We start from the raw sequence: 53300 nt of genomic DNA, 5'->3' as shown, positions 1-53300 counted from the left end.
GCCACGGCAGCACCGCCACCATGTCGAAGCGCACCGACAGTTTTCCATAGTCAGGCTGCCGCGACAGCCAGAGATCGGCGGCCCTTTCGATGCGGCGCTCCGATTCGTAGGCAAGTGCCTCCATCGCTTCCATCAGCGTGCGGCGCGCCTTGACCTCGACGAACAGCACCAGGTCGCCGCGCCGCGCGATCAGGTCGATCTCGCCGAACCGCGTGCGGTGGCGGCGGGCCAGGATCCGGTAGCCTTTCAGCATCAGCGCCGCTGACGCCAGCCATTCGCCGCGATGGCCGCGCCTGTAGGCCTGCCGGCGGTGAAGGGCCTGACGCTTAGTCGCCACCCTCGCCTCCACCGACATCCCTGAGTTCGAGCAGCCGCCGGTACAGCGCCTGCTTCTGGCCGCCGGTCATCTTTGCCGCTTCCGCCGCCGCCTTGGAGGCCGGCATCTCGGCCGCAAGCGACATAAGCAGTCGGTCGATGTCTTCAGGCTCGTCTGCCTTGGTTTCGGCGGGGCCGACACAGATGACGATTTCGCCCTTCGGCGTGTCGGCCGCCGCATAGTGGTCGGCGAGCGACTGCAAGGTACCGGTCCGCATTTCCTCGAAGGTCTTGGTCAGCTCGCGGCCGATCGCCGCCTTGCGGGCGCCGCCCAGCACCTCGACCATGGCCAGAAGCGTCTCGGCCAGCCGGCGTGGTGATTCGAAGAAGATCAGCGTCGCCGGCACGCTTTTCAGCGCTTCCAGCCGGGTCAGCCGCTGCCCCGATTTCACCGGCAAAAACCCGGCGAACAGGAAGGCGTCGGAAGGCAGGCCGGAAGCCGTCAGCGCGGCAAGCGGCGCCGACGGGCCGGGGATCGGCACCACGCGGATGCCGCGGTCCAGCGCCTCGCCGACCAGCCGGTAGCCGGGATCGGAAATCAGCGGCGTGCCGGCATCCGAAATCAGCGCCACGCTCTGCCCGGCCTCGAGTGCCGCGATCAGCTTCGGCCCGGCCTCGCCGGCATTGTGCTCATGATAGGCCGTGGTGCGGCGGCGGATGCCGTAGCGGTCGAGCAGCACGCGGCTGACCCGCGTGTCCTCGCAGGCGACGATGTCGGCGGCGGCCAGCGTCTCCAGCGCCCGCAGCGTGATGTCGGCGAGATTGCCGATCGGCGTCGCCACCAGATAGAGCGCCGGCCCGAGCGGCCGGGCCGCCAGCTCGGTTTGCCCGATCACATAGCTGCGTTTCGCCAATTCGCCGGTCACCGGTGCCCTCTAGCCGCTTGCATGCATTTGGACCTGTTTGGCACGGCTGACGGCAGGTTGCAAAAGCCACGCAGATGTCAAGGGGGCGCCATGCCTTCGCCACAGTAGGGAACGAAACCGGTGCCTGCGGATTTTATCTTGATCTCTTGGGAGGAGCAGGATGGACAGTCTGAAGCTACAGGACGTTTTCGAACCCTATTATGCCGGCCGCAAGCGCTTTGCCGCGCTGAAGGACAAGAACCTGCCTGCCGAAGTCGCCAACGCCGCCGACAGCAGGGAAGCCGGCAAACGGCTTTTGCGTCGCCTGCTGGCTGACGCCAGGACCGAAACCGACAGCACGACGGAGCACTGACCGGACGATGCCCAATCGCTTCGATATCTTCATCACCCGTCTCGAAACGAAAAGCGCCCGCGAGGGCGTGCCGCTACCCCCGATAGGCGACCAGCACCGCACCCGCCGCGATAAGGGCGACGCCAAGCCAGTTCACGCCGGACAGTCGCTCGCCGAGAAAGACCGCGCCAAACACCGCCACAAGCACGACGCTTAGCTTGTCGATCGGCGCCACCTGCGCCGCATTGCCGATTTTCAGGGCGCGGAAGTAGCAGAGCCAGGAAGCGCCGGTCGCCAGGCCGGACAGTCCAAGGAAAAGCCAGGTTTTTCCCGAGATGGATCCCGGCGATTGGAACTGGCCGCTGGCGGCAAGGATCGCGCCGAGCACGACGAGGATGATGATCGTGCGGATAAAGGTGGCGAAATCGGAATTGATGTTTTCTATGCCGACCTTGGCGAAGATCGCCGTCAGCGCGGCGAAGGCCGCCGACAACAGCGCCCATAACTGCCAGGAGGAAACGGTCAGGTTCATTGGCATGCCTCGCAAGTGGCCTCTCAACCGAGATACCGTGAAACCCGTGTCTCCAGAAGCCGAATTAGAACCGGGTCCATGAATTCATAGTCATCCGGAATATCGAGGCAGATCACCCGCGCCTTCTTCAGGCTGGCCTTGAATTTCTTCTGCAGCTTGGCGCGATGGGCCTTCTCCATCACGAAGATGATATCGGCCCAGGCGACGAGTTCATGCGTCAGCGGCGTATCGGCATCGTGGTTGGTTCCCGCCGAGGCGACCTCGATATCCCGGCGCTTGGAAAACACCTGCTCGGCGGTCGGGCTGCGCAAGCGGTTCTGGCTGCATACGAAGAGGACGTTCTTCAAGACCTGCCAGCACCTATTCGACTAAGGCAATTACTCATCCCAAATCTCACGTATTGTCTTGGTCAGCGGTATGTACTGATCGAGGGTAAGTCCGTTGAGGTCGAACTCCACCAAATCGTTTTTTGCCAGCGCTCTAAGGTTTGTCCCAACATACGTCATAAAATTACGAACTACGTCGAACTCACTCAGGCCTGACGTTTTGTGTCTTTTCGATTTTTGGTTTCTGCTGAACACAATCTCCGCTTCGTAGAGGTCGTCGTACTCTCGGGATTTCGAAATCTCGGTCACGCCAAACTCGAAAACATCATCCGTGTTCAAAGTTCGCAGTGTCTCATGGATCAGAAACTTCATGGCAGGCCCATGTTGGATGCGACTGCTTCATTTGACTGAGCCGAGTGTCTAACATTCTTGTGCGAGACGATAAATTGTCCGCGATGGATCGGCTGGCTTGCGGTTGAGCTCAACGCGCAAGGTCCGCCACCACTGCATCGAGCACGATCATGCCGGCCGGCGTGGCGCGCAGGCGGGTGTTGCCGATCGGCGCCACCAGCCCCTCGCCCTGCAGCACAGACAGCCGCGCGCTCGACAGGCCGCGTCCGGAAAACGCCTCGTAGCGGGTGAGATCGATGCCTTCGGCCAGCCGCAGCCCCATCAGCAGGAACTCGTCGGCTTCTTCCGAACGCTTCAAGGTTTCGCCGCCGGTGATGCCATGGCCCTTGGCCTCGACCAGATTGGCCCAGGTCTCCGGCATTCTCTCCGCGATCGTGACGATGCGGCGGCCATTCTCGACGAAGCGGCCATGCGCGCCGGGACCGACGCCGACATATTCGCCATAGCGCCAATAGGTCAGATTGTGCCGGCTTTCGGCGCCCGGCCTGGCGTGGTTGGAAATCTCGTAGGCCGGCAGGCCGTGCGCCGCCGTGATCTCCTGCGTCAGCGCATAGAGGTCGGCGGCGTGGTCATTGTCGGGAATGGTGAATTTCTTCGCCGCATGCAGCGCGTGGAACGGCGTGCCTTCCTCGATGGTCAACTGGTAGAGCGACAGATGGTCGGCGGCATGGCCGATCGCCTGTTCGAGTTCGGTCTGCCAGGCTTCAGGTGTCTGGCCGGGCCGTGCATAGATCAGGTCGAAGGAGAGGCGCGGGAAAATCTCGCGCGCCAGCCCGATCGCATGCAGCGCTTCCTCGACATTGTGCAACCGGCCCAGGAAGCGCAAATCCTTGTCGTTCAGCGCCTGCACGCCGAGCGACACCCGGTTGACGCCCGCCGCCCGATAGCCGCGAAAGCGCTCGGCCTCGACGGATGAAGGGTTGGCCTCCAGCGTCACCTCGATGCCATCGGGCACCGTCCAGTTCTTTGCCACGGCGTCCAGCACCGCCGCCACGGTCTGCGGCTGCATCAGCGACGGCGTGCCGCCGCCGAGAAAGATGCTGGTCACCTCGCGCGGCCCGGTGCGGGCGCGCATTGTCGCCAGCTCCGTCTCGAAGACACGCGCGAAACGCTCCTGGTCGACCGGCTGGTGGCGGACATGGCTGTTGAAATCGCAATAGGGGCACTTGGCCGCGCAGAATGGCCAGTGGATGTAGACGCCGAAGCCGGGGCTGCGGTCGAGCAGCATGGTCATTTCGAACCCGATCGGGCCAAATCCAATCGCGCCAAATCCAATCGGGCTTGGGCGAATTTCTGGAAGGCGCGGGCGCGATGCGACAGCGCCTCCGGCTGGCCGGGCTTCCAGCCATGCTTTTCCGCAGCACTCATCTCGCCGAAGGTCTTTTCGAAACCGTCCGGCAAGAATACCGGATCATAGCCGAAGCCGAGCTCACCACGCGGCGGCCACACCAGCGTGCCCTCGACCTCGCCGCGGAAATATTCGGCGGCGCCATCGGGAAAGGCGAGGCAGATGACGGCGACGAAACGGCCTTTGCGCTGGGCTGGATCGACCGCGCCGACGTCCTGCAGCGCCACCTCGGTGCGCTGCATGGCCATGCCGAAGTCGCGCGAACCATCCGGGGTTTCGGCCCAGTTGGCGGTGTAGACGCCGGGCGCGCCGTCAAGCGCTTCCACGCACAGGCCGGAATCGTCCGACAGAGCCGGCAAGCCGGTCGCCCGGGCGGCGGCAAAAGCCTTGATATAGGCGTTCTCCTCGAAGGTGGTGCCGGTCTCGTCCGGTTCCGGCAGGCCATATTCCTTTGCCGACTTCGCTTCGAAGCCGAAGGGCGCCATCAGATCGGCGAATTCGCGCAGCTTGCCTTCATTGTGGCTGGCGACGACGATCCTGTTGCCGTCAAGCGAATGGGCAGTCGGCGAGTGTGCAGTTGGCGAATGCATCAGATGCCCCAGATCCTTGGTTCGGCGAATTCGATCGAATTGCCGGAGGGGTCGCGAATATAGATCGAGCGGCCGCCTTGCGGCCATTCGAACTCGCTTTCGATGGCGATTTTCTTCGCTTCCAGATGGGCCTTCCAGCGCGCGATTTCGTCCGCGCTTGCGGCAAAGCAGAGGTGGCCTTCGCCGACCGTACCATGCGGCGGCACTTTCAGCCTGGCGTCGCGCGCCGGCGGCACTTTCGTTGCCTCGGCATTGAAGATGAGCAGCACGCCGTCACCGCAGCGGAAGAAGAGATGGCGGCCGTCGACCTTGCCGAGGAGATCGAGGCCGAGGACGTCACGGTAGAAGGATTCGGCGTCGGCGAGGTCCGTGACGTAGAGAGCAGATTCCAGAATGGCAGAGGGCGTCACGAGGCGCCCCCCTCTGGCCTGCCGGCCATCTCCCCCTCAAGGGGGGAGATTGGCAGCTTCAGTGCCCCCGCACATTCTGCGCCGCCGACAGTTGGCGAAAGCCGATTGGATATCCGATCTCCCCCCTTGAGGGGGAGATGGCCGGCAGGCCAGAGGGGGGTGGACAAGCTCGGCATTCGAGAAATTACACCACGGCCATCTGCTGCAGGCTGACCAGGCGCTGGATGCCTTTCTTGGCCAGGCCCATCAGCGCCGCGAACTGCTCTTCCGAAAAGGGCTCGCCCTCGGCGGTGCCCTGGATCTCGACGATACCGCCCTTGCCGGTCATGACAAAATTGGCGTCGGTACCGGCCGAGGAATCCTCGAGATAGTCGAGGTCGATGACCGGCTGGCCGTCATGGATGCCGCAGGAGATTGCCGCGACATGGTCCTTCAGCACCTTGGCGACGCTGGCCATCTGCCTTGCCTCCATCCAGCGCAGGCAGTCATGAAGCGCCACCCAGCCGCCGGTGATCGAGGCGGTGCGCGTGCCGCCATCGGCCTGGATCACGTCGCAGTCGACGGTGATCTGCTGCTCGCCCAGCGCCTGCAGGTCGACCACGGCGCGCAGCGAACGGCCGATCAGCCGCTGGATTTCCAGCGTGCGCCCGCCCTGCTTGCCGGCGGAGGCCTCGCGGCGCATGCGCTCGCCGGTCGAACGCGGCAGCATGCCGTACTCCGCCGTCACCCAGCCCTTGCCGGAATTGCGCATCCAGCCCGGCACCTTCTCCTCCAGGCTCGCCGTGCATAAAACATGCGTGTCGCCGAATTTCACCAGGCATGAGCCTTCCGCGTGCTTGGAGACGCCGCGCTCGAAGGAGATGGCGCGCATTTCGTCGGGTTGGCGTTTGGAAGGGCGCATTCAGGCTTCTTTCTTGTTATTCTCGGAATCGTGGCCGGCTTGTAACCGCATGGGGCGCATGGCGCAAAGGAAAATGGACTGGGGCTCGCTGGCGCAACCGGGTTGCGCTGATACCGCCGAACTCTATATCCTTGATATCGGAGGTTTTTGGCCCGAATGACCAAGGCAGTCGATCCCGCGTCGCAGTCACCAGCGCTCCAATCGCTCGACATGCGCTCGCGCGACATCTTTCGGCGCATTGTCGATTCCTATCTCAGGGATGGCGAGCCGGTCGGCTCGCGCAGCCTGTCGCGCATCCTGCCGTCGTCGCTGTCGCCGGCCACCATCCGCAACGTGATGAGCGATCTCGAGCATCTCGGCCTGATCTATGCGCCGCACATCTCGGCCGGCCGGCTGCCGACGCAGGCGGGCCTGCGTTTCTTCGTCGATGCCTTCATGGAGCTTGGCGACCTCTCCGACGAGGAGCGCCGCGTCATCGAGGCGCAGGTGCGGGCTTCCGGCTCGGGCGCGACGCTGGAGCACATGCTGACCGAAGCCAGCCAGATGCTGTCCGGCATGTCGCGCGGCGCCGGCCTCGTGCTTGCCGCCAAGAACGAAGTGGCGCTGAAGCACATCGAATTCATCCAGCTCGAGCCGACCAAGGCGCTGGCCGTGCTCGTCTCGCAGAATGGCGACGTCGAAAACCGTGTCGTCGACCTGCCCGCCGGCATCACCGTGTCGCAATTGCATGAGGCCTCGAACTTCCTCAACGCCCATATCCGCGGCCGCACGCTGGCCGAGGCCCGCATCGAGATCGCCCGCATCAAGGAAGAGACGAGAGCTGCCCTCGACACGCTGTCGCAGGATCTGGTCGAGAAGGGCCTGGCGGTTTGGGCGGGCGCCGACAGCGGCCTGCCGGCGCGCCTCATCGTGCGCGGCCGCGCCAATCTCCTGGAAAACGTCACCGCCCAGGCCGACATCGAGCTGCTCAGGCACCTGTTCGAGGATCTGGAGACGCAGGACGGACTGATCCAGCTGCTCGACCTCGCCGAGGATGGGCCGGGCGTTCGCATCTTCATCGGCTCGGAAAACAAGCTGTTTTCGCTGTCGGGCTCGTCGCTGGTCGTCGCGCCCTATCGCGACAAGGACGCCCGCGTCGTCGGTGCGCTTGGGGTGATCGGCCCGACCCGGCTGAACTATGCGCGCATAGTGCCGATGGTGGACTATACGGCGCAGCTTATTTCCCGGATGCTGAGGTAAGGAGAAAAAGAATGGCGCTGGAATCATTCAAGGCCCAGATCAGCATGCTGCTGGAAGAAATGGTCAATCAGCCCGAGGACCAGCATGAGATCCAGGAGCAGTTGCGCGAAAAGCTGCGGGAAATGCGCGCCATGGGCCTGCCATTGCCGGACGACCTCGTCACGCTGGAAAAGCGTCTCGATGACGATTTTTACGCCGCAGGGAACTGAGCCCTCCTTCAATTCCCCGTGTGCGGAACCATCTGTCGGGAACGACCGTCGAGCCCGGCCGTTATTGCTTCGGGTAGAATCCTGGAGGGCAGAATGATCCGATTTGCCGGTCTGGCGGCCATTCCCGTAACCTTGTTTCTTGCCACAACGACTTTCGCCCAGCAGGCGGCTGAGCCGGTGCTGAAAGGCGAAGCCGCCTTCGGCGACTGGCGTGCCGACCGGCCGGGCGTGCGCCGCTTGATCAGGCCTGAGGATCTGCAGGCGCCTTATGTAACCGAATCCGTCTCGAACGGCCCCGGCGTGGTGCAACGGCCCGAGGAAGCCAAGCCGATCCTGCCGCCGGGCTTTTCGGCCGAACTCATCGCCTCCGGCATCGTCAATCCGCGCGTCGTCCGCGTGGCCCCGAACGGCGACCTGTTCGTTGCCAACAGCAAAGACAGCCAGATACGCCTCTATCGTCTCGCCGAGGGCAGCGCGAAATCCGACAAGACGTCTATCTTCGCCAGCAGCCTCAGGCGGCCTTACGGCATTGCCTTTTACCCGCCTGGCGACGATCCGCAGTGGGTCTATGTCGCCAACAGCGATAGCATCGTGCGTTTTGCCTATCGCAACGGCGACCTGAAAGCCCAGGGCAAGCCGGAGACCATCGTCGACAAGATTCCCAGGAAGAGCCACTGGACCCGCGACATCGCCTTCTCGCCAGACGGCAAGACACTCTATTTGTCGGTCGGTTCCAACTCGAATGTGGGCGAGGAAGGCATGGCGAAGGAACCGGAGGGCGGCCTCGACGCCTGGGTGAAATCGAAGCCGCTGGGCGCGGCCTGGGGCATGGAGGATGGCCGCGCCGATGTGCTGGCCTTCGATCCGGACGGCAAGAACAGGAGGGTCGTGGCCACCGGCCTGCGTAATTGTTCGGGCATGACCATCCAGCCGACCACCGGTGCGCTCTGGTGCGTCGTCAACGAGCGCGACTCGCTTGGCGACAATGTGCCGTTCGACTATGCAACGACGGTCAAGGACGGCGCCTTCTACGGCTGGCCCTGGTACTATATCGGCAACAACGACGATCCGCGCCGCAAGGGCGAGCGACCCGACCTTGCCGGCAAGGCGACCGTTCCCGACGTGCTGATGCAGGCGCATTCGGCGCCGCTCAACATCGTCTTTTATGACGGCAAAAGCTTTCCACCCGACTATCCGGGGGATGCTTTCGTTGCCCTGCACGGTTCGTGGAACCGCGGCGTCAGGACCGGCTACAAGGTCGTGCGGCTGAAGTTCAGGGATGGCAAGCCGACCGGCGAATATGAGGATTTCATGACCGGCTTCGTCGTCTCGGACGAAGCGGTCTGGGGCCGCCCGGTCGGCGTGGCGGTGGCCAAAGACGGCGCGCTGATCGTCACCGAGGACGGCAACGGCACCATCTGGCGCGTGACCTATAGCGCCGGCCGGTCCTGACCGCGGCCTTGCGCGCCGCTGGCGCAATCGATTCGACCTTCAGGGAATTCACGCCAGTCCGCATTTTGTGCGACAAGGCTGACCATGACCCTTGCCGGATTCCTCGCCTACAGTGCTGCCCTCGGCATCGCCGCCGCCATTCCCGGTCCGGGCGTCACCGCGCTTGTGGCGCGGGCGCTCGGCTCCGGCTTCCGCTCGTCGCTGGCGATGTCGTTCGGGCTGATGCTCGGTGATCTGACCTACCTCACCGCCGTAGTGCTCGGCCTCGCTTTCGTCGCGCAGACCTTCGGCATGGTGTTCCTGGCGATCAAATGGGCCGGCGTAGCCTATCTTGCCTTCCTCGGCTGGCGTTTCTGGACAAGCGGCATCACGCCCGAAACGGTCGAAGTCAAAAAGGGCAAAAGCGGGCTGGCGTCGAGCTTCATCGCCGGCCTGGCAGTCACCCTCGGCAATCCGAAGACGATGATCTTCTACCTCGCCATCACCCCGACCATCGTCGATCTGAAGACCATCACGCTGGCCGACTACGGCATCCTCGTCGCGCTCACCGTGGTCGTGCTCCTGGTGGTGCTGGTGCCCTATCTGGCGCTGGCGGCCAAGGCGCGCTGGTTCCTGAAGTCGCCGCGCGCGCTTAAAGTCCTGAACCGCACCGCCGCCAGCTTCATGGTCGGCGCCGCCGCAGCGATTGCCGCCCGCCAGTAGGCTTCTTTCGGCCAAACGATTCCGGAAACAGGCCCTTCTCGGAAATCCTTCCGGAGCACGAGCGTTTTTCAGCATGTGCCCCACTCGGATATTTTTTATCGGCAGCTTATCTTGCGCGGCTGAAGGCCTTATCCTGCCTGTTCAAATTCTATTGCCTGACTCCTGGGAGCGAAACCAATGAACAAGCCCGTCACCCCCGCCCGCGTGCCCGGCCGCGGCCGCGTCTTCAATTCGATCACCGAGACGATCGGCGACACGCCGCTGGTGCGGCTCGACAAATTCGCCAGGGAAAAGGGCGTCGTCGCCAATTTGCTCGCCAAGTTGGAATTCTTCAACCCGATCGGTTCGGTCAAGGATCGCATCGGCGTCGCCATGATCGAGGCGTTGGAGGCTTCGGGCAGGATTGCGCCCGGCCGCACCACGCTGATCGAGCCGACCTCTGGCAACACCGGCATCGCGCTCGCCTTCGCCGCCGCCGCCAAGGGCTACAAGCTGATCCTGACCATGCCGGAGACGATGTCGGTCGAACGCCGCAAGATGCTGGCGCTGCTCGGCGCCGAGCTGGTGCTGACCGAAGGGCCGAAGGGTATGAAGGGCGCCATCGCCAAGGCCGACGAACTGGCAGCGACCTTGCCCGACGCCGTCATTCCGCAACAGTTCGAAAATCCGGCCAATCCGGAAATCCATCGCACGACGACGGCCGAGGAGATCTGGAACGACACCCATGGCGAGGTCGACATCTTCGTTGCCGGCATCGGCACCGGCGGCACCATCACCGGCGTCGGCCAGGTGCTGAAGAAGCGCAAGCCCTCGGTGCATGTCGTCGCCGTCGAGCCGGAAGCCTCGCCGGTGCTGTCGGGCGGCCAGCCCGGCCCGCACAAGATCCAGGGCATCGGCGCCGGTTTTGCGCCAAAGATCCTCGACACCACGATCTATGACGAGATCGTCAAGGTCTCGAACGAGGATTCGGTCGCCAATGCCCGCCTCGTCGCCCGCCTCGAAGGCGTGCCGGTCGGCATCTCCTCGGGCGCGGCCCTGCAGGCGGCGATCGTCGTCGGCTCGCGGCCGGAGAACAAGGGCAAGAACCTGGTGGTCGTCATCCCGTCCTTCGCCGAACGCTATCTGTCGACCATCCTGTTCGAAGGGCTGGGGGCTTAGGTCCGCGCCATCCAGGGATTCGTAGCGATCCTTCACGCCCCCCTCTGCCCTGCCGGGCATCTCCCCCACGAGGGGGGAGATTGGCAGCTTGAGCGCTTCGCTCATTCCTGCAACGTTGGCGATTGGCGAAGGCCAGGATGACGGCCGATCTCCCCCCATGTGGGGGAGATGTCCGGCAGGACAGAGGGGGGCGCTGTCCCGCCGCCGTTTCGCAAGGTTCTGCCTCGACGCTCGGCATGAACTTGGCTTCAACTCTCGTCGAGGTCTTTCCGTTTCCCCTGCAGGAACCGCCGCACGGCCGGGTCGCGCTCCAGGCCGATCGCCCGGTCATAGGCCTCGGCGGCTTGCGTGGTCGTGCCCAGCCTGGCCAGCAGGCCGGCGCGTGCGGCCCAATAAGGTTGGTAGTTATCCAGCCGCTTGTCGTCACCCAGCACGTAAAGGGCCGCCAATCCCGCCGCCGCACCGTCAGCCTCGGCAATCGCCACCGCGCGGTTGATCGCCACCACCGGCGAGCCCGCGATCGAAAGCAATGCGTCGTAGAGTTCGCGGATCGCCGGCCAGTCGGTGCGGCCGGTCAGCCGTCGTGCCGCATGGGCGGACTGCACTGCTGCTTCGAGCTGGTAGCGGCCGATCACCGCCTTGGTGGCGGCACAGGAAAGCAGTGCTTCCGCCTCATCGATGAGGGCGCGGTCCCACAGCCGGCAATCCTGCTCTTTAAGCGGCACGAAGTCACCTTCGGCGCTGCGCCTGGCCGCCCGCCGCGCTTCGGCAAACAGCATAAGCGCCAGCAGGCCGAGCGCTTCCGGCTCGTGCGGCATCAGCGAGGCCATCAGCCGGCCGAGCCAGATGCCTTCGGTGGCGAGGTTGCGCCGCCGGGTCTCGGTGCCGGCGGGGTCGGACCAGCCTTCGGCAAAGGTCGCGTAGATCGCCTCCAGCACCGCGTCCAGCCGCTCGCCGAGCTCGGTCCGCTCGGGCACACGGAAGGGAATGCCGGTGTCGCGGATACGGGCCTTGGCGCGCACCAGGCGCTGGCCCATCGTCGCCGGCGACACCAGGAAGGCCGAGGCGATTGTCGCCGCGTCGAAACCCAGAATTGTCTGCAGGATCAGCGGCGCGCGCACGCTCGCCTCGATCGCCGGGTGGGCGCAGGCAAACATCAGCCTGAGCCGCTCGTCGGGCAGGTCGTCGTCGGTCATGCGTGCCTCCATCTCCTCGGCGATCAGCCTGAGATGGTCGCGGCTGGCCTCGCCCGTCAGCCGCCGCCTGACCGCGTCGACCCGACGTCGGCGCGCCACCGCCAGCAGCCAGGCTTCCGGCTTCTCGGGCACGCCGGTCTGCGGCCAGCGTTCCAATGCCGCCGCGAAGGCGTCGGCCAGCGCGTCCTCGGCGCCGGCGACGTCGCGCGTGCGGGCGGCGAGCCAGGCGACCAGCTTGCCGTAGCTTTGCCGGGCGGCCGCCTCGGCCGCCGCCCGCGCGATCTCCAGGCCATTCTCCATCACATGGTCTGTTCCCAGATCGGCCGCAGCTCGACCGTGCCGGCGCTGGCGGCGGGGCAGCGCGCCGCCCAGGCGATCGCGGCATCGGCGTCCTCGGCCTCGATCATGTAGAAACCGGCGAGCTGCTCCTTGGTGTCGGCATAGGGACCGTCGAGCACGTTGGTCTTGCCGTTGGCCATGCGCACCGAAGTGGCGGCCTGGGTCGGCTTCAGCCGGTCGCCGGCGAGCCAGGCGCCGGACGTCTTCAACGCCTCGGTATAGGCGCCATAGGCGGCGCTGATCTCGTAGGTCTTGTCGGTCGGCGCTGCCGCCATCGCGGCTTCGTTGACGTAGATCAAAAGCATGTATCGCATGGGTCTTCTCCCGTTTTCTCGAAGGCCGCTCAGTTGCTGGCCGAACCTATGTCGCCTGGCCTCGTCCGATTTCGACAGGCGACAGCGAAAATCCTTCGGCTTCGTCGCGGCGTTTCGGTCATTTCTCAGACAGGTATTCGGCCATTTCCCAGATCGGGCGCACCTCGACCGTGCCGGTACTGGCTGCCGGACAGCGCCCAGCCCATTCCTTGGCCGTGTCGATGTCGGTCGCCTCGATCATGTAGAAGCCGGCAAGTTGCTCCTTGGTGTCGGCATAGGGGCCGTCGAGCACGTTGGTCTTGCCGTTAGCCATCCGCACCGAGGCGGCCGCCTGGGTCGGGCGCAGCCGGTCGCCGGCCAGCCATGCGCCGGATGTCTTCAACGCTTCGGTATAGGCGCCATAGGCCGCGAGGATCTGCTCGATCCTCTCGCGCGGCGCATTCGCCGTAGCGGCTTCGTCATTGTAGATCAAAAGCATGTATCGCATGGTCTTCTCCCGTTTTTCGAAAGGCCGCTCCGTGCGGGCCGACCCTATGTCGTGCGGTCTCGGCCGATTTCGACAGCCGCTGCTAAAATCTTTCGGCTTCTGGCGCGCCGGATAGGCGCAGGCGAACATCAGCCTGAGCCGCTCGTCCGGCATTGGACATGCGGTCAGCCGGCGCCGCACCGCATCGATGCGACTCCACCAGCTTGCCGCGGCTTTGCCGGGCGGCGGTCTCGGCCGCCGCCCTTGCGGTGTCGAGCAGTTCGGCCATCACGGACTGGGCTGCTGTTCCCAGATTGGCCGCACCTCGATCGCGCCGGTGCTGGCGCCCGGACAGCGCGCCGCCCAGGCGATCGCGGCGTCGGCGTCCTTGGCCTCGATCATGTAGAAACCGGCCAGCTGCTCCTTGGTGTCGGCATAGGGACCGTCGAGCACATTGGTCTTGCCGTCGACGATGCGCACCGAGGTGGTCGCCTGGGTCGGCTGCAGCTGGTCGCCGCCGATCCAGGCGCTGCCCTTCTTCAAGGCTTCGTTATAGGCGAAGTAGGCGCTCTTCATCTCAGTCAGCGCCTGTGCCGGCGCCGCCATCATGGCGGCTTCGTTTCCGTAGATCAAAAGCATGTATCGCATGGTCTTCTCCCGTTTTTCGAAGGCCGCGTCATTGCCGGCCGAACGTATGTCGCGCGGCTTCGCGCGATTTCGACAGGCACCGCAAAAATCTTTCGGCCCCCAAGCCATCTTGCGCAAGCCGGCTCGTGCCTCAACCGTTCGTCTACTGCATCGGCCCGAAAATCGAATCGATTTTCGGAAAGCACGATGCATGGAGTCAAAGTGTTAGAGCGTACTTTGTGCGTCCAAGTGGACGCACGTCGCTCTAATCACTGCAATTGCGGGTTGGCATTTCCCGGTCACTGTCTAAACTCGCCTCGGCTCGCGCTGGGAGGCGGTGCGGCGACCACCATTTCAGGGAGGATATGATGCTCAATTTCAGAACGAAACTTGTTGCTGCCGGCGCGGTGGCGCTGTCGCTTGGCCTGGGCGCGCTGCCGGCCAAGGCGCAGGAATTCATCAATGTGCTGACCGGCGGCACCTCCGGTGTCTATTATCCGCTCGGCGTCGCGCTGTCGGAAATCTACGGCAAGGGCATCGAAGGCGCCCGCACCCAGGTGCAGGCGACGAAGGCCTCGGTCGAGAACCTCAATCTGCTGCAGCAGGGCAAGGGCGAGATCGCCTTTGCGCTGGGCGATTCCGTCAAGCTGGCGGCCCAAGGCAACACCGAGGCCGGTTTCCCCGGCAAGCTCGACAAATTGCGCGGCATTGCCGCCATCTATCCCAACTACATCCAGATCGTCGCCAGCCGGGACTCGGGCATCAAGACGCTCGCCGATCTTAAGGGCAAGAGCCTGTCGGTCGGCGCGCCGGCCTCCGGCACCGAGCTCAACGCCCGCGCCATATTCGCCGCCGCCGGGCTGAAATACGAGGATCTCGGCCGGGTCGAATATCTGCCCTTCGCCGAATCGGTCGAGTTGATCAAGAATCGCCAGCTCGACGCCACGCTGCAATCGGCCGGCCTCGGCGTCGCCTCGATCCGCGACCTTGCCACCTCCGTGCCGATCAGCGTCGTTGCCGTGTCGGCCGAGGATGTCGCCAAGATCGGCTCGCCCTATCTTTCGGTGGTCATCCCCAAGGGCACCTATGAAGGCCAGGACGAGGATGTGGCGACCGCCGCCGTCGGCAATTTCCTCATCACCCGCTCAGATGTCTCCGACGAGACCGCCTATCAGATGACCAAGCTTCTGTTCGAGCATCTCGACCAGCTCACTGCTGCCCACGCCGCCGCCAAGGCGATCGACCCGGCCAAGGCGCTCGACGGCATGCCGGTGCCACTGCATCCCGGCGCCGAGCGCTACTACAAGGAGAATGGGTTGGTGAAGTAGGGAGGGGGCTCGGCAATCTGACATGCCTTCGCCAAGCACCCCCCTCTACCCTGCCGGGCATCTCCCCCTCAAGGGGGGAGATTGGCCGTCGCCACGCCCTTCGCTAATCGCCGACGCTGCGGGACGAGCGCCGACAGTGACGCTGCCGATCTCCCCCCTTGAGGGGGAGATGCCCGGCAGGGCAGAGGGGGGCGCCTCGCACTACAATTCGCTCGCTTTGGAGTGCGTCGGATGAGGGAAGCAACGTCCGGAACAATAACCGACGGCAAATCAGCCGCGTTCCATCCCACCGCCGCCGAAGAGCCCATGGAAGGTCTGCCGCCGGGCTTCGGCGAAGGCATCGCCGGCAAGGCGGCCTTCCTCATTGCCATCGCCTTTTCCGTCTTCCAGATCTACATCGCCGCCTATGGCAGCATTCCGAGCCAGGTGGTGCGCGCCATGCATGTCGGCTTCCTGCTGCTGCTCGGCTTTGCCCTGATCGCCAATCTGCGCGCCAAAAGCCTGCCGGCCAAGGCGGTGTTCTGGGGGCTTGGCGTGCTCGGCTTCGGCACCGGTCTCTACAATTGGGTGTTTTACACCGACCTCATCCGCCGCTCCGGCTTCCTCACCACACCCGACCTGATCGTCGGCACGGTGCTGGTGGTGCTGGTCTTCGAGGCGGCGCGGCGGCTGATGGGGCTGCCGCTGGCGGTCATCGCCTTCATCTTCCTCGCCTATTGCTTCGTCGGCAATCATTTGCCGGCGCCCTTCATCCATCGCGGCTATGATTTCGCCCAGCTCGTCGACACCTTCGCCTTCGGCACCGAAGGCATCTACGGCACACCGATCTATGTCTCGGCCGCCTATATCTTTATCTTCGTCGTCTTCGCCGCCTTTCTCGAACGCGCCGGCATGATCGCGCTGTTCAACGACTTCGCCCTGGGTCTTGTCGGTTCGTGGCGCGGCGGCCCGGCGCAGGTCTGCGTACTCTCTTCGGCGCTGATGGGCACCATTTCCGGGTCCGGCGTCGCCAATGTGGTGGCCAGCGGCCAGTTCACCATCCCGCTGATGAAGCGCTTCGGCTTCCGCTCGGCCTTCGCCGGCGCCGTCGAGGCGACCTCCTCGATGGGCGGCCAGATCATGCCGCCGGTGATGGGTGCCGTCGCCTTCATCATGGCCGAGACGCTGAACATTCCTTATGCCGAAGTGGTCAAGGCGGCGATCATCCCGGCGCTGCTTTATTTCGGCGCCTGTTTCTGGCAGGTGCATCTGGAAGCCGGCAAGGCCGGCCTGCACGGCATGGCCAAGGCGGACCTGCCCAATCCATGGGACGCGGTGAGAAAACACTGGCCGCTGGTGCTGCCGCTGGCGGCACTGATCTACCTCCTGTTCGCCGGCTACACGCCGATCTTCGCCGGCACCATGGGCCTGGCGTTGACCATCGTGCTCATCCTCGGCACGCCGCTGGCGGCGCTGATCGGGCCGTTTGCGTTCCGTGTCGTCTTCTGGCTGGCGCTCGGGCTTGCCGCCGCTTCGTTCATGAGGTTCGGTGTCAATATCCTCGTACTGGTGATCGTTGCGCTCATTGCCGCCTGCTTCACTTTCAAGGGCGGGCGCGAGACGCTGCGGATCTGTATCGACTCGCTTGCCGAGGGCGCGAAGAACGCGCTGCCGGTCGGCATCGCCTGCGCCATCGTCGGCATCGTCATCGGCACACTGACGCTCACCGGCATTGCGTCGACCTTCATCGGCTGGATCATCTCGATCGGCGAGAACAACCTGTTCCTGTCGCTGGTGCTGACCATGCTCACCTGCCTGGTGCTCGGCATGGGCATCCCGACCATTCCCAATTATATCATCACCTCGTCGCTGGCCGGGCCGGCCCTTTTGTCGCTCGGCGTGCCGCTGGTGGTCAGCCACATGTTCGTCTTCTATTTCGGCATCATGGCCGACCTTACCCCGCCGGTGGCGCTGGCCGCCTTTGCCGCGGCACCCATGGCAAAGGAGAGCGGCCTCAAGATCGGCATCCAGGCGACCAAGCTCGCCATCGCCGGCTTCGTCGTGCCGTTCATGGCGGTCTACACCCCGGCGCTGATGCTGCAGGACGCCGGACCGATCGCCGCTCAGTTCGGCTATCCCGTCGAGGTCGCCTATATCGTCGTCAAGGCCTGCATGGGCATCGTGCTCTGGGGCGCCGCAGCTGTCGGCTTCCTCGTCGTGCGCATGGCCTTGTGGGAACGCCTCGTCGCCTTCGCCGCCGGCGTGCTGTTTGTCGCGGCACTGCCGCTCACCGACGAGGCCGGCTGGGCGCTCGCTCTCATATGGATCGGCTGGCATTATTGGCGCGCGCGGCCTGTCGCCGGTACGGCATGAGCCTGTGCATCCTGGCCGCCGGCAAGACGGTGACGCTTTCTGTCACAGCCTTCACGCTGTCCTGGACGCATTCGGTGGAAAAGACCAGCTGGCAGGAAGACTGGAAGGTGTTGCCGTCGGGCCTGCAGGTCATAGAAGCCCGCATCAAGGGTTCGGGCGCCGGCATGGAGCCGCCGGAAGGCGCGGTGCTGAAAGGCGGCTGGTGGGCCTATGTGCCCAGGGTCGGCGTCCAGCGCCGTGTTGTGCTCGCCGCCTCCGGCGCAACCGGCGGCGGTTGGATGCTGTGCACGGTTCAGGGCTGCCGCGAGCTGGGCAAGGCCGCCGGCGACACGATCGTGCTGGAGCCCTGCGCTTCAGACGATTCGAGCCAGTCTCGTTAGCGGACAATCGTCAGCCAATCAGCCGCCCTCTCAGCTCGGCCGAAGGAATCTCGCAGCTGTCCTTCCTGCCGAACAGGGCATAGCGGTTCTTTGCGATGCGATCGTAGAGCCAGTCGCGCAGCGGCCGCGGCAGGATGAGCAGCATTCTCGCCGCCCGCCACGGCCAGCCCAGTTCGGCCATGACGGCGACGAAACTCTCCAGCCGGGTGAAGGCGGCGCCACCGATAAGGACCAGATTGGTCTCGTAGCTGTCGGTCGGCAGGCCATGTTTGCGGAACAGCGCTTCGCCAAACGGCGACTGCGCCGTGGCGAAGCGGAAGCGGCTCTTGCGGTCGAGCCGGATCACCACTTGCACGAAGCCCGAGCAGAACACGCAGACGCCGTCGAAAACGATCAGCGGCGGGTTTGCCCCTGGGGATGGTGGTTGGCAAGGATGGGTCGGTTCGGGCAGGTCGGTCATGTTGGCCCCAGCTGCTAGTGTCTCACGACACTAAGCCAGCCGACGGCTGCATCAAAGTCCTGGCGTTGTCGCACGCCGTCTGTCGGCCAGCGCGGGGCGCTCGACGCGGTAGGTGGTTGCGCGATGGTTTGCGGCCGGCCTGCAGATCCGGCTGTCATGACGGCTTTCGAAGGTCATGGTCAATGCGCGCTAAATGCCGAGCGAGCTGCCGCGACGGGCGCAAGCCGGGCCTGGGCCGCGCATGTAATAGCGCTCCGGCCGGTAGGTCGGCGCGACGAATTCGCGGATGGCGGCGGCATAGCCGATAAGGTGCGTCAAGAAGTTCATTTTACCTGTCCCTGTCCCTATTTCGGATGTCCCTTCCGAATTGCGGGCATCATAGCGTCGAGGCGTGAATAGTCGGTGAACGTGATGTTAATTTTTGGTCCGAAACGCCCTGGTTCGTGGCTGGAATGCGGCTGATTCGGGGTCTTTCCATGCTGTTTGTCGACATTCCGCCCACTGTGACTTTTGCATCACATATGTTTCGTTTGGATGTCGCTCAGGCGCGGTTCTGTTTCAACTTCGGCCGGCGTCGCGAAATTTCCGTGCGCGCGGTCCAAAAGCATCCGGTCTCGCCGCGCGTGCGTCGCCGGAACCGGAATGGGCTCTGTCCGTTCTCGGTTGAACCCACATCGCTGAGGGAGTTCGTCATGGCGCCGCGCCCGGCCTGGAAAGGCTATCTGAAACTTTCACTGGTGACCTGCGCCATCGAACTGACCAATGTCGTCACCCAAGCCGAAAAGGTGTCCTTCCGCATCCTCAATCGCAAGACCGGCAATACGGTGAAACGCATCTATGTCGATGCCGAGACCGGCAAGCCGCTGGAAGAGGGCGACGAGATCAAGGGCTACGAGGTCGAGGATGGCGCGTTCGTCCATGTCGAGGAGGACGAGATCGAGGCGGTGCAGATCGAATCCTCTCATACGATGAACCTCGATGGGTTCGTCGAAAAAACCTCGATCCAGCAGATCTATCTCGACACGCCCTATTATGTGTCGCCGGCCGACAAGGTGTCGGAGGAAGCCTTCGCCGTCATCCGCGACGCCATGGTTGCCAAGAAGATGGCGGGGCTGGCCCGCATCGTGCTCTACAGCCGGGAACGGCCGGTGGTCGTCGAGCCGCTGGGCAAGGGCATGGTGCTGACCACGCTGCGCTACGACAACACGGTGCGCCAGCCGGACAGCGTCTTCGACGACATCAAGGCGACGAAGACCGACGATGAGATGATCGATCTGGCCGAGCACATCATTGACAAGAAGAAAGCCAGGTTCGACCCTTCCAAATTCGACGACAAATACGAGGATGCGCTGCTCGAACTGATCCGCGCCAAGAAGGCCGGCAAGAAGGCGCCAAAAGCCAAGGCAGCGCCGAAGCCGTCAAACGTGGTCAATCTGTTCGATGCGCTGAAGAAGAGCCTGTCGTCGGGCGAGCAGGCAAAGCCGCCGGCAAAGGCCAGATCGCAGGCGAAGCGGGCCAAGCCGAAAACCGCCGCAGCCCGGCGCAAGTCGGCGTAGGATTTCGGCATGGCCGGCCTCGAACAATATCACGCCAAGCGCGATTTCAGGAAAACGGCGGAACCGGCCGGCAAGGTCTCACGCGGCGGCAAAGGCAAGGCGGGCGGCATCTTCGTTATCCAAAAGCATGCCGCCACGAGGCTGCACTACGACCTTCGCCTCGAACATGACGGCGTGCTGTGGAGCTGGGCGGTAACGCGTGGCCCGAGCCTCGACCCACATGAGAAGCGGCTTGCCGTGCATGTCGAGGACCACCCGATCGACTATGCGCCCTTCGAGGGCACCATTCCCAAGGGCGAATATGGCGGTGGCACCGTCATCGTCTGGGACGAGGGCACCTGGACGCCGGAGAGCGACCCGGCCAAGGCGATGAAGAAAGGCCATATCAGCTTCGAACTCAAGGGCCACAAACTGCATGGCGTCTGGCATCTGGTGCGGCTGAAGCCGCGTTCCGGCGAAAAGCGCGACAACTGGCTGCTGATCAAATCCGACGATGCCGCGGCCCGCCCCGGTGAGGACATCCTTGAAGAGGCGCCGCAATCGGCGAAGTCGGGCCTGACGATCGAAGAGGTCGCGGAAGGCAAGACCGCCGACGGCAGGAAGCCGAAGGTCTGGCATTCAAACAAACCGGCGGCCGGTAAGAAGGCCAAGGCAGCGAAGCGGCTCGACTTCATCGAACCATGCCTTGCGACGCTGGAGAGGGATGCCCCTGCCGGCGAGGAATGGCTGCACGAGGTGAAGTTCGACGGCTATCGCATGCAGGCGCAGCTTGCCGGCACCGAAGTGCGGCTGCTGACCCGCACCGGTCTCGACTGGACCGGGAAATTCGGCGGCGAGATCGTCGCGGAACTCGGGCGTCTGAAATGCACCGACGCCATCATCGACGGCGAGATCGTCGTGCTCGCCGACAGCGGTGTTTCTTCCTTCGCGCTGCTGCAGGCGGATCTGTCGACGCGCCGCACCAACCGTTTTCTCTACTACGTCTTCGACCTGATGCGGCTTGACGGCGAGGACCTGCGCGCCGAGCCGCTGGTCGAGCGCAAGCAGGCCTTGCAGGAATTGCTCGGCAAGCAGCCGGACAATCCGGCGGTCCGCTTCAGCGATCATTTCGCCGAGCCCGGCAAGGTCATGTTGCAGCATGCGTGCCGCATGGGACTGGAGGGCATCGTCTCCAAGCGCGCCGACGCGCCCTATCGCAGCGGTCGTGGTCTCACCTGGGTGAAGTCGAAATGCACGTCGCGCCAGGAATTCGTCATCGGCGGCTATCTGCCGTCGGACAAGACCGGACGTGGCCTGCGCTCGCTGCTGGTCGGTTATCACGAGCGTGGCAAGCTGCACTATGCCGGCCGGGTCGGCACCGGCTTTTCGGTCAAAACCGCTGCGGATCTGAAGAAAAGGCTCGATGCGCTGAAGGCGACGGCCTCACCCTTCGCTGCCGCCGTGCCGAAGGGCAAGGGACTGGCCTGGGTGAAGCCGGAGCTGGTCGGCGAAGTGGAATTCCGCAGCTGGACCTCGGACCGTATAATACGTCATGCCTCGTTCCAGGGATTGCGCGAGGACAAGCCGGCGGAGGAAGTCGTGCAGGAAAAGCCGAAAGCATCGACAGGCAAGGCAGCGACCAAAGACAAGGCAGAGAAGGCGAAGCCCGCCGCCGCGAAATCCACGGGGGCGGTGAAAACCACAGTCAAGCTCTCCCATCCGGACAAGCTTTTGTGGCCGGAGGAAAAAATATCGAAGCAGGGTCTGCTCGATCACTACGCCCTGGTCTGGCCGCGCATGGAAAAATTCATCGTCAACCGGCCGCTCAGCCTGGTGCGGGCGCCGGACGGCATTGGCGGCCCGCGCTTCTTCCAGAAGCATGCATCGGCCGGCATGCATGACAAGATCGCCAGGATGAAGGATCCGACGGATGGCGAGGAGATATTGTTCATCGGGGATTTCGACGGCGTCGCTGCCCTGGTCCAGTATGGCGTGGTCGAGATCCACATCTGGGGCTGCACTGTCGACGAGCTGGAGAAGCCCGACCAGATCGTCTTCGACCTCGATCCGGACGAAGGCGTCGACGTCAAGGCGGTGCGCGCGGCGGCGCTCGACATTCACGGCCAGCTCGACGGGCTGTCGCTGCCGAATTTCGTCAAGACATCGGGCGGCAAGGGCTACCATGTCGTCGTGCCGCTGAAACCATCGGCGGATTGGGACGCGGTGAAGACCTTCGCCCATGATTTCGCCCGCGCGCTGGAGCAGGCGGCACCCGAGCGCTACACGGCGACGCTGTCGAAGAAGGCGCGCACGGGAAAGATCTTCGTCGACTATCTGCGCAACGGCCGCGGCTCGACAACGGTCGCGCCCTATTCGTCGCGAGCCAAGAAGGGGGCGACGGTATCGATGCCGGTGACCTGGCCGGAAATCGAGGCCGGGCTGGCGCCAAATGCTTTTCCGATCGGTGACAAGACGACGCTGAAGCGGCTAGCCGAGGCCGATCCGTGGGAAGATTTCTTCAAGATGGGCAAGGTGCTGAAGCGGGGGTGATTCACAAAGACGGAGTGAAGACCTTCGGATGCGGCGTTGGCCGAATGGCAGACGTAGCGATCCTTCCCACCCCCCTCTGGCCTGCCGACATCGCCAGATCAGCGCCCGGCAAACTACGCCAGAAACACCTTCTCGAACGCCTGCCTGCCCGCCGGCGAAAACACCACCGCGCGGCTGTCCTTCTCGCGCCTTGCCCATTTTTCGGCGAGGATCTTGTCCAGGATGGCTGCGCCCAGCGTGCCGGCCAGATGCGAGCGCCGCACGCTCCAGTCGAGGCAGGCTCGGCACACCGGCCGCCGCGGCCTGGCATCGACAGAAATGCCGATCGCGGCGAAATGTGACGCGGCCGCCGGCGCAAGCCTGATCTCCTTGTCCTCGCGCAAGAGCAGCTTTTTGTCGATGAGACGGTCCAGCATCGCCACCGCCTGTTCGCCGGCGAGGTGATCGTAGCACACCCGCGCCACGCGCATGGCCGCGTCCCGCGGTCCCGGCCGCACACGTTGCGGTCCGACGGAAGCGGCAACACCGGTGATGGCTTCGATCATGCCAGCCACCTGCGGCCCGGCGAGGCCGTAATAACGATGCCGCCCCTGGCTCGCCAGCGTCAGCAGCCCGCCCTCCATCAGTTTCGACAGATGCGAGCTTGCGGTCGGCAACGAAACGCCAGCTTCCAGCGCCAGTTCGCTCGCCGTCAGCGCCGTGCCGCCCATCAGTGCGGAGAGCATGTTTGCCCGCGCCGGATCGCCGACCAGGCTGGCGATGCGGGCTATGTCGGGTCCTTCACGCATAGTTCGTTCCTCATCGAAGCATTCTCGTCAGATAACCATTATTCTCCGGGCAGATCAAGGAGACGACGATGACCGCAACAACCGCTTCGCCCCCTGCATCCGTCAACCCTGTCGCTCGCCTGCCGTTCCCGTTCCTGCGCCGGTTGCGCTTGCGGCTCGCGGCGCGCTGGTACGATCGCCATCTGCAGCGCCTCGACCTCGCCGGGATCGACGAACACCTTCTGCGCGACCTCGGCCTGACACGAGAGGACGTGCGCCGCGAATGCGCGAAGTCCTTCTGGCAAACGTAACCGGCAAAGAGGTTGCCTAGCACAGCGACCCCCGGAACGTTTCGACCCCGATCGAACTGTCAATGCACACAACATCCACCGTCAAGGGAGACGAAAATGACCATCACATGCTTCATCCGCTACGAGATCGACCCGTTCGGCAAGGCGGCGTTCGAGGAATATGCCCGCAACTGGGGCCAGGTCATCCCGCGCTGCGGCGCCGACCTGATCGGTTATTTCGCGCCGCATGAAGGCTCGGCCACCACCGCTTATGCCGCCTACAATATCGACAGCCTCGCGGCTTACGAAGCCTATCGCGCCCGGCTGGCTGCCGATCCCGCCGGCAAGGCGAACTACGAATTCGCCCGGCGTGAGAAATTCATCCTGAAGGAGGATCGCATGTTCCTGAAGCTGGCTTCCGGGCCGCATGCGCCGAGGCATGATCCCCAGAAGTTGCAGACTTTTCAGACCGAGATCATGCCTGAAGGAAAGATCAAGCCGTGATCGCCGTCATCTTCGAGGTCGAGCCGGCGGCGGGCCGGCGGGATGCCTATCTCGGCTTCGCCGCCGAACTGCGGCCGTTGCTCGACGGCATCGACGGCTTCATCTCGATCGAGCGTTTCCAGAGCCTTGTCGACCCGGACAAGATCCTGTCGCTGTCGTTCTGGCGCGACGAGGAGGCGGTGAAAGCCGGGCGCGACACCGAGGAGCACCGGCAGGCGCAGAAGGCCGGCCGCGGCGGTATCGTTGCCGGCTACCGTTTGCGCATTGCCCATGTCCTGCGCGACTACGGCCTGACCGAGCGCGCCGAAGCGCCGGCGGATAGCCGGGCGTTGCATGGGTAGGGCTCGCTACGCATTGCCGATCAGCACTCCTGCCGCGAACACCAATGCGCCGCCCAGCACCACCTGGAAGGCGGCGCGCAGGAACGGCGTCTGCATGTAGCGGTTCTGCACGAAGGCGATGGCCCACAGTTCGAAGAACACCACCACCGCGGCGACAGCCGTCGCCGTCCAGAATTGCGGTATGAGATAGGGCAGCGCGTGGCCCAGTCCGCCCAAGGTCGTCATGATGCCGACGGTCAGCCCGCGCTTCACCGGCGAGCCGCGGCCCGACAATTTGCCGTCGTCGGAAGCGACTTCGGTGAAACCCATCGAGATGCCGGCGCCGATCGAGGCGGCAAGCCCGACCAGAAGCGTCTGCCATGTATCATGCGTGGCAAACGCGGCGGCAAAGATCGGCGCCAGCGTCGACACCGACCCGTCCATCAGCCCGGCCAGTCCCGGCTGCACATAGGTCAGGATGAACTGGCGCTGCTCGGCGCTCGCCTCCTCGTCCTTGACCTCGCCCGGCACATGTTTCTGCTCCAGCTGATGGGCCGAACTCTCATGGCCCTGTTCGGCGGCCGCCAGATCGTCGAGCAGCTTTCTGGTCGAGGCATCGCTGGTGCGTTTGGCCGCCTCGACATAGAACAGATAGGCCTGCCGCTCCATCGCCTCGGCCTGCCGGCGCACGGCTGCGATGCCGAGCGGCCTCACCAGCCAGTCGGGCTTGCGTTCGTAATAGCCCTTCACATGCTCGCGCCGGATCAAGGGGATGCGCTCGCCGAAACGCTTGCGATAGAGCTCGATCAGCGCATCGCGATGGCCGTCCTCTTCCTCCGCCATCGCCTCGAACACCTTCGCCGATTGCGGAAAGCTCTCCGCCAGCCCGTCGGCATAGGCACGGTAGATGCGACCGTCATCCTCCTCGGACGAAATGGCGAGCGCCAGGATCTCCTGTTCCGACAGCGATTCGAAGGGTCGGCGGCCAAAGCCGAAAACACGGGAAAGCATGAGAAAGTCACCCTAGTTTAGAATAATTCTAAACTAAGGTTTGGTGCGCGGTTGGTCAATCACACACTTCGCCGGAACGTTCAAAATTATTGACTCCGGGAATCCTCAACGCGCCCTTCATTATTGGCGAATGTCCGCCTATATAGCTAAACCTAAGCCAAGAGAGATCCCAAACAAAGAGAAAGGAATCCGCAGATGCCGGCAAAACAGCACCCACATGCATTCGACCCGAAACCCGTTCTCGACCTCATCGCCAGCATCGAGGCCGACCTGCAGCGGCTGAAGGGTCTGGTCGAACAGCAGGTGGAAAAATTCGACCCCGCCAATCCGCACAACAAGGCCCCCGACGGCAAGCTGACCGAGGAGGGCGCCGAATGCTGCTACCGCATGTTCGACGAAGGCAAGTCGCGCTATTCGGTCGCCCAGCAGATGAAGATTTCCTTCGCCGCCGCCACCCATCGCTTCAACACCTGGCGCAAGCTCGGTGGTAACAAGCGGCAGAAGACGTTGCTGGGGTGAGCGGCCGGCCGCAGGCCACCTTCCGAGCCCTGCGGTGGTGTAGAACCTACGAGATGCCGGCGGGACAGCGCCCCCCTCTGTCCTCCCGGACATCTCCCCCTCGAGGGGGGAGATTAGCAGCATCGCCGTCCCGCCTCGCTTTCGGCGTTGGAGATTGACGAGAGCGAAGATGACAGCCGATCTCCCCCCTTGAGGGGGAGATGCCCGGCAGGGCAGAGGGGGGCGTGACGGCCGGGGCGGTGGCGACACTTGCATCTCGTCTTTAACCGCCAAACATTGTAACCGACACATTTTTTCTGTGGTGCACTGCCTCGCTTTCCGTGCACCATGCGGCGTTCCCATTTCCGCAGGACCTCGCCATGACCACCACAGCCACCCTCCCCGGCATCGCTGACATCCGCGCCGCCGCGGCGCGCCTCTCCGGCCTGATCGTCGAAACGCCGCTGATCGAATCGCCTGACATCAACAAGCGCTTTGGCGGCCGCATCCTGTTCAAGCCGGAGACATTGCAGCGCACCGGCTCGTTCAAGTTCCGCGGCGCCTACAACAAGCTGTCCTTGCTTACGGCCGAGGAACGCAGCCGCGGAGTCGTCGCCTTCTCCTCGGGCAACCATGCGCAAGGCGTCGCCGCCTCGGCTCAGATGTTCGGCGTCAAAGCGGTGATCGCCATGCCGGCCGACGCGCCGGCGATGAAAATCGGCAATGTCCGCAAGATGGGGGCGGAGGTGGTCTCATTCGACCGTTTCCGCGAGGATCGCGCGGCCGTCGTCCGCCCTTACGTGGAAAAAGGCATGGTCCTGGTGCCGCCCTACGACGATCCGGCCATCATCGCCGGCCAGGGCACGATCGGTCTTGAGCTGATGCGCCAGGCAAAAGCGCTGGGCGTCAGCCTCGACGCGGTCGTCATCCCCTGTGGTGGCGGCGGCTTGAGCAGCGGCATTTCGATCGCCGTCAAGGATGCCTCGCCGGGCACCTCGGTCTGGGCTGTGGAACCCGAGCATTTCGACGACACCAGCCGCTCGCTGGCCAGGGGCGCCAGGGTCGCGAACGAGCCCGGCCACGCTTCGATCTGCGATGCCCTGCTCGTCGCCGAACCGGGCGCGATCACCTTCGAGATCAACCGCAGGAACCTTGCCGGCGGCATCGCCGTCTCCGACGACGCGACGCGACAGGCCATGCGCGACGCCATGGCCCATCTCAAGCTGGTGGTCGAGCCCGGCGGCTGCGTTGGCCTGGCAGCACTTGCTTCGGGCAAGATCGAGCTGACAGGCAAATGCGTCGCCGTGGTGCTGTCAGGCGGCAATGTCGATTTCGCTGCCTATGCGGAAATCATGGCTGCTGCGTAATCAATCCAGCGTCCGCCTGAACCGCACCAGCGCCACGCCGGCAAACAGCGCCACGAACACCACCAGCCAGCCGATCTCGGTGGCTACCGCCGGCAGTTCGGCGCCCTTCAGCATCACCGCCCGGATGATGCGCAGGAAATGCGTCAGCGGCAGGATCTCGCCGAACCATTGCGCCCAGCCCGGCATGCCGCGATAGGGGAACATGAAGCCGGACAGCAGGATCGACGGCAGGAAGAAGAAGAAGGTGAGCTGCAGCGCCTGCATCTGCGTGCGGGCGATCGTCGAGATCGTGTAGCCGAGCAGCACCAGCGCCAGCACGAAGATGAAGACTGCGCTCAAGAGCAGCGACATCGACCCGATGAAGGGAATGCCGAACAACAGTTTCGCCGCCGCCAGCACCACCACCACCTGGACGGCGCCGACCGCGAGGTAGGGCAGCACCTTGCCCAGCATGATTTCCAGCGGGCTGGACGGCATCGCCAACAGGTTCTCCATCGTGCCGCGCTCGGTCTCGCGGGTCAGCGCGATCGAGGTCATCATCACCATGGTCATCTGCAGGATGACGCCGAGCAGGCCTGGCACGATGTTGTATTGCGAGATGCCTTCCGGATTATAGCGCCGGTGCACCACCACTTCGAGCTGGCCCCGGGCAGTCTCGGCCGCCGCCTCCTGCATGCCGCGCGCCCGAAGCAGCGCCTGGTTGGCGACGGTGCCCAGCGTCGAGATGGCGCCGCTGGCGACGGCCGGGTCGGTGGCATCGGCCTCGATCAGGATCTGCGGACCGTCGCCGCGCTCGACGCGGCGGGCAAAATCGGCGGGAATGGTGACGACGAAGGCGACATCGCCGCGCGCCATCAGGAACTCGGCCTCCTCGGCACTTTGCGCGACATGGTCGAAGCGGTAGTAGCCGGTGGTCTGCAGCGCCGAAACCATGGCGCGCGTGTACGGGTCGCTGCTCATCGCCACCAGCGCCGCCGGCAGGCTCTTCGGATCGTTGTTGATGGCATAGCCGAACAGCACCAACTGCATCAGCGGCACGCCCAGCATCATGGCGAAGGTGATGCGGTCACGCCGCATCTGGATGAACTCCTTGATCAGCAGCGCGCTAAGCCGGGCGAAGGAGAACAGGTCATTCATCCCTTGTTGTCCTTGGCCATATTGTCCTTCGAGCCGGACATGAACTGGATGAATACATCCTCCAGGCTGGTCTCTCCTGGGCTCACCGTCACGCCCTTGTGCTCCTTCTCGACATCGGCGAGGGCTGCTTCGAGCTTCTTCCTGTCGGAGCCCACGACATGCAGCGTCGCGCCGAACGGCGCCACTTGGTCGACCCCGGGGCGGCCGCTGAGCGCGTCGGCGACCTGATCGAGCTTTGGGCCCTGCAGGACGAAAGTGGTCAGCCCGGCGTTCCTCACCACCTCCTCGACCGTGCCGGTTGCCAGCATCTTGCCGTAGGAAATGTAGCTGATGCGGTGGCAGCGCTCGGCCTCATCCATGTAATGGGTCGAGACCAGCACGGTCAGCCCGCCGCTGGCCAGCCGATGGATCTCGTCCCAGAATTCGCGCCGCGCTTTCGGATCGACGCCTGCCGTCGGCTCGTCGAGCAGGAGCAATTTCGGCTTGTGCATGATGCAGGCGGCCAGCGCCAGCCGCTGCTTCCAGCCGCCGGACAGCGTGCCCGCCAACTGGTTCCTGCGCGAGGTGAGGCCGAGTTCTTCCAGCGTCCTGGCGACATGCTCGCCGACCGGCTTCAGCCGGTAGAGCCGCGCCACGAATTCGAGGTTCTCGCCGATCGTCAGATCCTCGTAGAACGAGAATTTCTGCGTCATGTAGCCGACTTCGCGCTTGATGCTCAGACTGTCGGTGCGGATGTCGAAACCCAGCACCGTGCCCTCGCCCTCATCCGGCGTCAGCAGGCCGCACATGATGCGGATGGTGGTGGTCTTGCCCGAACCGTTCGGGCCGAGGAAGCCGACGATCTCGCCCTCGGTCACCGTCATCGTCACCTGGTCGACGACGGTCTTGTCGCCGAAGCGCTTGACCAGCCCATGGACGTCGATGACATTCATTTTCCGATGTCCGCAAGATCGACATCGACGATCTGCCCTGGCTGCAGCGGGCCGGCGTCGCCTTCCGGTCGCGCTTCGACCAGATAGACCAACTTCTGCCGGTTCTCGAGCGAGTAGATCACCGGCGGCGTGAATTCTGGGTCCGGCGACACGTAGCTGACCCGCGCCTTCACGTCCGGCCCGCAGCCGTCGCAATGGACGCCGAGCAGCGTGCCGACCTTCACCGACGAGAACGCGCTTTCCGGCACATAGACGCTGAGCTTCACCGCGCCGTCCGGCAGCATCGAAATGACCGGCGCCGTCGGACCGGCCGTGTCGCCCGGATTGCGGATCACGTCGTTGACGCGGCCGGGCGAGGGCGCCGCCAGCACGCGCTTCGACAGCCGCCACTTGGCCTGCTCCAGCGTCGATTGCGCTTGGCTGACCAGATTATCGGCGGCCTTGATCGTCTCCGGCCGCGCCGGCAGGCCGCCGACGGCGAGATTGGCCTCCGCCTGGCCGACCTGCGCATTGGCCGTCTCCAGCGTGGCGGAGGCGGTATCGAAATCGGCCTGCGTGCCGGTGCCGCGCTTGAACAGGTCGCTGGCGCGGCTGTACCGGCGCTTGGCGTCGGCGGCCTGCGCCTTGGCCATGTCGACCTGCGCTTTCAGCACCGCGATCTCTTCCGGCCGCTTGCCGACCTTGAGATCGGCGAGTTGCGCCTGCGCCTGGGCAAGGCCGGCTTCGGCCTGCGCTACGGCTATCTTGGCGTCGGCGCTTTCCAGCGTCACAACTGGCGTGCCCGGCGCGACGCGGTCGCCGCGCTTCACCGCAACCGTCTCGACCTGCGCCACCTCGATCGGCGCCAGCAGCACATAGTCGCCCTCGACATAGCCGACGGCGAGCGGTGCTGCCGGCGCGCAGGCGCTGAACAGCTGGGCGGCGAGCGGCAGGGAGCAGAGGAAACTCATGGTCTGGGATCCTTGCGGGCGGCCAGTATGGCGCCGAGGTTGCTTGTGACCACCGCCACCACCTTGGCGGCCTCGGCGTCGCCGATCTCGCGCCAGCCCATGCGGCGCATCACCGCCTCGCGGCCGATGCGGAAATAGACGACCTGGCCGATCAGCGTGAACACGGTGAGCCGGGTCGCCTCGCTTTCGGCCGCCTCGCCCGTCGCCTGTTCCCAGATCAGGCAGAGCCGGCGATGCGTCGGCTCGAACACGCCGTCATAGATGCGGTCGAGCGCCGCCGTCGGATGCGAAAGTTCGCGCAGCACGAATTGCACGATCTCGCCCGCTTCGGGCCTCGCCACGATGAAGGCCACCATCCGCTCCAGCGCGGCAAAGAGTTGTGCCCGTGCCGCTTCGGGGTCGCCCGCTTCGGAGTCGCTTGACGGCTGCGGAGCGCCGATCGCCTGGCCGGCGACGGTCTGGATGGTGTCGACGATATAGTCGGCCGCTGCCGCGCGAAGGCCTTCCTTGCCGCCGAAATGATAGGCGATCGAGCCGATATTGGCCCTGGCCTCCGCCGCGATCTCGCGCGTCGAGGTGCCGTCGAAGCCCTGCCGTCCGAACAGCTTCAGCGCCGCGCGGACAAGTGCCGCGCGCGTCATCTCGGCGGGAGAGGAGTCTCGGCGCGAGGCGTTCGGGACCTTGATCATGGTCAAAGTTTAATCAATCGATTGATCAAAGTCAAAGCCTTTTTGCATGCTTAGCCGGTTTGGCTGGCAAGGGTGCTCCTGGATCGAAGGCAACCCAAGATGGAATCTGTGGGCGGGGGAGCTTGAGACGGCTTGCCATGTCCGGCCGCGCGCGCTTTAGTGCGCGGTCATGGTCAAGGAAATCGAGCGCAAGTTCCTGGTCCCCGGCGTCGAGTGGCGGGATCTTGCCGAGGCGGATATTCGCATTCGCCAGTTCTACCTCGCCGCCGCGCCCGGCCGCACCGTGCGCGTGCGCATCAGCGACAATGCCTCGGCAAAGCTGACGCTCAAATTCGGCAGCAAGGCCCGCGAGCGTGACGAATTCGAATATCCGATCCCCTTGGCCGAGGCGGAGGAGTTGCTGGCCTTCGCCATCGGACGTGTCATCGAGAAGACACGCCACCATGTTAGGCATCGCGGCTATCTCTATGAAGTCGATGTCTTCGGCGGGATGCTTGGCGGTCTGGTGGTTGCCGAGCTCGAGACGCCGGAGGATGTGCCGGACGAGATGCTGCCGGACTGGCTCGGCCGCGAAGTCACCGGCGAGCAGGGGTTTTACAACGCGTCGCTCGCCCTTGGGGGGATTCCGGAGATCGCGGCATGAGCTTTCGCATTGATCCACGCCTGCCGCTGACCGGCGAGGTCAGGCGCATTCTTGTCGAGGAAATCGGCAAGGCGCTGATCCATCTTAACACGGCGCACGAAAGGCCGGAGCAGGCGCTGCACAAGTGCCGCAAGCGCCTCAAAAGCGTCCGCGCCTTGCTGCGTCTGGTCCGTTCCGGTGACGAAACATTCTGTCAGACCGAGAACCAGTGCTACCGCCAGGTATCGGCTCTGCTGGCAGGCCCGCGCGAGGCGACCGCGCTGGTCGAGACCATCGACCGGCTGGCGGCAAGCTTTCCCGAACATAGCGCCGGCGGCGGTCTCGATGACGTCCGCGACAGGCTTGTCGCCCGCCAGCAGGAATTGCATGGCGGCGCTGGCCTCGGCGCCGCCGTCGGTGCCGCGACTGCCGCTTGCCAGGAAGGCATCAACCGGGTCGAAAGCCTTGTCTTGCCCGACCAGCCGGAGCAGGCCGCCGATGTGCTTGCCGAGGGTGCCCGCGCCACCTTGCGACGCGCCAGAAAGGCGCTGGACAAGGCAGGCTCGCGCGGCGAAGCCGACGATTTCCACGATCTGCGCAAGGCGGCCAAGACCCACGGCATGCATCTGTCGCTGCTTGGCAGGCTGTGGCCGACGCCGATCAAGGCCCGGCGCAAGGCCGTCGACGCACTGGGTGAGCGACTGGGCGAACTGCACGATGTGTTCGTCATGCGGGCGCTTCTCGATGCCGACGACCAGCCGCTTGGCCCTCGCCAAGAAACGCGGCTCCTGGGCAAGCTCCTGAAACGCTCGGAAAAAAGCCTGAAAAAGACCTGTCTTGCCGAGGCGGCCGAGCTGTTCGGCGACAGCCCCAAGCGCTCGACAAGGAAACTTGCCCGCAAGGTGCGCGAAGACCTGGCCGCTGCGCCGCGGGAAGATACCAGTCCCGTGGCCGCCGGTTGAGAGGTGCTGCTGGCGCATGGCGGCCTGCCCATGCTAATCGCCATCCACCATGACCGAGCCCGGCGACACGCTTCTGGACCGACTTGGCCGCTGGCTTGCCGGCCGGCTGCAGGAGGAATCCTCCGGTTATGAGCCCTACACGCCGTCCGACGCCGAAACGCTGCGCCGGACGCTCGAGCCCGGCGACATACTGCTTATCGAGGGCAACCAGAAGATCTCGGCGGCAATCAAGTACCTGACACAGTCGACCTGGTCGCATGCCGCTTTCCATGTCGGCGATGCCTTGCCGGAACCGGCGGACGGATCGGAACGGCGCCGCCTGATCGAGGTCACGCTTGGCGAGGGCTGCATCGCCGTGCCGCTGTCGCGCTACCGCACCTACAACACCCGCATCTGCCGGGCGAACGGGCTTATACCCGAAGACCGCGACAAGGTCGTCGCCTTCATGATCGGCAAGCTCGGCCTCAAATACGATCTCAAGAACATCTTCGACATGCTGCGCTACTTCCTGCCGGCGCCGCCGGTGCCGGTGCGCTGGCGCCGCCGCATGCTGGCTTTCGGTTCCGGCGACCCGACGCGGGCCATCTGCTCCTCGCTGATCGCCGAGGCCTATGGCCAGATCCGCTACCCGATCCTGCCCGAGATCACCCGCGCACCCGGCCGCGCCTCGGCGCAGTCGACCTATATGCACAAGGAAATCCTGCACATCCGCCATCACTCGCTCTACACGCCGCGCGACTTCGACCTGTCGCCCTATTTCCGCATCGTCAAACCGACGCTGGAGTATGGCTTCGACTACCGCGAGATGGTCTGGGACGACACGGCGAAGGACTCCGAGGCGAAGGCCGCCGAGTGAGGCAAGGCCGCTCGATCGCCAGGCAGGTTACGCCGGCAGCGGCCGCCGCCCTTTGCCGTTTCGGGACGGGCATTCGCCCGGGCGCCTGCATCTCGCGGATGCGGTCCGATCGGCATGATCGCCGGAAACGGCGTCGCGCCAAAGGCAAACGTCCATTTATAGCCGGTGAGCCCGTCTTCCGGCGTCGTGTGCTGGTCGTGATGGGCAAGCAATTTGGCGCGTTCCGCCAGCTCCTCCGCCTCGCGCTTCACCATCTCCGACTTAAACCATCGGTCTGCAACTGGCTGGGTCTGGGGCCGGGTGAAACTGTTACATAATCCTCCGCAACTGCGCCCGCGCATCGCGGATCGAGGCGGCATAGGTCACCAGCGGGCGCTTGACGCCGTGGTTGATCAGCATGCGCCGCGTTTGCGGCGAAGCGCCTGATATGATGAAGCGCACGCCGGCGCGCCTCGCCTTGTGGGCGGCGCCTTCGACGACATTGGCCGCCGTCGAATCGAAGAACGGCACCGCCGAGCAGTCGAGGATGAAGTTCTTGCGCTGGTCGGCGATGCGGTCGAGCACGGTGCCGACGGTCGAGGCGGCGCCGAAGAAGAAGGCGCCCGAAATCCGGTAGACGACGGTGTCGGCATCGCTAGCCTCGCTGGAATCATAGGCGCTGGCGCGGTCGGCGACATCCTCCTGCACCAGTGATTGATCGGCCTCGACCGCGATCGACTTGGCCATGCGGTCGATGAACAGGATCGAGCCCAGCGCAAAGCCGACGATGATGCCTTCGGTGAGATCGCGGAAGATGACGATCAGGAAGGTCGCCATCAGCACCAGCGCGTCGCCACGCGAAGCTCTGAGCAGCGTGGCGAAAGCTTGCTTTTCGACCATGTTCCAGCACACCACCGCCAGTACGCCGGCAAGGGCGGCAAGCGGGATGTAGCTGGCGAGCGGCGCCGCCACCAGCATCAGGACAAGCAGGATGACCGAGTGGATCATGCCTGAGACCGGCCCATGCGCGCCGGCCCGCACATTGGTGGCCGTGCGGGCGATGGTGCCGGTGGCGCAGATGCCGCCGAACAGGGCCGATGCGATGTTGGCGAAGCCTTGCGCCACCAGTTCGCAATTGGAGCGGTGCCGCCGGCCCGTCATGCCGTCGGCGACCACGGCCGACAGCAGCGATTCGATCGCGCCGAGCAGCGCGAAGGCAATGGCGTCCGGCAGGACGTCGATCGCCTTGTCGAGGCTGAGCGCCGGAAAGGCCGGCATTTGCAGGCTGCGTGGAATGCCGCCATAGCGCGTGCCGATCGTCTCGGCCGGCAGGGAAAACAGCGCCACGACCAGCGATGCCAGCCCGATGGCGATCAGCATGGCGGGCCATTTCGGCCGCCACCGTTTTGTCAGGGCGATCGCAGCGATGGTCAATGCCGCGACGAAGGTTGCCGCCGGGTTGAGCGTGCCGGCCGCCTCACCGATCGCCACCAGCTTCGGCAGCAGCGGCCCGGGCTCCGGGCCCGCCAGCTTCAGTCCGAACAGTTCGACGATCTGGCCCGAAAAGATGATGATGGCGATGCCGGCGGTGAAGCCGACCGTCACCGGGTAGGGGATGAATTTGATATAGGTGCCGAGCCTGAGATAGCCGATGGCGAGCAGGAAGATGCCGGCCATCATCGTCGCCAGCAGCAGCCCGTCCATGCCGGCCCGCGCCACCGTCGCCGCCACCAGCACGATGAAGGCGCCGGCCGGCCCGCCGATCTGGAAGCGGCTGCCGCCGAGCGCCGAGACGATGAAGCCGCCGACGATGGCCGTGAACAGGCCGCGCTCCGGCGTCACGCCCGAAGCAATCGCGATCGCCATCGACAACGGCAGCGCCACGATGGCGACGGTCAGACCGGCCATGAAGTCGGCCTTGAAGTGCTCTGATGTGTAACCCTCGCGCAGCACCGTCACCAGCTTCGGCGTGAACAGTTCTGAAAATGTCGGCTTTGCCGGTCTTTGGGCCGGTTGATGATTTGCCTGCCGGATCTGGTCCATAGCGGCCTTCCGCTCCTGAAAAGCAGCGGGATCGTCGGCAGGACTGTCGGCGGTCGCCGTCGCGACTTTATGCCGGCTCAGCTTTCGGATTGGGCGGCATGGCTGGCTTGAGGCGCACGCCTCTGCCGCCGCGCTCGCTGGTCTGGTTCTCGCCGATCAGTTCCACCCCGGCCTCGTCGAGGGCCTGGATGACCTTCATCAATGTGTCGACCACGCCCCTGACGACGCCGTCGCTCGCTTCCATGCGCTGGATGGTTGGAAGCGAAACGCCTGCGCGCTCGGCGAGGGTCTTCTGATCGATGCCGGCCAGCGCCCTCGCGGCGCGCATCTGCGCGGCGGTAATCATCGGCCAGAACTCCCGTCTGAGTCTGCAATATGAGTGTATAATACCATCATCATAATGTTTCAAGCATCACTATGCATATCTCAAACATGTAAGTCACTCATCGTCGGTTACCACCTTGCGCCGCTGCAGCAAGCGCGCCGCCAGCCAGCACAGCGTCGCCCAGGCGAAGCCGGCGCACCAGCCGGCCAGCACGTCCGACGGCCAGTGAACGCCGAGATAGACGCGGCTGGTGCCGACCAGCACGGTCGTCAGCACCGCCAGCACCAGCACAAAGATCTTCGTCGTGCGGTCCGGCAGGAAGCGCGCCGCCAGCGAGCCGAGCGTCAGGTAGGTCACCGCAGACAGCATGGCATGGCCGCTCGGGAATGAAAGCGAGGTCTCGTTGACGAGATGCGAGACGAGATCCGGGCGCGGCCGGTCGATGCCGACCTTCAAAAGGGTCGACAGTGCTTGCCCGCCAGCCACTGCCAAGAACATGAGAAGCGCTGTTCCCCACCGGCGAAGCAAGAGCAGATAGACAATCACCGCCGCCGTGATCAGCACCAGCACGCTGGAACTGCCGAGGCTGGTGATGTCGCGCATCGCCCCCTCCAGCCATGGCGGGCCGATCGGGCTGTCGGGTTGGCCCGCCTCGCGGAAGGCGAGCAGGATTTCGGTGTCGAAGGCGTGCGGCGTGGTGGCGCGCGCCATTTCCATCAACTCCTCGAACCCCCACAGCCCGCCGGCGATGATCACGCCGGCCAGCAGCACCGGAAATTCGATCCAGTTGAGCAGCGGGTGCTTCATCGCGCCTGTCGTCCGCAATCTATAGCCTTTGCAGATAGGGCCCGAGCGTGATCAGCGCCACGGCCGCGATAGCGAGCACGATACCGGTCGCCTGCAAGGCGTTCAGCTGCTCGCCGAAGAAGGCCAGCGCCAGCACGTTCACCGACACCAGCTGGATGACCGCCGAGAGGCTGAGCGATACCGACATGCCGAATTCGCGGATCAGCCTCAGCATGATCAGATTGCCAAGCGAATAGAGCACGAGCGTCAGCACGATCTTGCCGAGGCTTGGCGCCAGCCCCCATTGTTTGGCCGCAGCCGCCGCCAGCAGGAAGATCACCGTCGAAAAGCCGAGCTGTAGCAGTGCCCAGAAACCCACTTCCTGTCCCTCGATGACGTTTGTGGCAGCCCTTGTTTCCGAAGCGTGGCGGAACGTCAAGCAACGTGCATCGGAGCAAGGCGCAACCAAGGCATGACCGCCGCCGCCGACTACTGCTGGCGGTTGAAATCGGCTCGCCATGTCACGAAAGCGTGATCGGCCGACTATATAAGGGATTGAACAGGCAACCCGCTCCAGCCACTCCAAGAAGCCAGAGGCAGCCCACGACCGAACATCGCTCCCCCGACACTCGATTCCGCACCAGCCTGCTCGAGGAAAACGACGGCCCGGCCACCAATCGCACCATGGGCGAGATCATCGCCACGTTTCTCGCGCTGCGGTTTTCTGGGCCGAGCAGGTCGACGGCGCCAACCCGCGCGCCGAAAACGCCTTCGGCCATATCATCGAGATATCAGAGGACGGCGGCGATTTCACCGCCACCAAGGGCAAGAGGGAGGTGCTGCTGAAATGCGGCGATCCCTCGGTGGCCGAAGTCGGCGCCACCTTCTCGACGGCGACATCAGCCAATGGCTGGTTCGGCATGCCGGACAATTGCGCGGTCGATTCGGCCGGCCGCCTCTGGGTCGCAACCGACGGCCAGTGTCCGAAGGCCACCGGCCGCACCGACGGCCTGTGGGCCGTCGATACGGAAGGGACGGCGCGGGCGACCTCGAAACTGTTCTTCCGTGTGCCGGTCGGCGCCGAGATGTGCGGCCCGCTGTTCGCGCCGGACGACCAGACCGCCTTTGTCGCAGTCCAGCATCCGGGCGATGGCGGCGATGACTGGGAGCCTTTCGGCCGCCCCTCCTATTATGAGGATCTCTCGACCCGCTGGCCCGACTTCAAGCCCGACATGCCGGTCCGGCCGGCGGTCGTCGCCATCACCAAGCAGGGTGGCGGCAAGATCGCGGTCTGACACGCGGCGAGACTTTGCCGACCGAGGGAACTATTGCAGACGTTGGGGATTGGCCGAAGCCTCTCCAACGTCGTCATCCCAGGGCGAAGCAGGAGCGAAGCTCCGTCGCGGAGACCCTGGGATCCATGCCGTGACCTTGGCCGAAAAATGCAGCAGAGCAGAATTCTGCACCGCACCAGCACTCTGACGTCACGGTATGGATACTGAGGTCTGCGCCGCGTCGCTTCGCTCCTTGCTACGCCCCAGGATGACGAAGCGATGGGTATTTCCGCTAATCGCCAAGGCGTGCGATCCGTCGACGCAAGCGCATCGTCTGTCAAAACGCAGTGCAGAAGGAATCGCGAATACTCTGGATTCCGCATGCACAGGATGCACCTGCGCCTGACCATTCAGTCGGTGCGCTGAACCACGGCCATATTCATCCTGCTTCTCAACCGGAAGCCGATGGACTCGTACAGTGTTATGGCCGCGACGTTGGTGGCGTAGGCGTGGAGATAGGGAACTTCGCCGCGCGCCATGATCCGATTCGCCACGAACAGGGACAACAGCCTTCCCAGGCCGCCACCGCGAAAATCCGGATGCGAGCACACGCCGCTGAGCTCGGTATGGCCAGGCTGCTTCATGCGTTCGCCAGCCATCGCGGCAAGTCGGCCCTTGATTTTCACGCCCCAGAAATCGCCGAGGCTCAGCGCCTCCAGCGTGAATGGGGCCGGGCTTGGTGATTGTTGCCAGGGCGAGCATCTCGGCCGCATCGTGTTGCGTCAGTCGTTGCACACGCTCGTCGGCCACGGTCCGCACCGGCCGTTCGGCAATCATCTGCACCAAGGACGCGGTCGAAGTGGCGGAAAGCTCCGCAGGCAGGGTGATTGCGTCAGCCTGGACCACGATGGTGCTTTCGAGCGGGGGTATAAGCCTGCTCAGCGCCCGCAGGCTTTCCGGGTCATCCGCGGCGGTGGCGGCAAAAGGAACGATCGACGGCCGATATCGCTTGGCGAAGCTGTTACCTTGCGCGAAGGCCTGATGTCGCGTCGCAAGCGCGCTCCAGATGGGACGGTCGAGGACATGGTTCATGGCACGGCCGCCCTTTCCGCGCGACGGTCGAGGGGGACCTCGGCCAGGCCCTCCTCGATGGCGGCCAACTGGTCAAGAAGCGGTCCCGGAAGCTCCGCGCACAAATCCGTGACGGCTTTCTCGATGCGCGGCCAGACATCGCGCTTGGCAACATCGACCAGCCGTCGACCGTTCCGGGTGAGCGAGACAATCCTGCGCCGCTGGTCATTGCTCGACGGGCTGACTTCGACCAATCCCAGTTCGGCCAGAAGCGCCACGCTTCGCGTGATGCCCGGCTGGGCAATCCCGAGAGCCTTTGCCAGTTCCCCAACGGGCAGGGGCCCCAGCCTGTCGAGCGCGGCCAGGAGCGGGTACTGGCTCGACTGAACCGGGACATCCAGGCGATCGAGAACTCGCTGCGTGTCCGCCTGCAATTGCTCGCCTATGCGTTTCAACCTGCTGCCCAGGCACAGGAAGCCAAGAGACCGTATGACGTCTTCCATGAACAACGCGTCCTTGTTGAATCATAACATGATATATAACAATATATGGAAAATCAAAGAGTGCTGCCGCCAGGCGCAACTCGATATGGCGGACGACTCCGGGGTGGAGCCACCGCCATTTGGCGGAGGTCTCCCCTTCAGTCGGCGCCAATTGCATCCTATATGGCGCTTGCGCGATATGATCGGTAATCAATCGCGCCAAGGCGACTGATTCGAGGCCGTGGGCTGGCCTCCATTACCCAAGCGGCACGCGGAACCTCGACCATGCCCTCCTTGCGCATTCATTTCGATCGGCTGCTGGAAGGCGCGGCACCCAAGGTCGAGCGGCGGGAGCTGACGCATGTCGAGCGCCTGGCGCTGGTGCGTCGGCATGGCGATTTTTCGCTCGCCTACTCGACCGCCGTCCAGCAAAAGCTTTCTTATTTCGGCGATGCCGACGGCTACATCGCCTTCGGCACCAAAATGAAGCACCATTTCGCGCTCGGCGACCCGGTGGTTCATCCACCCGATCGGCCCGACTATATCAGGCGGTTCGTCGAGGCCGCCGGCAGTCCCTGGTTCGTGCAGATCGGCGAAGAGACGGCGCGCGTGCTGGCCGGGCTCGGCTACCAGGTCAATCGTCTCGGCATCGATACGCGGCTGATCCTGCCGGCCCATGATTTTTCCGGAAAGCGCAACGAAACCGTGCGCTATTCCGAGCGCTGGCTGTTGAAGAAGGGGTTTTCCCTCAGCGAGGACAGGCGCACCGTCTTTCTCGACGAAATCCAGCGGCTGTCGCAGAACTGGCGGGGGGACCGCATCGTCAAGCGATGGGAGATGGGCTTCCTCAACCGCCCCTTCAACGATCAGCTCGGCGTCGACATGCGCCGCTTCGTTCTCCATGGCCCTGACGGCGAACTCGTCGCCTTGCTCGACTTCGATCCGCTGTTCAGCGGCGGCAAGGTGATCGGCTACACCACCTCGTTCAAGCGCAAGCATGTCGACGCCACGCCGCATGCCGAGATCGGCCTGACCAAATTCGCCGTCGATCGCTTCCGCGAGCAGGGCATCTCCGTCGTCACGCTTGGCCTGTCGCCGCTTGTCGACATCGGACCGAGCGGCTTTGCCGAAAGCCAGTTTTGGCGCAACACCTTTCAGCGCGCCTATGATTCGCCATGGGTCAACCGCAGCAAGTTCAACCTGCAAGGCCAGGCTGCCTTCAAACGCCGCTTCCACGGCATCGAGGAGCCGACCTACATCGCCTTCCGCAAGGGGGCTTATGTTGAGATGCTGGGCCTGCTGCGGTTGATCAAGGCCATTTGAGCAGGACTTGGGTTCCTCGCCCCCGTGGAGCGGGGGAGAGGTGGCCCGGCGAAGCCGGGACGGAGAGGGGGACGACATTCGCGAAGCCAGAACCGGTGGGGACAGAGCGCGAGGCCGGCTATGATACGAAGCCCGTCAGAAACCCTTTTAACAGCGATTTCCCGGTCGCGAGGACCCCTCTCCGTCCCGGCTTCGCCGGGCCACCTCCCCCACTTCGTGGGGCGAGGAACCCAGGTTCTGCGAAGGCAGCGATTGCCCTCAGCCAATCCGTCAGTTGCGCAGCCGGTAGCCGGTCCTGAAGATCCAGGCGACGATCGCTATGCAGATGAGCAGGAACACCACCGTCATGCCGAGGCTGATGCCGACCGAGACGTCGGACTTGCCGTAAAAACTCCAGCGGAACCCGCTAATAAGATAGACCACCGGGTTGAACAGCGTCACCGTGCGCCAGATGTCGGGCAGCATGTTGATCGAATAGAAGCTGCCGCCAAGGAAGGTCAGCGGCGTGATGATCAACAGCGGCACCAGTTGCAGCTGCTCGAAGCTCTTGGCCCAGATGCCGATGATGAAGCCGAACAGGCTGAAGGTCACCGCCGTCAGCACCAGGAAGGCAAGCATCCAGACCGGATGCTCGATATGGAGCGGCACGAACAGCGACGCGGTCGCCAGGATGATCAGGCCGAGTATGATCGACTTGGTCGCCGCGCCCCCGACATAGGCGATGACGATCTCCAGATAGGACACCGGCGCCGACAGCAATTCGTAGATCGAGCCGACGAATTTCGGGAAATAGATGGCGAACGAGGCATTGGAGATCGACTGCGTCAACAGCGACAGCATGATCAGCCCCGGCACGATGAAGGCGCCATAGCTGATGCCGTCGATCTCGGTGATGCGCGAGCCGATGGCCGAGCCGAAGACGACGAAATAGAGCGATGTCGAGATGACCGGCGAGATGATGCTCTGCAGCACCGTGCGGAAGGCGCGCGCCATTTCCATCCGGTAGATCACCCATACTGCACGAAGATTCATGGCCGCGCGCAGGTTCATGCTTCCTGCCTCAAAAGATTGACGAAGATCTCCTCGAGCGAGCTGTTTTGCGTGTCGATGTCGCGGAACTGGATGCCGGCCGCTTCGAGGTCGCGGATCAGCGAGGCCACACCCGGGCGTTCGCTCTGGTTGTCATAGGTATAGGTCAGTTGTCCGCCGTCCGGCGAAAGCTCCAGCGCATAGCGCGAAAACGTCTCGGGGATGCTGGCCAGCGGGGCGCGCAATTCCAGCACAAGCCGCTTGCGGCCGAGCTTGCGCATCAGTTCGGCCTTGCCGTCGACCAGCACGATCTCGCCGCGATTGATGACGCCGACGCGGTCGGCCATCGCCTCGGCTTCTTCGATGTAATGCGTGGTCAGGATGATGGTCACCCCGTCCTCGCGCAGCCGGCGCACCATCGCCCACATGTCCTGGCGCAATTCGACGTCGACGCCGGCGGTCGGTTCGTCGAGGAACAGGATCCTGGGTTCATGCGACAGCGCCTTGGCGATCATCAGCCGCCGCTTCATGCCGCCCGACAGCGTGATCGCCTTGGCGTCCTTCTTGTCCCACAGCGAGAGATCGCGCAGCACCTTCTCGACGAAAGCTGGGTTCGCCGGCTTGCCGAACAGGCCGCGGCTGTAATTGACCGTCGCCCACACGCTCTCGAACGCGTCGATGGTCAGTTCCTGCGGCACCAGCCCGATCAGGGAGCGCGCGGCGCGATAATCCCGACCGATGTCGTTTCCGTCCACCGTGACCGTGCCCGACGAGCGGTTGACGATGCCGCAGACGATCGAGATCAGCGTCGTCTTGCCGGCGCCGTTCGGTCCAAGCAGCGCAAAGATCTCACCACGCTCGATGTCGAGGTTGATCTCCTTCAGCGCCTTGAAGCCGGTGGCGTAGGTCTTGGTGACTCCGGAAATGGAAATGATGGAAGGCATGGCTGAAAAACGGCTGCTTGAAACAAGGATGGTTGATTTTAGTCCGCTGAATGTCGGTGCGCGCAACCGGAAGTCAATGCCGCTCCTGACAATTCTGGACATTCGCTCCGGATCACCTCGATCGATGCGCTGACGCTTTGCGCAAAGTGCTGCGACGTTCCGCCCCGCGTGACGCCACGCCGCTTTGACCGTTCGGCGTATCCGGCCTATCTTCCCCAGCATAAGCAGCAGCCGGAGCCCGCCATGGACCCGCTCATCCTGTCGCGCATTCAGTTCGGCGCGAATATTTCGTTCCACATCCTGTTTCCTTCAATCACGATCGCGCTTGGCTGGGTGCTGCTGTTCTTCAAGCTGCGTTACAACGCGACGGGCGATTCCGCCTGGATGCGCGCCTATTTCACCTGGGTGAAGGTGTTCGCTCTGTCCTTCGCCATGGGCGTGGTTTCCGGCGTCACCATGAGCTTCCAGTTCGGCACCAACTGGCCGGGCTACATGGAAAAGGTCGGCAACATCGCCGGGCCGCTGCTCGCCTACGAAATCCTCACCGCCTTCTTCCTCGAGGCGGCCTTCCTCGGCATCATGCTGTTCGGCTTCCGCCGCGTCTCCAACCGCATCCACACGCTGGCGACCGTGCTGGTGGCCGGCGGCACCACCGTCTCCGCCTTCTGGATCATCGTGCTCAATTCCTGGATGCAGACGCCGGCCGGTTTCGAGATGCGCGACGGCGTCGCGCACGCCGTCGACTGGTGGGCGATCGTCTTCAACCCGTCGATGCCCTACCGGCTCGTCCACATGCTGCTCGCCTCCGGCCTGACGGTCTCCTTCCTGATCGCCGGCCTGTCGGCGCTGCGCTATCTCTATGGCGACCGTTCGGAATCGATGTGGAAGGCATTGCGCACCGGCGTCTTCACCGCGGCGATCCTGATCCCTATCCAGATCTTCGCCGGCGACCAGCATGGCTTGAACACGCTGGAGCATCAGCCGCAGAAGATCGCCGCCATGGAGGCCAACTGGAACACCGGACCCAACGTGCCGCTGGTGCTGTTCGCGCTTCCCGATGAAGCCGCGAAGGAGAACAAGTTCGAACTCGCCATCCCCGACGGCGCCAGCCTGATCCTGCGCCACAGCAGCAGCGGCGTTGTGCCGGGCCTCAACGACTATCCCGGCAACCATCCACCGGTCTTCCCGGTGTTCTGGAGCTTCCGCATCATGGTCGGCACCGGCATTCTGATGCTGATCGTCTCCTGGTCGGCGGCCTTCTTCCTCAAGCGCCACCACAGCCTGCCGAAGCCGCTGGCGCTGCTGATGGTGCCGATGGCGCTGTCCGGCTGGCTGGCGACGCTGGCCGGCTGGTACACCACCGAGATCGGCCGCCAGCCCTGGCTGGTCACCGGCGTGCTGAAGACCGCCGACGCCGTCGGCCCGGTCGCCGGCAGCCATGTCGCGCTGACGCTTGCCATCTATCTCGTCCTCTATGTGCTGCTTCTGATCGCCTATCTCGGCGTGCTGGTGCATCTGGCGCTGAAGGCGGCGAAGGACGGCGACGCCTCGCCGCTGCCCGGCGTCATGAACGCAGCACTTTCGCAACCGGCTGCAGGGGAGTAGAGGCGATGACCTACGATTGGCCGACCTTGCTGCCCCTCATCTTCGCCGGCCTGATGGGCCTCGCCATCCTGATCTACGTCATTCTCGACGGCTTCGACCTCGGCATCGGCATCCTGTTCTCTGTGGCCGAGGATGCCGAGCAGGACACGATGATCGCCGCCATCGGCCCGTTCTGGGACGCCAACGAGACCTGGCTGGTGCTGGCCGTCGGCCTTTTGCTGGTCGCCTTCCCGCTGGCGCACGGCACCATTCTCACCGCGCTTTACATTCCGGTGTTCCTGCTGCTGCTGGGCCTTATCCTGCGCGGCGTCGCCTTCGATTTCCGCGCCAAGGTGCCGGCCGGCAAGAAGCATCGCTGGAACCGCATCTTCCTCATCGGCTCGGTCATCGCCTCGCTGGCGCAAGGCTATATGCTCGGCGTCTACGTGCTCGGCCTCGATGTCGGCTTTGGCGGCATAGCCTTCGGCGCGCTGGTGGCGCTTTGCCTCGCCGCCGCCTATGCGGCGATGGGCGCGGCCTGGCTGATCTACAAGACCGAAGGCGAACTGCAGAAGAAGGCGGTGCGATGGCTGCGCACGGCGCTGGTGCTGGCAGCACTTGGCATGGCCGCCGTGTCGCTGGCCACCCCCTTCGCCAGCCCGCGCATCTTCGACAAATGGTTCGTCTGGCCTGAGATGCTTTATCTGTCGCCGCTGCCGATCCTGTCGGCGGTGCTGTTTGCCTGGCTGTGGCGGCAGACCTTCCATCTGCCGAAACCGGACGATCGCGGCGCGCTGACGCCGTTCCTGACCCTGGCGGCGATCTTCGCGCTCGGTTTCGCCGGGCTCGCCTGGTCGTTCTACCCCTTCGTCGTGCCCGATCGTCTGACCATCTGGCAGGCCGCCTCGGCCCCTGAAAGCCTCGCCATCATCCTTGCCGGCACCGTCGTCGTGCTGCCGATCATCATCTTCTATTCCTTCTATGCCTACCGCGTCTTCGGCGGCAAGGCGACGGACCTGACCTACGACTGAGCGGCAAGCGCCGCGATCCGGCGGAGCTCCGACGAGATCATGACGTTGCGGAAATAGAATATTCATCTTCCGGAGGAATAACCCTTCTTCGACAGTTACCGGCCAGCGATCGCGGCGGGCGAGAAGAAGGGCAATGCAATGACCTCCGTTGCATCGGCGAGACGAGATCGGCTGGCCCCGGTGCTGATGCGTATAGTCGCCCTGATCGCGGCGCTTGCCTTCTTCGGCCTGCTGCCGTTCCCGCAGCCGGCGAACGCCCAGGACATCCTCTTGGCCATGATCAACATCATGGATGAGGCAGGCGCGCAATTCGCCTTCCCGGCGCAACTGGAATACAGCGCCGCCGACCTTCCCATCGATGATGAAAAACGCGTTGCCGCCGAGAACAGGGTCAATGCCTGGCGTGACGAGGAAAACCTGCCCTTCCCCGATTTCAGCCAGATCGACAAGCTCGCCCTCAACAACACCCACGCCTACCCGCCTCGGGGCTCGGCCCAGTATCGGGAGACGGAGCCCGACCCGACATCGGCCGAGGCCAGGGCAACGCTGGAAAAGGTGCGCTGGAGCCTGCCGTGGAAAAAAGGGGCGTAGGTCGTTCCGTTTAGAAAGGCGGGAGCCTTCGAGACGCCGGCGGGACAGCACCCCCTCTGGCCTGCCGGCCATCTCCCCCGCAAGGGGGGAGATTAGCAGCTTCAACGCTCCGCTCATCCTGAAACGCTGGAGATTGGCGAAAGTCGAGGTGAAGGCCGATCTCCCCCCTTGCGGACAGGGCTATCGCAGATGGAAAGCCGAGGCTTTCGCTCTACGATGGACCCCCACCCCTAACCCCTCCCCACAAGGGGGAGGGAGACTTCCGTCGGCGCTGACGCCGCAAATTGCCTGCCTTTCGGTGCCAAAGTAGGAAGCAAAGGCACGCGGCAGCGTTCCCTCCCCCTTGTGGGGAGGGTTAGGGTGGGGGTCCATCTTCGCAAGAAATCCATATGCGATTGCCCTGCCCCTTGCGGGGAGATGTCCGGCAGGACGGAGGGGGGTGCTGTCCCGCCGACGTTTCGCAAAAACCTCAGCTCTTGCTGGCCGCCAGCACCAGCACCGGCTTGTCGCTGTAGAGCTGCGGGAACAGCGACTTCAGATTCTCGATCTTGGGCAGGTCGTTGTAGACGATGTAGGGATAGGTCGGGTTCAGCGTCAAAAAGTCCTGGTGGTAGTCCTCGGCCCGATAGAAGGTCTTGCCGGTCTCCAGCGTGGTCACGATCGGCTTTGGAAACAGCTTGGCCTTGTCGAGCTGGGCGATGTAGCTCTCGGCGATTTTCTTCTGCGCGTCGTTTTCGGCAAAGACCGTCGAGCGGTATTGGGTGCCGCTGTCCGGTCCCTGGAAGTTTAATTGCGTCGGGTTGTGCGCGACCGAGAAATACACCTGCAGCAACTGGCCATAGGTCACCTCCGACGGCTTATAGGTGATCTCGACGGCTTCGGCGTGCCCGGTGCGGCCGCCGCCGACCGTCTCGTAGACGGCGGTGTCCTTATCGCCGCCGGCATAGCCGGAGACGGCGTTTGTCACGCCCTTGACGTGCTGGAACACGCCCTGCACGCCCCAGAAGCAGCCCCCGGCCAAGACCGCCTTTTCCGTGCCGGCGGCTGGTTTCTCGTCCAGCGCCGGTGGCGGGATCGCCACCGCTTCCTCGGCCGAGATCGCCGGCGTCTGCCAGAAGGCGGCCGCCGCCAGGACCAGCGCCGCCAGCGCGCTCTTTGCGAAGTATCCGTTCACGGCTGGTTTTGCGGACATGTCATGATCTCCCATGATGGTGTTTGACTATATGATAGCGCGATGCGCCGCGGTATCACATTGCTGTGCGTGTGGGGCCGTGCGCGCCAGCCTGCCCGGACGAGCAACCCCGGCCCGGACAGGCAACGGCGTGCGCCTACTTGGCCGGAGCCATTGCGCCGGCGGGCATCATCGCGTCCGTTGCCGTGGCGTCGGCCGGTTTCATGGCATCCGTGGCCGTCGCCGGCTTCATCGCATTTGTGCCCGTCGCATCCGGCGCCATTGCATTGGCGGGTTTCATCGCGTCCGTGGCCGGCTTCATGGCATCCGTCGCCATCGGGTCAGCCGGTTTCATCGCATCCTCGGCGCGTGCGGCGGCTCCGGTGAACAGCGCGGTCGAGCAAAGCGCGAAGGCGAGTGCCGGCAGGGTCAGGCGATTGGTCATGGTGGTCTCCTCAGGGTTGGCGGTGCGCTGGAAATGGCGATTACACCAGGTCTTCGCCGCCGCCTGAAACTTCGTTACAGCCATCACCGCTTCGTGATCACGCGCGCCCATCTTGTTGGTGTGCGGCGCGCTGCACAAACGACAACGCCGCCCGGCAAACGGGCGGCGTGTGATCGGGGCGCTCTTGCGTGATCTGCGCTGGCAGGACTGCCGCGCTGCGGTCGGCCTATTGCGTGAGCACCGTTTCCGAGGCCCGTTGATTGAAGGCGCACTTACCGGTCACGGTGTAGAAGAAGTCGGCGTTGGACACTGGAGCCGGTACCGCATTGCCGCCGTCTTCCCAGGCCTGCGTGCTGGGTTGACCGCACGGCACGGCGGTGAAGATGTCCACCGTTTGGCCTTTCCCGACTTCGACGCTGTCGATGTACAATCGGTCCGACGTCAGCGGGTCGTTGGACTTGAGCACGGTTGGATTGCCCGAGGGAACATCCATCTGCAGATAGAGCTTGTCCATCAGGCTGACGTCGATCACCGCGCCGGCGCCATTGGCGGGATACATGGTGTTGACGCAGGTGGTCAGGTATTTCTTGTTGCCGCTGGTCTGGGTGATCGCCCCGGTGGGCAAATTGTTGAAGTTGTTGACCTGGGTGGTCGTGCACACCTGTTGCTGAACCTTCGTGTCCGTCGATCCGTTGACCGTGTAGACGATGGCCGTGCCATAACCTTTCGGATCGCCGAAATTGTTGTAGGCATAGGTGATCTTCATCAGCTTGTTGGCCGCCGTTTCGTTGAATTTCGTGCCGTAGAGCGTCATCGTCTTGCCCCAGTAGCCCGAGATCTTCTCGACCTTGAACGTGGCCTGCACCAGCGCCGGTCTCTTGACCACCCTGGACCCGACGGCGACCTGCACATTGTTGATACGGGCGATCGGCATGAAAGTGGTCGGCATGGCGAAGCCCGCGGAAGCCTGGATGTTGGCGGTGCCGTCGGTGTCGACGACGAAGCTGTCGAGCTTCGCCGTGCCTTGCCCGCTATTGGCGATGTAGGATTCCTGCAGCTTTTTCTCACGGTCCGCCAATGTCGTATCCGTCTTCAATGTCGTGATCGACAGCGCCGCCGCGTCGAGCGCGTTCTGCATCGACGACCTGGTCGAAACCGCCGACGTATAGTCGATCGAAAAGCCTATCGTGGCGATGACCGGAATGAGCGCGAAAACAAGGACCGGCGTAAAGGAGCCGTTCTCTGATTTGAGAAAATGGTGTGCGGATGATGGCATTCTTGGTTCCCCCGGGGCGTGACGGGCCATGGGCTATCACGCAGGCCGCAAACTATGCTCTAATCCAGTGGATCAAAGTTTAACGATTTTGCGCAGCCGGCGAAGCTGCCGATCTCCCCCCTTGCGGGGGAGATGCCCGGCAGGGCAGAGGGGGGTGCTGTCCCGCCAACGTATCAACCAAAATCGTGGCACAGCCTCTGGCGGATTCAGGTTGGGATGCCTCAAGTCGCAAGTCGGTGATCCTTCACACCCCCCTCTGTCCTGCCGGACATCTCCCCGCAAGGGGGGAGATCGGATGTCGCTGCGGCTTTCGCCAGCCAGCAACGCTGGAACGCTTGCCCCGCAAGCCCACCGCCCGCCGCTTGCCCCTGCATCGTGCCCCTGCTAAAGCGCGCGGCATGACCACGCCGCTCGACCACATCCGCAATTTCTCCATCGTCGCCCATATCGACCATGGCAAATCCACGCTTGCCGACCGGCTGATCCAGTCGACCGGCGGGCTGGAGTTGCGCGACATGAAGGAGCAGGTGCTGGACTCGATGGACATCGAGCGCGAGCGCGGCATCACCATCAAGGCGCAGACGGTGCGGCTGAAATACCGCGCCAACAATGGCGAGGACTATATCCTCAACCTGATCGACACGCCCGGCCATGTCGACTTCGCTTATGAAGTGTCGCGTTCGCTGGCCGCCTGCGAGGGTTCGCTGCTGGTCGTCGATGCCTCGCAGGGCGTCGAGGCGCAGACGCTGGCCAATGTCTACCAGGCCATCGACAACAACCACGAGATCGTCGTGGTGCTGAACAAGGTCGACCTGCCGGCCGCCGAGCCCGAGCGCATCCGCGAGCAGGTCGAGGAGGTGATCGGCATCGACGCCTCCAACGCCGTGCTGATCTCGGCCAAGACCGGCCTCGGCATTCCCGATGTGCTCGAAGCCATCGTCAACGACCTGCCGCCGCCGCGCGAGGGCGACATTTCGGCGCCGCTGAAGGCGATGCTGGTCGATAGCTGGTACGACGCCTATCTCGGCGTCATCGTGCTGGTCCGCATCATCGACGGCGTGCTGAAGAAGGGCCAGACCATCCGCATGATGGGCACCGGCGCAAAACATCTGGTCGAGCGCACCGGCGTCTTCACGCCGGCCCGCATCAATGTCGACGAGCTCGGCCCCGGCGAGTTCGGCTTCTTCACCGGCTCGATCAAGGAAGTGGCCGACACCCGCGTCGGCGACACGATCACCGAGGACAAGCGCGCCACCGCGCACGCCCTGCCCGGCTTCAAGCCGGCGCAGCCGGTGGTGTTCTGCGGCCTGTTCCCGGTCGACGCCGCCGATTTCGAGGATCTGCGCGCCGCCGTCGGCAAATTGCGCCTCAACGACGCTTCTTTCTCATACGAAATGGAAACCAGCGCCGCGCTCGGCTTCGGCTATCGCTGCGGCTTCCTTGGCTTGCTTCATCTCGAAATCATCCAGGAGCGGCTGGAGCGCGAGTTCAACCTCGACCTCATCGCCACGGCGCCATCAGTCGTCTACCGGCTGCTGCTCAATGACGGCTCGGTCAAGGAATTGCACAACCCGGCCGACATGCCCGACGTGGTCAAGATTGCGGCCATCGAGGAGCCATGGATCCGCGCCACCATCCTGACGCCGGACGACTATCTCGGCGGTATCCTGAAACTCTGCCAGGACCGGCGCGGCATCCAGGCCGACCTTTCCTATGTCGGCAAGCGCGCCATGCTGATCTACGATCTGCCGCTCAACGAGGTCGTCTTCGATTTTTATGACCGGCTGAAGTCGATCTCCAAGGGCTACGCCTCCTTCGACTATCACCTGACCGACTATAAGGAAGGCGACCTGGTGAAGATGTCGATCCTGGTCAATGAGGAGCCGGTCGACGCGCTGTCGATGCTGGTCCACCGCACCGCGGCGGAAAAGCGCGGCCGCCAGATGTGCGAGAAGCTGAAGGAGCTGATCCCGCACCATTTGTTCAAGATCCCTATCCAGGCCGCCATCGGCGGCAAGGTCATCGCCCGCGAAACCATCTCGGCGCTGCGCAAGGACGTCACCGCCAAATGCTACGGCGGCGACGTCTCGCGCAAGCGCAAGCTGCTCGACAAGCAGAAAGAAGGCAAGAAGCGGATGCGCCAGTTCGGCAAGGTGGATATCCCGCAGGAGGCGTTTATCCAGGCCTTGAAGATGGGGGATTGAGCGAGATTTGGATCGCAGGAGGGCCTTGTATAACGTTCCTCGGCCCCCTAAATGCTCAGGGAATTTAATGCGGCCATTAAGGATGAACGGAACCTCTAGGTCCCTCAATCGTTGACAGTCCCTATAAAAGTTGCTTTTATAGAGCCGCCTATCCGGTGGAAAGCTTCTGATTTGCGCTTCTCAGCCTACTCTCAGAAGGGGACCACGTTAGTGCCGCGCTAGCTAGACGTCGAAAGGCTAGATTGCTGCACGCGGCGAGAAACTACTCAGTAGAATACTCCGTGGCAACCGGCTGAGAAGAAGTTTATGGGCATTAGCCCCAAATAACAAACAGGGTGCTATTAGCACCCTGTTTCATTTTGCGGGCAATAGATGATCGTTTGGAAAGACGTTTAGATAGTCTCGACGCTCTGGTTTCAAGTCGCGCGCACGTCCGCAGCAATCATAGAATACAGACGCTAAAGATTTTCCATTTCCACTGCTGACGTCATAGTGGAAACCAGCGAACAATGCCGTTCCAAACCGAAATTTACCAGCGACGAAGCACCGCTCGTCGTCTCCGGTCGGGTGAGGTTTGCCGTGGCATTGACTATCAATTGCTGGCGCGAAAACGAGTTTTCGTTTATCAATGTGAGTGAAATTGTTAGTGTGAATCTGCCTAAATTTACCACAAAGACTTTTGATTCGTTCCTTCAATTCGTCAATGCTGGCATTGCTATACCAGTGGCCACGGAGAGTAGTGGTAATGTCAGAGTGAAAATTCCTTAAAGGAATCGGAAGTGGTGAGCTTTTTCTGTTGGAGAAAACCTCTGTTGATATTTCATTCATGAGTTGGAATAGAGATTTTACTCGACTCTCAATATAGCCACGACTTGCAGCGTCCTTATGTCTCAAATTGCCTGGTATAAACTCAATCCACGCCGAGCTTCCGAAAGCCTTCCAAAGTGTTTCCACCTGGGCAACGCTCTCAGGCTGATATGCCCATACCGACAAGCGGGCTGGTTGATCGAAACCACTAGCCACTCGCATGGATGTAACCAAGTCAGACGTGGCCCGAGCAACGGAACGGTCCGAGATCATGCGATCTGACTTGCCCATTGCCGGCGCAGTCACCTGGGTACCGGAAAAGCGCTTCGGAATCCGATTAATCTCTGTGGAGAGACTCGGCGATGCACCTATAAAGACCAAAAAATGGTTTATTGCTGTCATCTTCTGGAAAGGATTTTCTGAACTAGATCTAACGGTATCGAAATGCGGGATAGATCGACCGGGTCAAGTTTTGAGAACGCTGCCTCAAGAGTTAGCCTCGGTTGTTCTCCTTTCGCAGTCGTCCGCCCAGCAAGCCGATTTTCAAACGTTTCTCTATTGAGCCCATTCCGCGCTAGCCAATTCGATATGGCACCATGAACTGCGGGAACCTTGACGCTCATAGGCGTTTCCCGGGGCAGGGCTACGATATCTGAGTGAATGATTTCATAGGCCTTTTGACCTTCAGTCGTAATATCAGTCTCACTGATGCGCCACGTATCGGAATGAGGGTCGAGAATAACAAATCGTTTGTTCGGAAAACCATACACAAATGAGTTCCAGAAATCCTGTGAGTACATACGCGGCTTTGTTCCAACGGTATTAACTGGTGAGCGGTCAGAGTCTCTGAACAGCTCAGAAATATCTTCTGGAAGCGTTATGCCAAGAGGAACTGCGCCGACCTTTTGTATAACCGTCGGATGGGTTACAACTTGAACGACCGGGTGATCAAGTAAAAATCGCTTAAGGCCATTCTCGAAAACTACATCAGAATTATCGATTTTTTGCCTTATACTCCATCCAAGTGAGCTAAGAAGCAAAGGGATCCCTGCTGATGCCCAATAGTCATCAACTGACGCTTTTATAAAGCCCAATATTTGTTGAAGATCAGAATCGTTACTCATAAGTAGCTCTCCCAGCTCGCAGCATTATTCTCGGTGCGGCTGTTGTCTGTAGGAATCAGCATGGAAATCATCTTTTGACAAGGCAAGGTGATAAGTCCTTCGTTCCGCCGTTTCAAAGTACCCCATCTTCGCGTATCCTCTCCGGCTTGTGGAGATTCACATTTGCTCCACTTTGGATACCGTTGCCGCGATTGGCCTCGCCATCGGCGGCGCGCTTGGCATGGCGGGCACTTTCGTTGCGAGCGATGCGCCGCGCGAAACGCTCTGGACCATCGACGGCGTGGCAATCGTCATGGCGGCAGCTGCTAACAATCAAACACAACGGCTGGGCAATGACCTCGTCGGCGCTTTCTCGCAACGCGCGATGCCGCTACTCCTTCCGCCCTTCATGAGGTCCTACGCTTCCGCGCGGCGCGTCGCCGTCGCGCTCTGTCTTGCCGCATCCTTCGCGCCGGCGGCTTATGCCGGCGACAGACGATCAACCGCAAACTGCGATCAAATTTCCAGCT

At 63.5% G+C, this 53300-nt stretch carries 60 protein-coding genes and 3 pseudogenes (1 of these 63 running past the window's edge); 27 read left to right on the top strand and 36 right to left on the bottom strand.

Annotation, left to right across the window (positions count from 1 at the left end; translation table 11 throughout):
* A protein-coding gene (locus MESS4_RS03175; RefSeq protein ID WP_006326450.1) for a YraN family protein crosses the window boundary here: on the bottom strand, nt 1–355 show its 5' portion. The gene continues 44 nt to the left of window position 1, outside the view; the window shows 355 of its 399 coding nt (coding positions 1–355); the start codon lies at nt 353–355; the stop codon falls past the left edge of the window.
* On the bottom strand, nt 327–1241 hold the full coding sequence (gene rsmI / locus MESS4_RS03170) for a 16S rRNA (cytidine(1402)-2'-O)-methyltransferase (RefSeq protein WP_006326449.1): 915 nt from the start codon (nt 1239–1241) through the stop codon (nt 327–329). Before rsmI ends, MESS4_RS03175 begins: the two co-directional genes overlap by 29 nt.
* Before the next feature lie 160 nt (nt 1242–1401).
* On the opposite strand from rsmI, the gene MESS4_RS03165 reads away from it, so the two are divergent.
* Nucleotides 1402–1593 (top strand): hypothetical protein, encoded by a 192-nt coding sequence (locus MESS4_RS03165; protein ID WP_006326447.1) that lies wholly within the window; start codon nt 1402–1404, stop codon nt 1591–1593.
* 73 nt (nt 1594–1666) lie between these two features.
* On the opposite strand, the gene MESS4_RS03160 is transcribed toward MESS4_RS03165, so the two are convergent.
* The 7 genes from MESS4_RS03160 to rph form a co-directional block, all read right to left on the bottom strand.
* Nucleotides 1667–2104 (bottom strand): EamA family transporter, encoded by a 438-nt coding sequence (locus tag MESS4_RS03160; RefSeq protein ID WP_006326445.1) that lies wholly within the window; start codon nt 2102–2104, stop codon nt 1667–1669.
* Between the two features lie 23 nt (nt 2105–2127).
* On the bottom strand, nt 2128–2451 hold the full coding sequence (locus tag MESS4_RS03155; protein ID WP_006326438.1) for a low molecular weight protein tyrosine phosphatase family protein: 324 nt from the start codon (nt 2449–2451) through the stop codon (nt 2128–2130).
* A 30-nt stretch (nt 2452–2481) separates the two neighbouring features.
* Nucleotides 2482–2802, bottom strand: coding sequence for a hypothetical protein (locus tag MESS4_RS03150; protein WP_006326437.1), 321 nt, complete (start codon nt 2800–2802; stop codon nt 2482–2484).
* A 109-nt stretch (nt 2803–2911) separates the two neighbouring features.
* Nucleotides 2912–4075, bottom strand: coding sequence for a radical SAM family heme chaperone HemW (gene hemW, locus MESS4_RS03145; RefSeq protein ID WP_006326436.1), 1164 nt, complete (start codon nt 4073–4075; stop codon nt 2912–2914).
* The gene (gene rdgB, locus MESS4_RS03140; RefSeq protein ID WP_006326435.1) at nt 4072–4779 is read right to left on the bottom strand and encodes an RdgB/HAM1 family non-canonical purine NTP pyrophosphatase; all 708 of its coding nucleotides are present in this window, start codon (nt 4777–4779) and stop codon (nt 4072–4074) included. Before rdgB ends, hemW begins: the two co-directional genes overlap by 4 nt.
* Entirely contained in the window at nt 4779–5189 is a 411-nt protein-coding gene (locus MESS4_RS03135; protein WP_006326434.1) for a VOC family protein, read from the bottom strand. Before MESS4_RS03135 ends, rdgB begins: the two co-directional genes overlap by 1 nt.
* A 184-nt stretch (nt 5190–5373) precedes the next feature.
* Entirely contained in the window at nt 5374–6090 is a 717-nt protein-coding gene (rph, locus tag MESS4_RS03130; protein WP_006326433.1) for a ribonuclease PH, read from the bottom strand.
* A 156-nt stretch (nt 6091–6246) separates the two neighbouring features.
* Here rph and hrcA point away from each other — a divergent pair, with 156 nt between their 5' ends.
* From hrcA to cysK, 5 genes are all read left to right on the top strand, one after another.
* Nucleotides 6247–7329, top strand: a complete 1083-nt coding sequence (hrcA, locus tag MESS4_RS03125; RefSeq protein WP_006326427.1) for a heat-inducible transcriptional repressor HrcA — start codon at nt 6247–6249, stop codon at nt 7327–7329.
* An 11-nt stretch (nt 7330–7340) separates the two neighbouring features.
* The gene (locus tag MESS4_RS03120; protein ID WP_006326425.1) at nt 7341–7538 is read left to right on the top strand and encodes a hypothetical protein; all 198 of its coding nucleotides are present in this window, start codon (nt 7341–7343) and stop codon (nt 7536–7538) included.
* 93 nt (nt 7539–7631) lie between these two features.
* The gene (locus MESS4_RS03115; RefSeq protein WP_006326423.1) at nt 7632–8990 is read left to right on the top strand and encodes a sorbosone dehydrogenase family protein; all 1359 of its coding nucleotides are present in this window, start codon (nt 7632–7634) and stop codon (nt 8988–8990) included.
* An 84-nt stretch (nt 8991–9074) separates the two neighbouring features.
* Nucleotides 9075–9692: a LysE family translocator gene (locus MESS4_RS03110; protein WP_006326421.1), complete on the top strand. Its 618-nt coding sequence runs from the start codon at nt 9075–9077 to the stop codon at nt 9690–9692.
* 177 nt (nt 9693–9869) lie between these two features.
* Nucleotides 9870–10850, top strand: coding sequence for a cysteine synthase A (cysK, locus tag MESS4_RS03105; protein ID WP_006326417.1), 981 nt, complete (start codon nt 9870–9872; stop codon nt 10848–10850).
* 248 nt (nt 10851–11098) lie between these two features.
* Here cysK and MESS4_RS03100 read toward each other — a convergent pair whose 3' ends face one another.
* The 5 genes from MESS4_RS03100 to MESS4_RS03085 form a co-directional block, all read right to left on the bottom strand.
* Nucleotides 11099–12346, bottom strand: coding sequence for an RNA polymerase sigma factor (locus MESS4_RS03100; RefSeq protein WP_006326413.1), 1248 nt, complete (start codon nt 12344–12346; stop codon nt 11099–11101).
* Nucleotides 12346–12699: a YciI family protein gene (locus tag MESS4_RS03095; protein WP_006326412.1), complete on the bottom strand. Its 354-nt coding sequence runs from the start codon at nt 12697–12699 to the stop codon at nt 12346–12348. The genes MESS4_RS03100 and MESS4_RS03095 overlap by 1 nt, the downstream gene beginning before the upstream one ends.
* 118 nt (nt 12700–12817) lie before the next feature.
* Complete coding sequence (locus MESS4_RS03090; protein ID WP_006326410.1) at nt 12818–13186, bottom strand: YciI family protein; 369 nt, start codon at nt 13184–13186, stop codon at nt 12818–12820.
* Between the two features lie 82 nt (nt 13187–13268).
* Nucleotides 13269–13454 carry a hypothetical protein gene (locus MESS4_RS33230; protein ID WP_006326409.1) on the bottom strand — a complete coding sequence of 62 codons (186 nt, stop codon included), beginning with the start codon at nt 13452–13454 and terminating at the stop codon, nt 13269–13271.
* Complete coding sequence (locus MESS4_RS03085; protein ID WP_006326408.1) at nt 13454–13813, bottom strand: YciI family protein; 360 nt, start codon at nt 13811–13813, stop codon at nt 13454–13456. The genes MESS4_RS33230 and MESS4_RS03085 overlap by 1 nt, the downstream gene beginning before the upstream one ends.
* 347 nt (nt 13814–14160) lie before the next feature.
* Between MESS4_RS03085 and MESS4_RS03080 the strand changes: the two genes are divergently transcribed.
* From MESS4_RS03080 to MESS4_RS03070, 3 genes are all read left to right on the top strand, one after another.
* Nucleotides 14161–15120, top strand: coding sequence for a TAXI family TRAP transporter solute-binding subunit (locus tag MESS4_RS03080; protein ID WP_006326407.1), 960 nt, complete (start codon nt 14161–14163; stop codon nt 15118–15120).
* Nucleotides 15121–15351: 231 nt separating this feature from the next.
* A complete protein-coding gene (locus tag MESS4_RS03075) occupies nt 15352–17472 on the top strand; it encodes a TRAP transporter permease (RefSeq protein ID WP_006326406.1) in 2121 nt (706 codons plus the stop codon).
* Entirely contained in the window at nt 17469–17852 is a 384-nt protein-coding gene (locus tag MESS4_RS03070) for a DUF1850 domain-containing protein (protein WP_006326405.1), read from the top strand. Before MESS4_RS03075 ends, MESS4_RS03070 begins: the two co-directional genes overlap by 4 nt.
* 10 nt (nt 17853–17862) lie before the next feature.
* Here MESS4_RS03070 and MESS4_RS03065 read toward each other — a convergent pair whose 3' ends face one another.
* Both MESS4_RS03065 and MESS4_RS31555 read right to left on the bottom strand, forming a co-directional pair.
* Nucleotides 17863–18312 (bottom strand): DCC1-like thiol-disulfide oxidoreductase family protein, encoded by a 450-nt coding sequence (locus MESS4_RS03065; RefSeq protein WP_006326404.1) that lies wholly within the window; start codon nt 18310–18312, stop codon nt 17863–17865.
* Nucleotides 18313–18501: 189 nt separating this feature from the next.
* Nucleotides 18502–18639 carry a hypothetical protein gene (locus tag MESS4_RS31555; RefSeq protein WP_006326402.1) on the bottom strand — a complete coding sequence of 46 codons (138 nt, stop codon included), beginning with the start codon at nt 18637–18639 and terminating at the stop codon, nt 18502–18504.
* A 365-nt stretch (nt 18640–19004) separates the two neighbouring features.
* Here MESS4_RS31555 and MESS4_RS03060 point away from each other — a divergent pair, with 365 nt between their 5' ends.
* Complete coding sequence (locus MESS4_RS03060) at nt 19005–19868, top strand: Ku protein (RefSeq protein WP_006326399.1); 864 nt, start codon at nt 19005–19007, stop codon at nt 19866–19868.
* Between the two features lie 9 nt (nt 19869–19877).
* Nucleotides 19878–22397 (top strand): DNA ligase D, encoded by a 2520-nt coding sequence (gene ligD, locus MESS4_RS03055; protein WP_006326397.1) that lies wholly within the window; start codon nt 19878–19880, stop codon nt 22395–22397.
* A 113-nt stretch (nt 22398–22510) separates the two neighbouring features.
* Here ligD and MESS4_RS03050 read toward each other — a convergent pair whose 3' ends face one another.
* Nucleotides 22511–23185: a winged helix-turn-helix domain-containing protein gene (locus MESS4_RS03050; RefSeq protein WP_006326395.1), complete on the bottom strand. Its 675-nt coding sequence runs from the start codon at nt 23183–23185 to the stop codon at nt 22511–22513.
* A 68-nt stretch (nt 23186–23253) separates the two neighbouring features.
* On the opposite strand from MESS4_RS03050, the gene MESS4_RS03045 reads away from it, so the two are divergent.
* The 3 genes from MESS4_RS03045 (at nt 23254) to MESS4_RS03035 (ending at nt 24299) form a co-directional block, all read left to right on the top strand.
* Nucleotides 23254–23475, top strand: coding sequence for a DUF1127 domain-containing protein (locus tag MESS4_RS03045; protein ID WP_006326393.1), 222 nt, complete (start codon nt 23254–23256; stop codon nt 23473–23475).
* Nucleotides 23476–23571: 96 nt separating this feature from the next.
* Nucleotides 23572–23958, top strand: coding sequence for an NIPSNAP family protein (locus MESS4_RS03040; RefSeq protein WP_006326390.1), 387 nt, complete (start codon nt 23572–23574; stop codon nt 23956–23958).
* Entirely contained in the window at nt 23955–24299 is a 345-nt protein-coding gene (locus tag MESS4_RS03035; protein ID WP_006326387.1) for an antibiotic biosynthesis monooxygenase, read from the top strand. Before MESS4_RS03040 ends, MESS4_RS03035 begins: the two co-directional genes overlap by 4 nt.
* A gap of 6 nt (nt 24300–24305) precedes the next feature.
* Here MESS4_RS03035 and mbfA read toward each other — a convergent pair whose 3' ends face one another.
* Nucleotides 24306–25289, bottom strand: a complete 984-nt coding sequence (mbfA, locus tag MESS4_RS03030) for an iron exporter MbfA (protein ID WP_006326377.1) — start codon at nt 25287–25289, stop codon at nt 24306–24308.
* 195 nt (nt 25290–25484) lie between these two features.
* Here mbfA and MESS4_RS03025 point away from each other — a divergent pair, with 195 nt between their 5' ends.
* Nucleotides 25485–25808, top strand: a complete 324-nt coding sequence (locus MESS4_RS03025) for a hypothetical protein (protein ID WP_006326373.1) — start codon at nt 25485–25487, stop codon at nt 25806–25808.
* A gap of 359 nt (nt 25809–26167) precedes the next feature.
* Nucleotides 26168–27154 carry a threonine/serine dehydratase gene (locus MESS4_RS03020; protein WP_006326371.1) on the top strand — a complete coding sequence of 329 codons (987 nt, stop codon included), beginning with the start codon at nt 26168–26170 and terminating at the stop codon, nt 27152–27154.
* Here the strand turns inward: MESS4_RS03020 and MESS4_RS03015 are convergent, their stop codons facing one another.
* The 4 genes from MESS4_RS03015 to MESS4_RS03000 are packed head-to-tail and all read right to left on the bottom strand — an operon-like array spanning nt 27155 to nt 30862.
* Entirely contained in the window at nt 27155–28291 is a 1137-nt protein-coding gene (locus MESS4_RS03015) for an ABC transporter permease (RefSeq protein ID WP_006326370.1), read from the bottom strand.
* The gene (locus MESS4_RS03010; RefSeq protein ID WP_006326368.1) at nt 28288–29223 is read right to left on the bottom strand and encodes an ABC transporter ATP-binding protein; all 936 of its coding nucleotides are present in this window, start codon (nt 29221–29223) and stop codon (nt 28288–28290) included. Before MESS4_RS03010 ends, MESS4_RS03015 begins: the two co-directional genes overlap by 4 nt.
* Complete coding sequence (locus MESS4_RS03005; RefSeq protein WP_006326367.1) at nt 29220–30173, bottom strand: HlyD family efflux transporter periplasmic adaptor subunit; 954 nt, start codon at nt 30171–30173, stop codon at nt 29220–29222. Before MESS4_RS03005 ends, MESS4_RS03010 begins: the two co-directional genes overlap by 4 nt.
* On the bottom strand, nt 30170–30862 hold the full coding sequence (locus tag MESS4_RS03000; protein WP_006326366.1) for a CerR family C-terminal domain-containing protein: 693 nt from the start codon (nt 30860–30862) through the stop codon (nt 30170–30172). The genes MESS4_RS03005 and MESS4_RS03000 overlap by 4 nt, the downstream gene beginning before the upstream one ends.
* Nucleotides 30863–31031: 169 nt before the next feature.
* Here MESS4_RS03000 and MESS4_RS02995 point away from each other — a divergent pair, with 169 nt between their 5' ends.
* Genes MESS4_RS02995 through MESS4_RS02985 form a run of 3 tightly spaced genes read left to right on the top strand, consistent with a single transcriptional unit; the run spans nt 31032 to nt 33302 of the window.
* Complete coding sequence (locus MESS4_RS02995; RefSeq protein WP_006326362.1) at nt 31032–31505, top strand: CYTH domain-containing protein; 474 nt, start codon at nt 31032–31034, stop codon at nt 31503–31505.
* Nucleotides 31502–32446 (top strand): CHAD domain-containing protein, encoded by a 945-nt coding sequence (locus MESS4_RS02990; protein ID WP_006326360.1) that lies wholly within the window; start codon nt 31502–31504, stop codon nt 32444–32446. Before MESS4_RS02995 ends, MESS4_RS02990 begins: the two co-directional genes overlap by 4 nt.
* Nucleotides 32447–32495: 49 nt before the next feature.
* Nucleotides 32496–33302, top strand: a complete 807-nt coding sequence (locus MESS4_RS02985; protein WP_006326353.1) for a Lipoprotein-like protein — start codon at nt 32496–32498, stop codon at nt 33300–33302.
* Here the strand turns inward: MESS4_RS02985 and MESS4_RS02980 are convergent.
* From MESS4_RS02980 to MESS4_RS02960, 5 genes are all read right to left on the bottom strand, one after another.
* Nucleotides 33242–33553: a hypothetical protein gene (locus MESS4_RS02980; protein WP_244441044.1), complete on the bottom strand. Its 312-nt coding sequence runs from the start codon at nt 33551–33553 to the stop codon at nt 33242–33244. The two genes, MESS4_RS02985 and MESS4_RS02980, sit on opposite strands and share 61 nt — an antisense overlap.
* A gap of 58 nt (nt 33554–33611) precedes the next feature.
* Complete coding sequence (locus MESS4_RS02975) at nt 33612–35324, bottom strand: SulP family inorganic anion transporter (protein ID WP_006326351.1); 1713 nt, start codon at nt 35322–35324, stop codon at nt 33612–33614.
* A 67-nt stretch (nt 35325–35391) separates the two neighbouring features.
* Complete coding sequence (locus MESS4_RS02970; RefSeq protein WP_006326350.1) at nt 35392–35670, bottom strand: helix-turn-helix transcriptional regulator; 279 nt, start codon at nt 35668–35670, stop codon at nt 35392–35394.
* 93 nt (nt 35671–35763) lie between these two features.
* Nucleotides 35764–36456: a phosphatase PAP2 family protein gene (locus MESS4_RS02965; RefSeq protein ID WP_006326349.1), complete on the bottom strand. Its 693-nt coding sequence runs from the start codon at nt 36454–36456 to the stop codon at nt 35764–35766.
* A 19-nt stretch (nt 36457–36475) separates the two neighbouring features.
* A complete protein-coding gene (locus tag MESS4_RS02960) occupies nt 36476–36814 on the bottom strand; it encodes a hypothetical protein (RefSeq protein WP_006326348.1) in 339 nt (112 codons plus the stop codon).
* A 349-nt stretch (nt 36815–37163) separates the two neighbouring features.
* Here MESS4_RS02960 and MESS4_RS02955 point away from each other — a divergent pair.
* Nucleotides 37164–37730, top strand: a pseudogene (locus tag MESS4_RS02955) (alkaline phosphatase PhoX); the annotation flags it as partial.
* Nucleotides 37731–38119: 389 nt separating this feature from the next.
* Here MESS4_RS02955 and MESS4_RS02950 read toward each other — a convergent pair.
* Both MESS4_RS02950 and MESS4_RS02945 read right to left on the bottom strand, forming a co-directional pair.
* Nucleotides 38120–38801, bottom strand: a pseudogene (locus MESS4_RS02950) (GNAT family N-acetyltransferase).
* The gene (locus MESS4_RS02945) at nt 38798–39283 is read right to left on the bottom strand and encodes a MarR family transcriptional regulator (RefSeq protein ID WP_006326341.1); all 486 of its coding nucleotides are present in this window, start codon (nt 39281–39283) and stop codon (nt 38798–38800) included. Before MESS4_RS02945 ends, MESS4_RS02950 begins: the two are co-directional and overlap by 4 nt.
* A gap of 264 nt (nt 39284–39547) precedes the next feature.
* On the opposite strand from MESS4_RS02945, the gene MESS4_RS02940 reads away from it, so the two are divergent.
* Complete coding sequence (locus MESS4_RS02940) at nt 39548–40585, top strand: phosphatidylglycerol lysyltransferase domain-containing protein (RefSeq protein WP_006326340.1); 1038 nt, start codon at nt 39548–39550, stop codon at nt 40583–40585.
* Between the two features lie 270 nt (nt 40586–40855).
* Here the strand turns inward: MESS4_RS02940 and MESS4_RS02935 are convergent, their stop codons facing one another.
* Nucleotides 40856–41617 carry an ABC transporter permease gene (locus MESS4_RS02935; protein WP_036240564.1) on the bottom strand — a complete coding sequence of 254 codons (762 nt, stop codon included), beginning with the start codon at nt 41615–41617 and terminating at the stop codon, nt 40856–40858.
* A gap of 14 nt (nt 41618–41631) precedes the next feature.
* Nucleotides 41632–42558, bottom strand: coding sequence for an ABC transporter ATP-binding protein (locus tag MESS4_RS02930; RefSeq protein ID WP_006326337.1), 927 nt, complete (start codon nt 42556–42558; stop codon nt 41632–41634).
* Here MESS4_RS02930 and MESS4_RS33225 point away from each other — a divergent pair.
* The 4 genes from MESS4_RS33225 to MESS4_RS02915 all read left to right on the top strand — a co-directional run bounded on the left by MESS4_RS33225 (nt 42545) and on the right by MESS4_RS02915 (nt 45764).
* Nucleotides 42545–42691 carry a hypothetical protein gene (locus MESS4_RS33225; protein WP_157385502.1) on the top strand — a complete coding sequence of 49 codons (147 nt, stop codon included), beginning with the start codon at nt 42545–42547 and terminating at the stop codon, nt 42689–42691. The genes MESS4_RS02930 and MESS4_RS33225 overlap by 14 nt on opposite strands.
* A gap of 110 nt (nt 42692–42801) precedes the next feature.
* Nucleotides 42802–44163, top strand: coding sequence for a cytochrome ubiquinol oxidase subunit I (locus tag MESS4_RS02925; RefSeq protein ID WP_006326336.1), 1362 nt, complete (start codon nt 42802–42804; stop codon nt 44161–44163).
* A gap of 5 nt (nt 44164–44168) precedes the next feature.
* Nucleotides 44169–45173: a cytochrome d ubiquinol oxidase subunit II gene (locus MESS4_RS02920; RefSeq protein WP_006326335.1), complete on the top strand. Its 1005-nt coding sequence runs from the start codon at nt 44169–44171 to the stop codon at nt 45171–45173.
* 138 nt (nt 45174–45311) lie between these two features.
* On the top strand, nt 45312–45764 hold the full coding sequence (locus MESS4_RS02915) for a hypothetical protein (protein WP_006326334.1): 453 nt from the start codon (nt 45312–45314) through the stop codon (nt 45762–45764).
* Between the two features lie 469 nt (nt 45765–46233).
* Here MESS4_RS02915 and msrA read toward each other — a convergent pair whose 3' ends face one another.
* The 3 genes from msrA to MESS4_RS02900 form a co-directional block, all read right to left on the bottom strand.
* Complete coding sequence (gene msrA / locus MESS4_RS02910) at nt 46234–46956, bottom strand: peptide-methionine (S)-S-oxide reductase MsrA (RefSeq protein WP_006326331.1); 723 nt, start codon at nt 46954–46956, stop codon at nt 46234–46236.
* Between the two features lie 136 nt (nt 46957–47092).
* Nucleotides 47093–47380, bottom strand: coding sequence for a hypothetical protein (locus MESS4_RS02905; protein WP_006326330.1), 288 nt, complete (start codon nt 47378–47380; stop codon nt 47093–47095).
* 226 nt (nt 47381–47606) lie between these two features.
* The gene (locus tag MESS4_RS02900; RefSeq protein ID WP_006326325.1) at nt 47607–48656 is read right to left on the bottom strand and encodes a TadE/TadG family type IV pilus assembly protein; all 1050 of its coding nucleotides are present in this window, start codon (nt 48654–48656) and stop codon (nt 47607–47609) included.
* Nucleotides 48657–49054: 398 nt separating this feature from the next.
* On the opposite strand from MESS4_RS02900, the gene lepA reads away from it, so the two are divergent.
* A complete protein-coding gene (lepA, locus tag MESS4_RS02895; protein WP_036240535.1) occupies nt 49055–50860 on the top strand; it encodes a translation elongation factor 4 in 1806 nt (601 codons plus the stop codon).
* A gap of 354 nt (nt 50861–51214) precedes the next feature.
* On the opposite strand, the gene MESS4_RS33220 is transcribed toward lepA, so the two are convergent.
* Nucleotides 51215–52069, bottom strand: a complete 855-nt coding sequence (locus MESS4_RS33220) for a hypothetical protein (protein WP_157385501.1) — start codon at nt 52067–52069, stop codon at nt 51215–51217.
* Nucleotides 52066–52791: a hypothetical protein gene (locus MESS4_RS33215; protein WP_006326319.1), complete on the bottom strand. Its 726-nt coding sequence runs from the start codon at nt 52789–52791 to the stop codon at nt 52066–52068. The genes MESS4_RS33220 and MESS4_RS33215 overlap by 4 nt, the downstream gene beginning before the upstream one ends.
* Before the next feature lie 220 nt (nt 52792–53011).
* On the opposite strand from MESS4_RS33215, the pseudogene MESS4_RS31060 reads away from it, so the two are divergent.
* Nucleotides 53012–53300 (top strand): annotated as a pseudogene (locus MESS4_RS31060) (hypothetical protein); the annotation flags it as partial.

Origin of the sequence: Mesorhizobium sp. STM 4661 (genome assembly GCF_000359125.1) — a bacterium.
Classification (GTDB): Bacteria; Pseudomonadota; Alphaproteobacteria; order Rhizobiales; family Rhizobiaceae; genus Mesorhizobium.
The sequence above is the reverse complement of the archived record's forward strand: the minus strand, read 5'-3'. Positions and strand labels throughout refer to the sequence as shown.

Excerpts from the sequence above, each read along its gene's own strand:
- MESS4_RS03165 (WP_006326447.1), top strand. The coding sequence starts at position 1,402 with ATGGACAGTCTGAAGCTACAGGACGTTTTCGAACCCTATTATGCCGGC.
- MESS4_RS03160 (WP_006326445.1), bottom strand. The coding sequence starts at position 2,104 with ATGAACCTGACCGTTTCCTCCTGGCAGTTATGGGCGCTGTTGTCGGCG.
- MESS4_RS03150 (WP_006326437.1), bottom strand. The coding sequence starts at position 2,802 with ATGAAGTTTCTGATCCATGAGACACTGCGAACTTTGAACACGGATGAT.
- hemW (WP_006326436.1), bottom strand. The coding sequence starts at position 4,075 with ATGACCATGCTGCTCGACCGCAGCCCCGGCTTCGGCGTCTACATCCAC.
- rdgB (WP_006326435.1), bottom strand. The coding sequence starts at position 4,779 with ATGCATTCGCCAACTGCACACTCGCCGACTGCCCATTCGCTTGACGGC.
- rph (WP_006326433.1), bottom strand. The coding sequence starts at position 6,090 with ATGCGCCCTTCCAAACGCCAACCCGACGAAATGCGCGCCATCTCCTTC.
- hrcA (WP_006326427.1), top strand. The coding sequence starts at position 6,247 with ATGACCAAGGCAGTCGATCCCGCGTCGCAGTCACCAGCGCTCCAATCG.
- MESS4_RS03120 (WP_006326425.1), top strand. The coding sequence starts at position 7,341 with ATGGCGCTGGAATCATTCAAGGCCCAGATCAGCATGCTGCTGGAAGAA.
- MESS4_RS03115 (WP_006326423.1), top strand. The coding sequence starts at position 7,632 with ATGATCCGATTTGCCGGTCTGGCGGCCATTCCCGTAACCTTGTTTCTT.
- MESS4_RS03110 (WP_006326421.1), top strand. The coding sequence starts at position 9,075 with ATGACCCTTGCCGGATTCCTCGCCTACAGTGCTGCCCTCGGCATCGCC.
- cysK (WP_006326417.1), top strand. The coding sequence starts at position 9,870 with ATGAACAAGCCCGTCACCCCCGCCCGCGTGCCCGGCCGCGGCCGCGTC.
- MESS4_RS03100 (WP_006326413.1), bottom strand. The coding sequence starts at position 12,346 with ATGGAGAATGGCCTGGAGATCGCGCGGGCGGCGGCCGAGGCGGCCGCC.
- MESS4_RS03095 (WP_006326412.1), bottom strand. The coding sequence starts at position 12,699 with ATGCGATACATGCTTTTGATCTACGTCAACGAAGCCGCGATGGCGGCA.
- MESS4_RS03090 (WP_006326410.1), bottom strand. The coding sequence starts at position 13,186 with ATGCGATACATGCTTTTGATCTACAATGACGAAGCCGCTACGGCGAAT.
- MESS4_RS33230 (WP_006326409.1), bottom strand. The coding sequence starts at position 13,454 with ATGGCCGAACTGCTCGACACCGCAAGGGCGGCGGCCGAGACCGCCGCC.
- MESS4_RS03085 (WP_006326408.1), bottom strand. The coding sequence starts at position 13,813 with ATGCGATACATGCTTTTGATCTACGGAAACGAAGCCGCCATGATGGCG.
- MESS4_RS03080 (WP_006326407.1), top strand. The coding sequence starts at position 14,161 with ATGCTCAATTTCAGAACGAAACTTGTTGCTGCCGGCGCGGTGGCGCTG.
- MESS4_RS03075 (WP_006326406.1), top strand. The coding sequence starts at position 15,352 with ATGAGGGAAGCAACGTCCGGAACAATAACCGACGGCAAATCAGCCGCG.
- MESS4_RS03070 (WP_006326405.1), top strand. The coding sequence starts at position 17,469 with ATGAGCCTGTGCATCCTGGCCGCCGGCAAGACGGTGACGCTTTCTGTC.
- MESS4_RS03065 (WP_006326404.1), bottom strand. The coding sequence starts at position 18,312 with ATGACCGACCTGCCCGAACCGACCCATCCTTGCCAACCACCATCCCCA.
- MESS4_RS31555 (WP_006326402.1), bottom strand. The coding sequence starts at position 18,639 with ATGAACTTCTTGACGCACCTTATCGGCTATGCCGCCGCCATCCGCGAA.
- MESS4_RS03060 (WP_006326399.1), top strand. The coding sequence starts at position 19,005 with ATGGCGCCGCGCCCGGCCTGGAAAGGCTATCTGAAACTTTCACTGGTG.
- ligD (WP_006326397.1), top strand. The coding sequence starts at position 19,878 with ATGGCCGGCCTCGAACAATATCACGCCAAGCGCGATTTCAGGAAAACG.
- MESS4_RS03050 (WP_006326395.1), bottom strand. The coding sequence starts at position 23,185 with ATGCGTGAAGGACCCGACATAGCCCGCATCGCCAGCCTGGTCGGCGAT.
- MESS4_RS03045 (WP_006326393.1), top strand. The coding sequence starts at position 23,254 with ATGACCGCAACAACCGCTTCGCCCCCTGCATCCGTCAACCCTGTCGCT.
- MESS4_RS03040 (WP_006326390.1), top strand. The coding sequence starts at position 23,572 with ATGACCATCACATGCTTCATCCGCTACGAGATCGACCCGTTCGGCAAG.
- mbfA (WP_006326377.1), bottom strand. The coding sequence starts at position 25,289 with ATGCTTTCCCGTGTTTTCGGCTTTGGCCGCCGACCCTTCGAATCGCTG.
- MESS4_RS03025 (WP_006326373.1), top strand. The coding sequence starts at position 25,485 with ATGCCGGCAAAACAGCACCCACATGCATTCGACCCGAAACCCGTTCTC.
- MESS4_RS03020 (WP_006326371.1), top strand. The coding sequence starts at position 26,168 with ATGACCACCACAGCCACCCTCCCCGGCATCGCTGACATCCGCGCCGCC.
- MESS4_RS03015 (WP_006326370.1), bottom strand. The coding sequence starts at position 28,291 with ATGAATGACCTGTTCTCCTTCGCCCGGCTTAGCGCGCTGCTGATCAAG.
- MESS4_RS03010 (WP_006326368.1), bottom strand. The coding sequence starts at position 29,223 with ATGAATGTCATCGACGTCCATGGGCTGGTCAAGCGCTTCGGCGACAAG.
- MESS4_RS03005 (WP_006326367.1), bottom strand. The coding sequence starts at position 30,173 with ATGAGTTTCCTCTGCTCCCTGCCGCTCGCCGCCCAGCTGTTCAGCGCC.
- MESS4_RS03000 (WP_006326366.1), bottom strand. The coding sequence starts at position 30,862 with ATGATCAAGGTCCCGAACGCCTCGCGCCGAGACTCCTCTCCCGCCGAG.
- MESS4_RS02995 (WP_006326362.1), top strand. The coding sequence starts at position 31,032 with ATGGTCAAGGAAATCGAGCGCAAGTTCCTGGTCCCCGGCGTCGAGTGG.
- MESS4_RS02990 (WP_006326360.1), top strand. The coding sequence starts at position 31,502 with ATGAGCTTTCGCATTGATCCACGCCTGCCGCTGACCGGCGAGGTCAGG.
- MESS4_RS02985 (WP_006326353.1), top strand. The coding sequence starts at position 32,496 with ATGACCGAGCCCGGCGACACGCTTCTGGACCGACTTGGCCGCTGGCTT.
- MESS4_RS02975 (WP_006326351.1), bottom strand. The coding sequence starts at position 35,324 with ATGGACCAGATCCGGCAGGCAAATCATCAACCGGCCCAAAGACCGGCA.
- MESS4_RS02970 (WP_006326350.1), bottom strand. The coding sequence starts at position 35,670 with ATGATTACCGCCGCGCAGATGCGCGCCGCGAGGGCGCTGGCCGGCATC.
- MESS4_RS02965 (WP_006326349.1), bottom strand. The coding sequence starts at position 36,456 with ATGAAGCACCCGCTGCTCAACTGGATCGAATTTCCGGTGCTGCTGGCC.
- MESS4_RS02945 (WP_006326341.1), bottom strand. The coding sequence starts at position 39,283 with ATGGAAGACGTCATACGGTCTCTTGGCTTCCTGTGCCTGGGCAGCAGG.
- MESS4_RS02940 (WP_006326340.1), top strand. The coding sequence starts at position 39,548 with ATGCCCTCCTTGCGCATTCATTTCGATCGGCTGCTGGAAGGCGCGGCA.
- MESS4_RS02935 (WP_036240564.1), bottom strand. The coding sequence starts at position 41,617 with ATGAATCTTCGTGCAGTATGGGTGATCTACCGGATGGAAATGGCGCGC.
- MESS4_RS33225 (WP_157385502.1), top strand. The coding sequence starts at position 42,545 with ATGATGGAAGGCATGGCTGAAAAACGGCTGCTTGAAACAAGGATGGTT.
- MESS4_RS02930 (WP_006326337.1), bottom strand. The coding sequence starts at position 42,558 with ATGCCTTCCATCATTTCCATTTCCGGAGTCACCAAGACCTACGCCACC.
- MESS4_RS02925 (WP_006326336.1), top strand. The coding sequence starts at position 42,802 with ATGGACCCGCTCATCCTGTCGCGCATTCAGTTCGGCGCGAATATTTCG.
- MESS4_RS02920 (WP_006326335.1), top strand. The coding sequence starts at position 44,169 with ATGACCTACGATTGGCCGACCTTGCTGCCCCTCATCTTCGCCGGCCTG.
- MESS4_RS02915 (WP_006326334.1), top strand. The coding sequence starts at position 45,312 with ATGACCTCCGTTGCATCGGCGAGACGAGATCGGCTGGCCCCGGTGCTG.
- msrA (WP_006326331.1), bottom strand. The coding sequence starts at position 46,956 with ATGTCCGCAAAACCAGCCGTGAACGGATACTTCGCAAAGAGCGCGCTG.
- MESS4_RS02905 (WP_006326330.1), bottom strand. The coding sequence starts at position 47,380 with ATGACCAATCGCCTGACCCTGCCGGCACTCGCCTTCGCGCTTTGCTCG.
- MESS4_RS02900 (WP_006326325.1), bottom strand. The coding sequence starts at position 48,656 with ATGCCATCATCCGCACACCATTTTCTCAAATCAGAGAACGGCTCCTTT.
- lepA (WP_036240535.1), top strand. The coding sequence starts at position 49,055 with ATGACCACGCCGCTCGACCACATCCGCAATTTCTCCATCGTCGCCCAT.
- MESS4_RS33220 (WP_157385501.1), bottom strand. The coding sequence starts at position 52,069 with ATGACAGCAATAAACCATTTTTTGGTCTTTATAGGTGCATCGCCGAGT.
- MESS4_RS33215 (WP_006326319.1), bottom strand. The coding sequence starts at position 52,791 with ATGAGTAACGATTCTGATCTTCAACAAATATTGGGCTTTATAAAAGCG.